General features: G+C 43.3%; 54 protein-coding genes, 2 pseudogenes, 1 riboswitch and 1 other annotated feature (2 of these 58 running past the window's edge). Of the genes and pseudogenes, 29 read left to right on the top strand and 27 right to left on the bottom strand.

From position 1 onward, the window contains the following. From FD12_RS10705 to FD12_RS10695, 3 genes are all read right to left on the bottom strand, one after another. Window positions 1–961: the 5' portion of a Y-family DNA polymerase gene (locus FD12_RS10705; RefSeq protein ID WP_056983094.1), read on the bottom strand. It extends 332 nt beyond the left edge of the window; only the first 961 of its 1,293 coding nucleotides appear in the window; its start codon is at window positions 959–961; its stop codon lies off the left edge, out of view. A 583-nt stretch (window positions 962–1,544) separates the two neighbouring features. After that, window positions 1,545–2,372, bottom strand: a complete 828-nt coding sequence (locus tag FD12_RS10700; protein ID WP_054747683.1) for a 2-keto-4-pentenoate hydratase — start codon at window positions 2,370–2,372, stop codon at window positions 1,545–1,547. Window positions 2,373–2,652: 280 nt separating this feature from the next. Beyond that, window positions 2,653–2,889 (bottom strand) — a binding site (T-box leader). Window positions 2,890–2,956: 67 nt separating this feature from the next. After that, entirely contained in the window at window positions 2,957–3,523 is a 567-nt protein-coding gene (locus tag FD12_RS10695) for a sugar O-acetyltransferase (RefSeq protein WP_054747684.1), read from the bottom strand. 238 nt (window positions 3,524–3,761) lie between these two features. Between FD12_RS10695 and FD12_RS10690 the strand changes: the two genes are divergently transcribed. Both FD12_RS10690 and FD12_RS10685 read left to right on the top strand, forming a co-directional pair. Continuing rightward, on the top strand, window positions 3,762–4,031 hold the full coding sequence (locus FD12_RS10690; RefSeq protein ID WP_054747686.1) for an ACT domain-containing protein: 270 nt from the start codon (window positions 3,762–3,764) through the stop codon (window positions 4,029–4,031). Between the two features lie 9 nt (window positions 4,032–4,040). After that, window positions 4,041–5,384, top strand: a complete 1,344-nt coding sequence (locus FD12_RS10685; RefSeq protein ID WP_054747688.1) for a PFL family protein — start codon at window positions 4,041–4,043, stop codon at window positions 5,382–5,384. A 321-nt stretch (window positions 5,385–5,705) separates the two neighbouring features. On the opposite strand, the gene FD12_RS10680 is transcribed toward FD12_RS10685, so the two are convergent. Next, window positions 5,706–6,134 (bottom strand): GNAT family N-acetyltransferase, encoded by a 429-nt coding sequence (locus FD12_RS10680; protein ID WP_056983092.1) that lies wholly within the window; start codon window positions 6,132–6,134, stop codon window positions 5,706–5,708. A 227-nt stretch (window positions 6,135–6,361) separates the two neighbouring features. On the opposite strand from FD12_RS10680, the gene FD12_RS10675 reads away from it, so the two are divergent. Next, the gene (locus FD12_RS10675) at window positions 6,362–7,750 is read left to right on the top strand and encodes a L,D-transpeptidase family protein (protein ID WP_225427271.1); all 1,389 of its coding nucleotides are present in this window, start codon (window positions 6,362–6,364) and stop codon (window positions 7,748–7,750) included. A gap of 282 nt (window positions 7,751–8,032) precedes the next feature. On the opposite strand, the gene FD12_RS10670 is transcribed toward FD12_RS10675, so the two are convergent. Both FD12_RS10670 and FD12_RS10665 read right to left on the bottom strand, forming a co-directional pair. Beyond that, the gene (locus FD12_RS10670) at window positions 8,033–8,356 is read right to left on the bottom strand and encodes a magnetosome magnetite crystal formation protein family (RefSeq protein ID WP_054747690.1); all 324 of its coding nucleotides are present in this window, start codon (window positions 8,354–8,356) and stop codon (window positions 8,033–8,035) included. A gap of 15 nt (window positions 8,357–8,371) precedes the next feature. Continuing rightward, window positions 8,372–8,848 carry a hypothetical protein gene (locus FD12_RS10665; protein ID WP_056983091.1) on the bottom strand — a complete coding sequence of 159 codons (477 nt, stop codon included), beginning with the start codon at window positions 8,846–8,848 and terminating at the stop codon, window positions 8,372–8,374. Window positions 8,849–9,054: 206 nt separating this feature from the next. Beyond that, a riboswitch (TPP riboswitch) is annotated at window positions 9,055–9,149 on the top strand. 137 nt (window positions 9,150–9,286) lie between these two features. Here FD12_RS10665 and FD12_RS10660 point away from each other — a divergent pair. After that, window positions 9,287–9,883 carry an ECF transporter S component gene (locus tag FD12_RS10660; RefSeq protein WP_054747692.1) on the top strand — a complete coding sequence of 199 codons (597 nt, stop codon included), beginning with the start codon at window positions 9,287–9,289 and terminating at the stop codon, window positions 9,881–9,883. 12 nt (window positions 9,884–9,895) lie between these two features. Continuing rightward, complete coding sequence (locus FD12_RS10655; RefSeq protein ID WP_056983088.1) at window positions 9,896–10,591, top strand: TenA family protein; 696 nt, start codon at window positions 9,896–9,898, stop codon at window positions 10,589–10,591. A 240-nt stretch (window positions 10,592–10,831) separates the two neighbouring features. Here FD12_RS10655 and FD12_RS10650 read toward each other — a convergent pair whose 3' ends face one another. Next, window positions 10,832–13,792 carry an MMPL family transporter gene (locus tag FD12_RS10650; protein ID WP_056983086.1) on the bottom strand — a complete coding sequence of 987 codons (2,961 nt, stop codon included), beginning with the start codon at window positions 13,790–13,792 and terminating at the stop codon, window positions 10,832–10,834. Between the two features lie 348 nt (window positions 13,793–14,140). Here FD12_RS10650 and FD12_RS10645 point away from each other — a divergent pair, with 348 nt between their 5' ends. After that, window positions 14,141–14,437, top strand: coding sequence for a DUF2316 family protein (locus tag FD12_RS10645; RefSeq protein ID WP_054747701.1), 297 nt, complete (start codon window positions 14,141–14,143; stop codon window positions 14,435–14,437). Window positions 14,438–14,552: 115 nt separating this feature from the next. Here FD12_RS10645 and FD12_RS10640 read toward each other — a convergent pair whose 3' ends face one another. From FD12_RS10640 to FD12_RS10630, 3 genes are all read right to left on the bottom strand, one after another. Then, window positions 14,553–15,143, bottom strand: a complete 591-nt coding sequence (locus FD12_RS10640) for an NAD(P)H-dependent oxidoreductase (RefSeq protein ID WP_054747703.1) — start codon at window positions 15,141–15,143, stop codon at window positions 14,553–14,555. A gap of 1 nt (window position 15,144) precedes the next feature. Beyond that, window positions 15,145–15,714 (bottom strand): TetR/AcrR family transcriptional regulator, encoded by a 570-nt coding sequence (locus FD12_RS10635; protein WP_054747705.1) that lies wholly within the window; start codon window positions 15,712–15,714, stop codon window positions 15,145–15,147. A gap of 229 nt (window positions 15,715–15,943) precedes the next feature. After that, window positions 15,944–16,549: a DUF3862 domain-containing protein gene (locus tag FD12_RS10630; protein ID WP_056983085.1), complete on the bottom strand. Its 606-nt coding sequence runs from the start codon at window positions 16,547–16,549 to the stop codon at window positions 15,944–15,946. A gap of 316 nt (window positions 16,550–16,865) precedes the next feature. On the opposite strand from FD12_RS10630, the gene FD12_RS10625 reads away from it, so the two are divergent. The 5 genes and pseudogenes from FD12_RS10625 (at window position 16,866) to FD12_RS10605 (ending at window position 23,249) form a co-directional block, all read left to right on the top strand. Further along, a complete protein-coding gene (locus FD12_RS10625) occupies window positions 16,866–18,284 on the top strand; it encodes an aspartate ammonia-lyase (protein ID WP_056983083.1) in 1,419 nt (472 codons plus the stop codon). Between the two features lie 117 nt (window positions 18,285–18,401). Then, window positions 18,402–21,191, top strand: coding sequence for a cation-translocating P-type ATPase (locus tag FD12_RS10620; RefSeq protein ID WP_056983081.1), 2,790 nt, complete (start codon window positions 18,402–18,404; stop codon window positions 21,189–21,191). A 389-nt stretch (window positions 21,192–21,580) separates the two neighbouring features. Next, window positions 21,581–22,033 (top strand): MarR family winged helix-turn-helix transcriptional regulator, encoded by a 453-nt coding sequence (locus tag FD12_RS10615; protein ID WP_056983142.1) that lies wholly within the window; start codon window positions 21,581–21,583, stop codon window positions 22,031–22,033. Between the two features lie 11 nt (window positions 22,034–22,044). Further along, a pseudogene (locus FD12_RS10610) lies at window positions 22,045–22,516 on the top strand (GNAT family N-acetyltransferase). 19 nt (window positions 22,517–22,535) lie between these two features. Then, window positions 22,536–23,249 (top strand): B3/B4 domain-containing protein, encoded by a 714-nt coding sequence (locus FD12_RS10605; protein WP_056983079.1) that lies wholly within the window; start codon window positions 22,536–22,538, stop codon window positions 23,247–23,249. A 232-nt stretch (window positions 23,250–23,481) separates the two neighbouring features. Here FD12_RS10605 and FD12_RS10600 read toward each other — a convergent pair whose 3' ends face one another. Further along, the gene (locus tag FD12_RS10600) at window positions 23,482–23,985 is read right to left on the bottom strand and encodes a DNA-3-methyladenine glycosylase I (RefSeq protein ID WP_056983077.1); all 504 of its coding nucleotides are present in this window, start codon (window positions 23,983–23,985) and stop codon (window positions 23,482–23,484) included. 128 nt (window positions 23,986–24,113) lie between these two features. Beyond that, on the bottom strand, window positions 24,114–24,707 hold the full coding sequence (locus tag FD12_RS10595) for a zinc ribbon domain-containing protein (protein ID WP_054747713.1): 594 nt from the start codon (window positions 24,705–24,707) through the stop codon (window positions 24,114–24,116). Between the two features lie 252 nt (window positions 24,708–24,959). On the opposite strand from FD12_RS10595, the gene FD12_RS10590 reads away from it, so the two are divergent. Together FD12_RS10590 and FD12_RS10585 are read left to right on the top strand one after the other, a co-directional pair. Continuing rightward, entirely contained in the window at window positions 24,960–25,343 is a 384-nt protein-coding gene (locus FD12_RS10590; RefSeq protein WP_054747715.1) for an HsmA family protein, read from the top strand. 32 nt (window positions 25,344–25,375) lie between these two features. Next, window positions 25,376–26,851: an MFS transporter gene (locus FD12_RS10585; RefSeq protein ID WP_056983074.1), complete on the top strand. Its 1,476-nt coding sequence runs from the start codon at window positions 25,376–25,378 to the stop codon at window positions 26,849–26,851. A 177-nt stretch (window positions 26,852–27,028) separates the two neighbouring features. On the opposite strand, the gene FD12_RS10580 is transcribed toward FD12_RS10585, so the two are convergent. Next, window positions 27,029–27,655 carry a DapH/DapD/GlmU-related protein gene (locus FD12_RS10580; protein ID WP_054747717.1) on the bottom strand — a complete coding sequence of 209 codons (627 nt, stop codon included), beginning with the start codon at window positions 27,653–27,655 and terminating at the stop codon, window positions 27,029–27,031. A gap of 84 nt (window positions 27,656–27,739) precedes the next feature. Here FD12_RS10580 and FD12_RS10575 point away from each other — a divergent pair, with 84 nt between their 5' ends. From FD12_RS10575 to aldA, 3 genes and pseudogenes are all read left to right on the top strand, one after another. Beyond that, on the top strand, window positions 27,740–28,918 hold the full coding sequence (locus FD12_RS10575) for an NAD(P)-dependent oxidoreductase (RefSeq protein WP_056983072.1): 1,179 nt from the start codon (window positions 27,740–27,742) through the stop codon (window positions 28,916–28,918). 272 nt (window positions 28,919–29,190) lie between these two features. Further along, window positions 29,191–30,312, top strand: coding sequence for an NAD(P)-dependent alcohol dehydrogenase (locus tag FD12_RS10570; RefSeq protein WP_056983070.1), 1,122 nt, complete (start codon window positions 29,191–29,193; stop codon window positions 30,310–30,312). 633 nt (window positions 30,313–30,945) lie between these two features. After that, window positions 30,946–32,420: pseudogene (aldA, locus tag FD12_RS10565) on the top strand (aldehyde dehydrogenase). A gap of 269 nt (window positions 32,421–32,689) precedes the next feature. On the opposite strand, the gene yaaA reads toward aldA, so the two are convergent. The 8 genes from yaaA to FD12_RS10525 form a co-directional block, all read right to left on the bottom strand. After that, on the bottom strand, window positions 32,690–33,439 hold the full coding sequence (yaaA, locus tag FD12_RS10560; protein ID WP_056983068.1) for a peroxide stress protein YaaA: 750 nt from the start codon (window positions 33,437–33,439) through the stop codon (window positions 32,690–32,692). Window positions 33,440–33,484: 45 nt separating this feature from the next. After that, window positions 33,485–34,204, bottom strand: coding sequence for a sulfite exporter TauE/SafE family protein (locus FD12_RS10555; protein ID WP_054747718.1), 720 nt, complete (start codon window positions 34,202–34,204; stop codon window positions 33,485–33,487). 48 nt (window positions 34,205–34,252) lie between these two features. Next, a complete protein-coding gene (locus FD12_RS10550) occupies window positions 34,253–35,668 on the bottom strand; it encodes a DHA2 family efflux MFS transporter permease subunit (protein ID WP_054747720.1) in 1,416 nt (471 codons plus the stop codon). A gap of 175 nt (window positions 35,669–35,843) precedes the next feature. Beyond that, on the bottom strand, window positions 35,844–36,293 hold the full coding sequence (locus FD12_RS10545; RefSeq protein ID WP_056983066.1) for a hypothetical protein: 450 nt from the start codon (window positions 36,291–36,293) through the stop codon (window positions 35,844–35,846). 22 nt (window positions 36,294–36,315) lie between these two features. Further along, window positions 36,316–36,627 carry a hypothetical protein gene (locus FD12_RS10540; protein ID WP_056983064.1) on the bottom strand — a complete coding sequence of 104 codons (312 nt, stop codon included), beginning with the start codon at window positions 36,625–36,627 and terminating at the stop codon, window positions 36,316–36,318. After that, window positions 36,624–36,989, bottom strand: coding sequence for a hypothetical protein (locus tag FD12_RS10535; RefSeq protein WP_056983062.1), 366 nt, complete (start codon window positions 36,987–36,989; stop codon window positions 36,624–36,626). The genes FD12_RS10540 and FD12_RS10535 overlap by 4 nt, the downstream gene beginning before the upstream one ends. A 550-nt stretch (window positions 36,990–37,539) precedes the next feature. Further along, window positions 37,540–38,679: an NADH-dependent flavin oxidoreductase gene (locus FD12_RS10530; RefSeq protein WP_054746485.1), complete on the bottom strand. Its 1,140-nt coding sequence runs from the start codon at window positions 38,677–38,679 to the stop codon at window positions 37,540–37,542. A gap of 343 nt (window positions 38,680–39,022) precedes the next feature. After that, on the bottom strand, window positions 39,023–40,471 hold the full coding sequence (locus tag FD12_RS10525; RefSeq protein ID WP_056983059.1) for a C69 family dipeptidase: 1,449 nt from the start codon (window positions 40,469–40,471) through the stop codon (window positions 39,023–39,025). A gap of 204 nt (window positions 40,472–40,675) precedes the next feature. On the opposite strand from FD12_RS10525, the gene FD12_RS10520 reads away from it, so the two are divergent. Beyond that, on the top strand, window positions 40,676–41,455 hold the full coding sequence (locus tag FD12_RS10520; protein ID WP_054746486.1) for a sulfite exporter TauE/SafE family protein: 780 nt from the start codon (window positions 40,676–40,678) through the stop codon (window positions 41,453–41,455). A 78-nt stretch (window positions 41,456–41,533) separates the two neighbouring features. Here FD12_RS10520 and FD12_RS10515 read toward each other — a convergent pair whose 3' ends face one another. The 6 genes from FD12_RS10515 to FD12_RS13920 all read right to left on the bottom strand — a co-directional run bounded on the left by FD12_RS10515 (window position 41,534) and on the right by FD12_RS13920 (window position 46,523). After that, window positions 41,534–42,799, bottom strand: a complete 1,266-nt coding sequence (locus tag FD12_RS10515) for a TMEM175 family protein (RefSeq protein WP_056983056.1) — start codon at window positions 42,797–42,799, stop codon at window positions 41,534–41,536. Between the two features lie 34 nt (window positions 42,800–42,833). After that, window positions 42,834–43,241, bottom strand: a complete 408-nt coding sequence (locus FD12_RS10510) for a hypothetical protein (protein ID WP_054746487.1) — start codon at window positions 43,239–43,241, stop codon at window positions 42,834–42,836. 92 nt (window positions 43,242–43,333) lie between these two features. Further along, entirely contained in the window at window positions 43,334–43,522 is a 189-nt protein-coding gene (locus tag FD12_RS10505) for a hypothetical protein (RefSeq protein WP_054746488.1), read from the bottom strand. Between the two features lie 100 nt (window positions 43,523–43,622). Further along, entirely contained in the window at window positions 43,623–45,131 is a 1,509-nt protein-coding gene (gene ppcA, locus FD12_RS10500) for a phosphoenolpyruvate carboxylase (RefSeq protein WP_056983054.1), read from the bottom strand. A gap of 519 nt (window positions 45,132–45,650) precedes the next feature. Next, on the bottom strand, window positions 45,651–46,226 hold the full coding sequence (locus FD12_RS10495; protein WP_186825929.1) for a cob(I)yrinic acid a,c-diamide adenosyltransferase: 576 nt from the start codon (window positions 46,224–46,226) through the stop codon (window positions 45,651–45,653). Window positions 46,227–46,379: 153 nt separating this feature from the next. Then, complete coding sequence (locus FD12_RS13920) at window positions 46,380–46,523, bottom strand: hypothetical protein (RefSeq protein ID WP_156404078.1); 144 nt, start codon at window positions 46,521–46,523, stop codon at window positions 46,380–46,382. Window positions 46,524–46,682: 159 nt separating this feature from the next. Between FD12_RS13920 and cobD the strand changes: the two genes are divergently transcribed. The 12 genes in view from cobD to cobA are tightly spaced (at most 17 nt apart) and all read left to right on the top strand, a layout consistent with a single transcriptional unit that may run on beyond the window. Next, complete coding sequence (cobD, locus tag FD12_RS10490) at window positions 46,683–47,768, top strand: threonine-phosphate decarboxylase CobD (RefSeq protein WP_056983052.1); 1,086 nt, start codon at window positions 46,683–46,685, stop codon at window positions 47,766–47,768. 15 nt (window positions 47,769–47,783) lie between these two features. Continuing rightward, window positions 47,784–49,154, top strand: coding sequence for a cobyrinic acid a,c-diamide synthase CobB (locus tag FD12_RS10485; RefSeq protein ID WP_056983050.1), 1,371 nt, complete (start codon window positions 47,784–47,786; stop codon window positions 49,152–49,154). Beyond that, on the top strand, window positions 49,141–50,127 hold the full coding sequence (gene cbiB / locus FD12_RS10480; protein WP_056983048.1) for an adenosylcobinamide-phosphate synthase CbiB: 987 nt from the start codon (window positions 49,141–49,143) through the stop codon (window positions 50,125–50,127). Before FD12_RS10485 ends, cbiB begins: the two co-directional genes overlap by 14 nt. A 17-nt stretch (window positions 50,128–50,144) precedes the next feature. Further along, window positions 50,145–50,798 carry a cobalt-precorrin-8 methylmutase gene (locus tag FD12_RS10475; protein ID WP_056983046.1) on the top strand — a complete coding sequence of 218 codons (654 nt, stop codon included), beginning with the start codon at window positions 50,145–50,147 and terminating at the stop codon, window positions 50,796–50,798. A gap of 13 nt (window positions 50,799–50,811) precedes the next feature. Further along, a complete protein-coding gene (gene cbiD / locus FD12_RS10470) occupies window positions 50,812–51,939 on the top strand; it encodes a cobalt-precorrin-5B (C(1))-methyltransferase CbiD (RefSeq protein ID WP_056983044.1) in 1,128 nt (375 codons plus the stop codon). Continuing rightward, the gene (locus tag FD12_RS10465; protein ID WP_054746492.1) at window positions 51,936–52,538 is read left to right on the top strand and encodes a cobalt-precorrin-7 (C(5))-methyltransferase; all 603 of its coding nucleotides are present in this window, start codon (window positions 51,936–51,938) and stop codon (window positions 52,536–52,538) included. The genes cbiD and FD12_RS10465 overlap by 4 nt, the downstream gene beginning before the upstream one ends. After that, window positions 52,528–53,085, top strand: coding sequence for a decarboxylating cobalt-precorrin-6B (C(15))-methyltransferase (locus FD12_RS10460; RefSeq protein WP_054746493.1), 558 nt, complete (start codon window positions 52,528–52,530; stop codon window positions 53,083–53,085). Before FD12_RS10465 ends, FD12_RS10460 begins: the two co-directional genes overlap by 11 nt. A gap of 5 nt (window positions 53,086–53,090) precedes the next feature. Further along, window positions 53,091–53,873, top strand: a complete 783-nt coding sequence (locus FD12_RS10455; RefSeq protein ID WP_054746494.1) for a cobalt-precorrin-4 methyltransferase — start codon at window positions 53,091–53,093, stop codon at window positions 53,871–53,873. Then, window positions 53,851–54,918, top strand: coding sequence for a cobalt-precorrin 5A hydrolase (locus FD12_RS10450; protein ID WP_054746495.1), 1,068 nt, complete (start codon window positions 53,851–53,853; stop codon window positions 54,916–54,918). The genes FD12_RS10455 and FD12_RS10450 overlap by 23 nt, the downstream gene beginning before the upstream one ends. A gap of 3 nt (window positions 54,919–54,921) precedes the next feature. After that, the gene (cobJ, locus tag FD12_RS10445; protein WP_056983042.1) at window positions 54,922–55,647 is read left to right on the top strand and encodes a precorrin-3B C(17)-methyltransferase; all 726 of its coding nucleotides are present in this window, start codon (window positions 54,922–54,924) and stop codon (window positions 55,645–55,647) included. After that, on the top strand, window positions 55,644–56,396 hold the full coding sequence (gene cobK, locus FD12_RS10440) for a precorrin-6A reductase (RefSeq protein WP_056983040.1): 753 nt from the start codon (window positions 55,644–55,646) through the stop codon (window positions 56,394–56,396). Before cobJ ends, cobK begins: the two co-directional genes overlap by 4 nt. Next, window positions 56,393–57,671, top strand: partial view of a uroporphyrinogen-III C-methyltransferase gene (cobA, locus tag FD12_RS10435; RefSeq protein ID WP_056983039.1) — the 5' portion only. Its footprint extends 143 nt past the window's final position; the window shows 1,279 of its 1,422 coding nt (coding positions 1–1,279); it begins with the start codon at window positions 56,393–56,395; the stop codon falls past the right edge of the window. Before cobK ends, cobA begins: the two co-directional genes overlap by 4 nt.

Genomic DNA, 57,671 nt, shown 5'->3' with positions numbered 1-57,671 from the left:
CCTGTTTATCGGTAGTGGCCATGCCAATATAAATGCCCACAACTTCTGCGACGACGTTATTCTTGCGCAGGCGGGTAGCAACTTGATCGGCCGTTTCACTGAGAACGGTTAGGAGCTCCGATAATTCAGTATAATCCCGCATCAAAATCTGTGAGTTACCGTAACCTTTGTTATCAGAGCGAGGGAGGTATTTTTTCTCAATCTCTGAATAATCAATTCCCCAAGCATGGTAGTATAACTGTTCGCCCATGATGCCAAACTTCTTTTTGAGCTCTTTAACGTCTGCATGGGCCAGCTCTTTGACGGTATAAATGCCCATGTAATTTAATTTGGCGGCTGTGTGGCTGCCAATTCCCCACATGTCTGCCAAGTTAGGAATTTTCCAAACGGTGTTAGGGACATCATCGTAGTTCCAAGTTGCCAGCCAAGGTTCTTTTTTCTTCGCGGCGTTATCGAGAGCCAATTTAGCAAGGAGCGGATTTTGGCCAATCCCCACTGTTGTAATAATTCCGGTCTCTCGAAAGACACGTTCCTGAATTTTTTGAGCAATTTGAATGTTGTTACCAAATAATTTGTGACTATGACTGACATCAATGAAGCTTTCATCAATAGAGTAGGGGTACCAATCCTTGTCATCAGTAAAATGCCGATAGATTAAGTTAATTCGGTAATTGAGGGCAACGTAATCTGCCATATGAGGTTCAACCATTTCGATATCCATGTGATCGTTAATTTCAAATCTCCGTGAACCTAATTTAACGCCGTAGTTTTGCTTGGAGTAGGGACTAGCGGCGAGAATCAGGCCGCCGGAGGACTCCTCACGGCTCATGACGGCAATCTTGGCGGCAAGGGGATGAACGCCGCGCTTAATTGCCTCGGTGGACGCAAAGAAAGACTTACAATCGATGCACATAATGTCGTGAATAGGAAGAATATTTGAGTTATCAAGAGGTGTCTGCATGTGACTCACCTTCGGATATTTGTAGGAATAACTAAATAATACGAACATTTGTTTGCATTGTCAAGAGGTGAGTGTGTGTAGCAAAGCGCCTAGAAACTGGAGTATAAGTCTCCCCAAGCGGAAATTCTTGGTTTTGAGAATTTTGGCTTGGGGTGCTTATACGGAAGTTTTTGCTTTGCGGAGCACTATTACTCTATATAGTGGAGAAATATTCAGTTTAGGGTTTAAACTAGTGCAGATTTCTGCTTGGAGGAGCGGTCCTAATCTATGTTGCCTAAAAATAGAACATAAGTCTCCCCAAGCGGAAATTCTTGGTTTTGAGAATTTTGGCTTGGGGTGCTTATACGGAAGTTTCTGCTTTGCGGAGCGGTCCTAATCTATGTTGCCTAGAATTAAAAGTGAGATTGTCGGAGATCTTTTTAGGCGGCTTATGATGGTGTGTAAGACTTCCCAATTCAGTTTCAGAAGCCACAAAAAAGCCACCCGCAGTTCTCGTCCCGCAGGTGGTCAATCATTTCATTTTTATCAATTATCAATCAATTTTAAGTTGTAGTAGTAATAATGAATATCATCAATTTTGGAACTAGTCGCCAGTAACGTTCAAGAACACGGCTCCAAGTCCCTTGTCAAAGGTTGCTTTCCAAGTGCCTTTAGTAAGATTCTCGGGTAGGAGGAAGGTACCACTAGATACGCGTTGGCCGGCAGTAAGTGGCATGCCTTGTGATTCAAGCTTTTCAACCAGCCAATGGAGTGAATTTAATGGATTGCCAAGGACTTCTGATGACGCGCCGTCCTTTAACTTCTTACCATCATGGAATAACTCACATTTAACATTGGCTAAATCGTCGACGTTATCAAATAATAAATCAGCATCCATTTCTTGACCATAAACAACGAAGCCACCGACGGCCGCATCAGACATGACCATATATTTGGATAGGCTTGGGAACCAGTCACTGAAGCGTGAATCGGGAACCTCAACGGCTGCGGCGACTTTCGTTTTGTGTAGTAAATCTTCTAAAGAATCTTTACTGCTAAGATCCTCTTTAGCCGTGAATAACATTTCAACTTCAGCCAGTGGTTCCATCAATTCAGCCCTATGTAGTGTGACAGGGGATTGAACAAAATGACTCTTAACTTGGGCGCCATATAGTGGTGAATCAGAATCAAACATATCCTGCGTTTGTTTACTAGTTAACGAAACTTTATAACCACCGACCGTTTCGTTTTTTAACGCCGTTAACTTCTTTTGCACTCGGTATGCTGAATCCTCATCAGTGACAACGCCATCATAGTCAGATTCTTTTAATGGTTGATGGGTTTGATAAGCGTGGAATAAATCTTTTGCTAATTTAGTTTCTTTTGCTGATAATGTCATAGTTGCTTGTTCTGTCATAAGCGTGACCTCCATAAAATTTATATTAAGTCTGTCCTCGCTCCCTTACTTACTGAGTGGGGACAAACAAGTGACGTGAAATATGTGTATGTTGCTATGTTAAGTAATGCTATGTGGGATGTTGATATGTCGCTAAACCGATGTGAATAAACTTGGCGCTCTAAGTTACTAATCTGGCCTGGATTTTCGTTAGAGGTGCTAATCTCCGATTTCATCTGTCCTCACCACCTTTTGTAAAATATATCGCATTAAATCCAAAAGAAAAAGCGTCCTCAATTATCCATTAACGGATAATTAAAAGGACGCTTATGCGCGGTACCACCTTAATTCGTAATCCTATCGCTAGAATTACCTCATACGTACAGCTTTCGCGATACGCTGACACAATAATGGGTGTACCCAATGTGACCTACTCAATCATTTGGTCGCACAGCTCAGAGATGATAATCATTTAAGATTGCGAATTGCTTCACACCAACCAGCAACTCTCTGATCGCAATTGTTAAATGAATTTTCTCTTCATTGCTTTTTAATTTGAATTTAATGATTGGTAATAACTTACACCCTGATATTCTGATTGTCAACACTAATTTTAAAAATTATTCTTTAACGGGGTTCTGCCGTAAAACGCGGGCAGGGTTGCCAGCAATAATAACATTGTCACCAAATGATTTGGTAACAGTGGAGTTTGCGCCAACGATGACGTTATTGCCGAGGGTAACGCCGGGAAGAATGACAGAGTTGCCACCGATCCAAACATCATCGCCAATTGTGACCGGCTTACCCAAACCAACAAATTGAGCACGCTCAACTGGATCAAGGGGATGATAAGCTGAATAAATTTGAACGTGAGGGGCCATCATACAGTGATTGCCAATTGTGACGGGGGCAATATCCAAAATGACGTTATCATAGTTGCAAATAAAGTTGTCGCCGACATGAATATTATAACCAAAGTCACACCTGAAATTGGGTTGAATCCAAGGACTCTTGCCAACTGAACCAAATAATTTCCGAATCAATTGTTCTTTTTCAGCACTGGCTGTGTCATCAAGTTCATTCATCATTTTACAAAGCCGCCGAGCCTTGGTTTCATCTGCGGCAAGTTCGGGATCCATGACGAGATATGGCTCGCCTGCCAAAAATTTCTCTTTCTCAGTTGCCATTATGGTACCACCTTTTTACTAAATTAATGAAAGTATATCATTTTTTATCAGTATAAATCATATTTGTGAAGATTTATTAGGACCAATTTAAAAACAAATTGATGGCCTGAGGGATATCGGGTAGAATGGTGAGAAGAGATGGTTGCCTAACGGAAGCGTTGACAACAGATAATCGCTGATTCCAGGTTACATATACTTTAGTCACTTCATTGTCGCTTAAACGAAAGGAAAGATATCGATGAAAGCAGTCGTTACAGTAATTGGGCATGATCAGGTTGGAATTGTTGCAAAAGTTTCTCAAAAATTAGCAGAATTAAAGGTAAATATTACTGATATTTCGCAAACATTAATGCATGGCGACTTCACCATGATGTTAATGGGAGAATGGGATGACTCGGCCGTTAATTTTGAGACGGTTAAAGAGGGCCTTGAATCATTAGGCAAGGAAACTGGCCTGGATATTCATATTCAACGACAAGAATTATTTGATGCTATTCAAAAGCTCTAGGAGGTCACAATGGAAACCAAACAAATTTTAGATACGATTCAGATGATCTCTGAAGAAAAATTGGATATTCGAACCATTACAATGGGAATTTCACTGTTTGACTGTATCGACAGCGATGGGGATAAGGCCCGCCAAAAGATTTACGATAAATTAACGACCAGTGCGAAAGATTTGGTGAAAGTCGCTGATCAAATTGAGTCTGAGTATGGGATTCCGATTGTGAACAAACGAATTTCGGTCACGCCAATTTCAATGATCGCAGCCGCTTGCCATGATGATAACTATGTTGCATACGCTAAGACGATGGAAAAGGCTGCCGAAGTTCTGGGCGTCGATTTGATTGGCGGTTTCTCTGCATTGGTTCAAAAGGGTTATCAAACCGGTGACAAGAAGCTGATTGCCTCAATTCCTCAAGCACTGAGTGAAACAAAACGGGTCTGTGGTTCGGTTAATGTGGGTTCAACCCGGGCAGGAATCAATATGGACGCTGTTAAACAAATGGGTAGAGTGGTTAAAGATCTGGCGGCAATTGATCCAGTTAGTTGTATGAGTTTGGTCGTCTTTGCGAACGCTGTTGAGGACAATCCTTTCATGGCCGGTGCCTTTCATGGCGTTGGTGAAGCTGATAAGGTGATTAATGTCGGAATTAGTGGCCCAGGAGTGGTTAAGCGCGCACTGGAAAAGGTAAAGGGCGAGTCAATTGATATCGTTTCTGAGACAATTAAAAAGACCGCATTCAAAGTCACAAGAATGGGTCAATTTGTGGGGAATGTAGCTGCTAAAGCACTTAACGTGCCGTTTGGTATTGTTGACCTGTCGCTAGCACCGACTCCAAGTCAAGGCGATTCAGTTGCTGAAATCCTGGAAGAAATTGGCTTGCAAAGTGTTGGGGCACCGGGAACAACCGCTGCCTTAGCCTTGTTAAACGATGCGGTTAAAAAGGGTGGCGTCATGGCCTGCGAACACGTTGGTGGCTTGTCAGGCGCATTCATTCCAGTATCTGAAGACAGCGGCATGATTAAAGCTGTTGAACACGGCAACTTAAACCTCGAGAAATTAGAAGCAATGACGGCGGTTTGTTCAGTTGGCCTGGATATGATTGCGGTACCGGGCGATACACCCGCGGAAACCATTAGCGGCATGATTGCTGATGAAGCTGCTATTGGGGTTATTAACAACAAGACAACCGCGGTTCGGGTGATTCCGGCGACTGGCAAGAAGGTCGGCGAACAGATCGACTTTGGTGGTATTTTTGGTTACGCTCCCGTAATGCCGGTTAATACAAATAGTCCAGCTCAATTTGTCAATCGGGGCGGCCGGATTCCAGCTCCAATTCATTCGTTTAAAAACTAGTAGGTGCGAGTTCCTGTTAGGTAGCGTATCAATTCACGATGGGTAGTAACTTAACGGCTGCTGATTTGTCGACTATTCAGCTGGACGATGTTTAGAATCCAAAGAGATTGAGAAGTTGATCAAGGGGATTAAGTGAAAAAAGTAATGCATTCTGGTTGGATGCATTACTTTTTTTCTTAAATGGCGGCGGTCAGCCGTTTGTCGCAAGTTTTATCAATGTCAGATCAGAATGGAAAACTAAGTTGCATTTATAAATAGTTTATCGACTAATTTTAGATTGTTTTGCTCAACTGGATCAGCAGTTGTGATGAGCGTTATTACTCACAGTTCCTTCTTCACCACCACACAAGGGACTCCATCCTCCATAAAAGTATCCGAAGCTACATGGTAGCCCATCTTTTCGTAGAACCCTTGGGCTGTGAGTTCGCTATGGATGATTGAATGGACCATCCCAACTTCCTTGGCTTTGGTTTCCATTGCGGTAATGACTTGGCGGCCATAACCCTGGCCCCGATACTCTTTTAGAGTTGCCACGCGGCCAATTTTTAAAGTGTCAGGTTCAGGACTTTCGAAACGGCACGTTGCGACTGGCTGGTTACCTTTAAATAAAACGGCGTAGATCATTTCTTCGGAATCTTTATCATCAAATTCATCAGTCAAGGCAATTCCCCGTTCTAAAACGAAGACTGACATCCGAATGTAAGTTGCGGCGGCTCTGATTGGTTTGGAACTTTCTACAAATAAATTCATTATTTTCTCCTTAAGAATGACTGATTATGAAAATTATTATAACGAATTTGCAAAGAAAACTGAAATTAAAATGAGAAGATGGTAACATTAATAGGTAATGTTTCGCAACTGCGACTTAAACCTGAAGATTTGGTTAAATATTCAGGGCTGAAGGGTAATTGGTAGCATGTTCTCGCGGAAGTTCGTAAAATAAAATTGAAATTAACTTGCTTAGGGGGTAGGCAGCGGTGATATCACGAAAAGAAAAGTACAAGAAAGATAAAAAAAGTCCACGCCTGAAGCGAATTCTAATTGGAATCCTGCTCGTGATTCTGGGTGGCTTTATTGGGTCCCATATTTATTTTCAAAATCACTTTAAATTTGCCAAAATAAATGACATCAGTGTGTCTGGGTTAACGGTTGCCCAGGCAACAAAAAAGCTGAATAATTCTCATATTGATGAAGATGGTAATTATCTCGTTGTTAAAGATTCTAGAATCAAGGTTAATTCAAGTGATGTTAAGCAATTATTTAAGAATCGTAATTCAAAGAGTATGGTTGCTGTAAAAAATATGAGTGTCAAATCAGATGTGTCTGCTAAACAACGGGCTTACCGATTAAAGGTACTCCTGCCTAAATTTGAGCAACGAATTGATCAGATTAATCGGACCCGGGTGAAAACGACCGATTCTAAGGTCCTTTTAAAGGATGGTAAGATGGTTGTCAAAGCCGGTAAGAAAGGGAATAGTCTTGACAAGAAGAAAATGATCGCGGCCTTTAAGAAACAAGCCAAGAACAATTTGTTAATTTCCGTCAAGATGACCAAGGACGCCTATGCAACGCCAAATAGTTCTACTGTTGCCAACCAGAAAAAGCATTTGCAAAAGATTTTGGGCAATACGGTGACCCTTGCAACTTATAACAAGACCTATCATTTCAAGGCTAAAAATTGGGTAGCGAATGGTTATCCAACTGAAAATGGGGATTACAAGTTTGATTCGACCAAGATTAAATCATGGGTTGCTAAATTTGCGAATAAAGTTGATACCCTCGGTAAATCAGTTAAAATCACCACTCATCAGGGAACTAAAGTCAAGGTGCCAGGTGGGACTTATGGCTGGCGGGTTAACCAAAAGGCATTGACGAAGAACGTGATGAAGAACCTTCAAGATGGTCGGAAAGCAACAATGAAGTTAAGCCACTATGCACTTGGAACCGGTTATGGGGTTAAAGGCGCAGGCAAAACGTACGTTGCGATTGACTTGAAGAATTTGAAAGAATACATTTATTACAATGGCAAGTTGATCACGACGGTTCCCGTTATGTCTGGAACAATTACGGGTGGTAATAAAACTCCGCAGGGCGCTTATTACATCATGTATAAGCAACGAAATACAACCCTTAAGGGAAAGAATGATAATGGCTCGAAGTATGCTTCAAAGGTCAGTTATTGGGAGCCTTTGACGAATTCAGGAGTGGGGATGCATGATTCTCCATGGCAGCCTGCGTTGGTATACGGTAATCCGAGTGCCAGAGCGCAATACCATTCTCACGGCTGTTTGAATAACCCACCGTCAAGAATGCCAACCGTTTGGAAGTATACTCAGACGAATGAACCAGTCTTTATTTATTATTAATGTGCCAAGCGTTTGATGCTACCTCAAAAGGGTGAGAATCAAGCGGTTCGTTCTCAAAATAAAAGCCGTTATCCAGACATTCTGATTTTGAATGCTTGGATGGCGGCTTTTATGGTTGGGAATTGATTTGGGACATGTTTCGGCCTGATCACATTTGAATTTTAAACAATTTAAAATTAGTTCCAGTCAAAACCTGATAAAAGTCAGCTTTTGACTGGGGCTGTTTTGGTCATAGGGATACATCTTGCGAGCACCTACGCCTTAGATCTTCCTCAACCTGAATTATTTTATTAAGATTTTAATCCCTAAATACAAGTTATAAATAAACATTGCGATATCCACAATGATGACTAGTCCCACCAGGACAATGAATAGGATCGCGATAGATCGGGTTTGATCGCCCACCGTAATTGCCATAATGCCCACCAGCATAAATGTGAGTGTTGATAATACAACTGGAATTAAATGCAGTAAAAAGGCGTGCTTCGCCGTTTCATGCATGTCTTGGTTATCCTTACTGATCAACCAGACAATGAATGGAAAGATGAACGGGGCGAAGACGATCGACAAATATGATAATGCATTAACAACTTTGTTTTCCGACATGTCAATTCCTCTCGTTTATTTTGAATACGACTTGTAAACTGGCGCTCTGAAAAGGTCGACGTAAGAGCCCATTGCCGAGTAGTCCCTCAGTACGGTGAGCCGTTGATCATTAATGGTTCGATGAGTGATCCCCCAGCCTCTATCGCTTTGATAACCATGCTGAGCGTAGGCGTTAAACGTGTAACGACTGCTGCCTTGGATTTTGGCGACTGCTAATTTTTTATAACCTTTCCAAGTGCTTTTAAAGAGGGTGTGAGACTTTCCTTTATAAGATTGGGTAACTGAGTATTGATTGATATGGGTGACACACATTTTGCCATCAACATATGAATACCAGTTTCCACGCCAACTTGAAGGGGTGTAGTTGTGGATCTTCCCAACTTTGTAGTAAGTATCTGCGGCTTGGGCTGAAATAGGTGACGCTTGGATACTGATAGCGGCAAATGCGACGCCGGCTAAAATGGTTAAAGCGAGCTTAATAACTTTTTTCAAGATGAATGCTCCTAACAGAAAAATTCGAAAGGGTAATTAGAATCAGTGATCGGATTTGAGCTTAGATAACTTTAAAAACTATAACGTTAAACGGGCTAAATTGTCAAATTGTGATGCTTATTGAGGCTTCCAAACGGACGAATTTCAAAAAAGTGATTGACAGTCGGTATTAGTTGGGTGTTTAATGACGTTGATCAAATAATTTAATCTGTGGTCTGGGGTGCTGGCTAAGTCCGGCTGAGAAATACCCATGGAACCTGAATCAGTTAGTACTGACGTAGGAAGACCAATTAGTCAATTTGTGACGATTTTTGCATGGCTAAGGACCGCTCTTTTTGTAGAGGAGGTCCTTTTTTTAATGGAAAGATAAAGTAAGCTGAAGAATCTGTTTTAGTTGGTACGTTAGAATTTAGAATAGTGAAACGAGGCGGATATTTGATGAACATTCGATCACCACACTGGGATGTTAGACAGATTATTACAGTCACTTTAATTGGGATTGTCTGTGGGGCAATTTATTTTTACGGTGTTGACACGTTATACAATGTGACCAAAATTGCGCTGACCCCAACTGGGTTAAGCCCATTTGTCGATGGCTTGTATTCTGGTTTGTGGTACATCTCTGCACCCTTATGTCTTTATTTTGTTCCAACGGTTGGCGCTGGAATTATTGGTGAAACGCTTGCGGCAGTCGTTGAAATGTTCTTTGGCGCTCAATGGGGCATTATGACTGTTGTCGTCGGCTTTTTGCAAGGTGTCGGCAATGAACTTGGCTTTTTCCCGCATGGCTATCAGAAGTTTTCGTGGACAAGCTGCTTGTTGGGCGCTTTTGGTGCTAACCTACTAGGCTTTGGCTACAGTTTCCTGACTTCTGGATATAGTCATTATGGGACTGGGATGATTATTGCACTGTTTATGATTTCGACAGTTTCAAGTTTAGTATTTGACGGTGTTTTAGTGAAGTTGATTACCCTCAATTTTGATCGGGTATTTGATAAGATGCAACTCAACAATGTCAGTAAATTAAGCAAATAACGGAGGAAAAGCATGAAATTCACAACGCAGTTACGACAAGAAAACAATTCAGTTTGGCAACAGATTTTTGATTGCCCATTTATCACTGGTTTGACAGATGGTACCTTGGCTCCCGAAACATTTCGTTATTACTTTATTCAGGACAACAAATATTGTGTCGCTTTTTATGACCTTCATCAAAAAATTGCGGCTAAAATGACGAATCGAGCCCATGCTGATTCGTTAGCCCACCTGGTTGATATTTGTAACGAGATTAGCGAGCGCAGCCCAATCTATGATGAATTGAACTTGACACAAGCAGAAATTGATTCGGTGCCGGTTGCGCCAACGGCATACGCTTATATTACTAACATGTATTATCAATTTGAGCAGCAAGGCATTGATGCTGGAGAGGCCAGCTTGGTTCCGTGTTACTGGACCTATACAGAGATGTTTCGTAAAATTGCTGAAAAAGGATTTAATACTAAGCCGGTCTACAAAGATTTTATTGATTTTTGTGCATCGGAAGAATTTGGCTCGGTTAATCAGCAAATGCTCGATTTAACTGACGATCTTGCAGAGAATACGGACGATGAGGGCCGCGAGAAAATGCGGCTGGCATTTCAATACAGTAGTGAGTATGAATTGCAATATTGGAATATGTGCGTGATTCATGAGCAATGGTTACTGGACCAAGAACAAGAAAAGGTTGCTCGGCCATTGAGATAATGAATTAAACTCGCGAGACTGGGATGAAAGGCGATTTGATCTCATAATTTAAGTGCAAAAAGGCAGTGCATCTGGTTTGGATGCACTGCTTTTTTGCATAAATGGCGGGAATCAGCCATTTATCGCACGTTTGATCAATATAAACGGTTTATAAACAAGTTGCTGACTAACGCTTTGACCCACTTCCTGTACATACATTTAAGCGGGGTTAGGCTAAACGTTTTTCGGCTTGGTCAGACGTTAATCCTTTTCATGTTTGGCTTCAGGATTCTTGCTACGACGCATCTTATCTTGGCCTTCAATCGACTTTTTATACATCTTGTCGTTGACATATGGGTAGGTCCATTTAACCATTGCACTCATAATGATTGGCAAGGTGATAACTAAGATGACCAGTCCCACGATAACGGTCATTGCGACTTGAATCAGTGTGAGCACATTGGAAGGAATCAATGCGGCAAATGTACCGCCCAGAATGATCGCAGCTGAGATAACCACTGTTCCAATGATCGTTGCGGCGTTTGTGATCCGCATTCGGACGTCAGTGATTGCGCTGGCATCGTCTCGATACCGCATCATCAGGAAAATACTGTAGTCCACTCCTAAAGCAACTAACATAATGAAGCTAAAGAATGGGGTATTCCAGGTGAGCATGTTTTGGAAAAGCAGGTATTCAGATAACCAGCGGGTGATCTGGAGGGCACCAAAGTAGGTCACAATTAATGTCCCGATGATGGTTAATGCCTGAACGAGTGAGCGGGTGACAAACATCAATGCAATTCCAATTCCAACCAGCATGATGACAACCGTTCTCAGGAAGTCCCCATTAGCGGTCTTCTGTAAGTCGGCTGTTTGAGAACTTTGACCACCGATTGCAACTTTGGCTTTACTTAGGGATGAATCTTTCAACTTGGCGTTCACATCACGCGTAATGGTTTTAATCCGGTTAGCGGACTTAGTAGTGCTTGGATCACTGTTTAGAATAAAGGTGATGTGAGCAATCTTACGATCCTTGGACATAAAGGCATCAAGTGATGGTGTGAACGATGGGCTCTTAACACTTGCCTTTGGCATATAGAAGGTGTTGCCCAGATAGGACTTTTGCATTTCCTTTAGATAATCATTAACAGTGTTGGTACCGCTGCTAACTTTGGATAAGCCGGCGTTGGCAGAAGAAAGGCCTTGTTGGAGCTGTTGCATTTGAGTTTGAAGAGCCTTCATCTTTGAACTCAGCGTTTGAACACCAGTATTGACTTCTGAACTGCCACTGGCGACGCTTTGAGCTCCAGAGACGAGTGATGAGCTGTTCTGTTGCAGTTGGCTTGCACCACTGTGGAGTTGGCTTAAACCGCTTGAAAATGGTGTGACTTGTGAATGCAGGCGACTAATGCCCGATGATAGTCGACTGGACCCAGAGGCTAAACGACTAACCCGACTTCGAAGGGCCTTCAAACGGGCGGTCTTAGATTGCAATTGTTGGATGCCTGAGTTGAGCGTCTGACTGCCGGACGATAGTTGACCGACACCAGAAGATAATGAAGAAGCGCCCTGACTAAGCGATTGTGAGCCGCTTGCCAAGCTGTTAACACCAGACGTATAAGTTGATAGGCTATTACTTAATTGTTGAGCACCTGATTGAAGCTTGCTGGCACCATCGGCTAATTTCTGAACTTGGGCGATGCTGGCAGAAGTGTCCGAACTAGCAAGTTTCTTGTTGGCACTGTCCAATCCTTTTTGAACCTTTTTGATTCCATAATTGGCTTGATCCAAACCATCAGTTAAAGTTTTTAACTGACTCTTCAGATATAGCTGATCAATCTTAGTTCCACCCGGTCTTGTAACTGAAGCAACCGATTTAACGCCGGGTTCCGAGTTCAAGTATCCGGTTAATTGATCGATTTCGGCCAAATACTGCTGGGTATTGAGTGGTTTCTTATTTTCGATGTAAAGCGTAGATGGTCCAGAGGTTCCGGCAGGGTAGTGTTCTTGAATGAGATTATAGCCTGCCTTGGATTGAACGCTGTTCGGCAATTCGTCTGCATTATTGAAATTCAATTTTTGAGATCCCATGAATAACAATGGGATAGCGGCGATAATTAAGATGCCGACCATCACAAATGTGTGGGAAATCGTAAATTTGGACAGAAAATGCCAAACGACGCTGCGGTCATGGGCGGCCAGATTTTTACTTGGCCAGAATAACTTTTCACCCAAGGTTGCCATGAAGAACATGTTGAGAGTGAGCAGAACCATTAATAGGACCGCAACCCCGACGGCAACCCCGACACCAGAACGATAGAATGAGAACTTTGCCAGAGCCAGGGCAGTAAATCCGATCAACACCGAAGAACCACTATAGAGGATGGTTCGACCAGCATGGCGTTGAGCGGTTTTGGCAGCCGCGACTGCCGTTTGCCCTTGTTTAATCTGTTCTTTAAACCTGTCATACAGCAGGATATTATAGTCAGTCCCAATTCCAAAGAGAACCACGACTAAGAAGACCTGGGTAAAGTTGGAAATTGGGAAGCCATAGCGCTGTGCCAGGTTCATGACAATACTGAGAGAAATCAGATAGGATACCGCAACGGTCAATAGTGAAATGATTGGGATGAGCAACGACCTAAAGACGATGATTAAGACAATAAAAATAAAAATTGCGGCAATAATTTCGGTCTTTTGAAGCCCTTTTTCGGTTGTTGCCGAGAAGTCTTCATTTAAGACATCACTACCGGTAACGTAGGTTCGCATCCCGGGTGTCTTAATTTTGTTGAGGACTTCATTGGTCTGACCTCTAACCTTGTACTTGCTGGGAACGGTGATCATGACCATTTCGGTTGTGCCATCGTTTGAAACCAGCTGCTTTTTGGCTGCTTCATTGTCACCGGCACTCGTAACACTCACGATATGTAGGCTGGTATCACTGCGAATGGCTCGAACGGAGTCGCCAATCTGCAATGACTGTTCGTCCGTGATTTTACCGTGCTTATTATTAAAGACTGCGATTAAAGTTCGGACATTCTTGCCGCCTTCAGATTTTTTCTGAATTTTTTGGGCAACCTCGCTTTGGACGGTTGCTGGTAGGCGGACGCTTCCCTTATCACGGACCAACTGGGAAATGTTTGGCAGGGTAAATGCCGCAATTAATACCAGTCCAATCCAGATGATGAGAGATAGCAGGTGCTTTTCTCTGAAATTACGCATCAATTCTCTTCCTTCCATAAAACAAACTATTGTGTAACCTGATTTAAATTTGAGCACTTACAAAAACATGACAAAAAGGGTGATCAAATCACCGTGATTGACGAGCATCGATTACAATCTTAAAGTTAAGTGAAATCAATAATTGCAGTTACTGCTTCTTTTAAAGCCAAATAGATACATACTACATTTTAACATGATTTTGGCCGTTTCAAACCTGCCAAATCAGAGAAAGCGAAAAATAGTTTTTACTATGTGATTTTCACTTATGGTTGTGTTAATATCTTACGTAACCCGTTTTAATGATCAGTGGGTGGTAACTTAAATACCTGTTGAGGAAGTGATAAAACGTTGTTAACTGAAGATGAGGCTGTCGCAACCAAAGCTGAATTGAAGCAAAACTTCGAACTGGCCGGGTTGACCCTGACCCAAGCGGCAAATGATTTGGGATGTACGCCAAACCATATTCAAGCGGTCTTGAACCTCAATTCCGAACGGATAGAGGAACCCTGGATTTTAAGAAATTACTTAATGAATCAACTTTTATCAAAGGGGATCGAACCCCATCCATATAGCAAGTTGATTGGCGATCCAAAACGGTTTGCGTTTTTGAATGATGATTTTATCAAACAAGGCAGATTAGCCTAAACAAATGAGTGCTGATTTCAGAAACAGGCAGCCAGCCATAATCTTTGTACGATACAAATACATGATTATGGCTGGCTGCCTTTTTGACATAAATAAATTTTAAATCATCGTTTGCCTAAAAGTTGAACGTCATTTCCCGACAGGCTTTCAAGTGACGCTGCCGTTTGTCGGCAGACGAATTGGTGATGCCACCTAAATTGATCCACTTTCCTGATGAAATCCCAAGTTGTTTCAAAGTATGATTGATGAAGACTTTCTTGATAGCATTACCACAAAAGAGCTTGAGATAAAAGGTCGGTGAAGTGGAGGTCGTGAATACATAAGCATGGGATAAGTTGGTCAGCTCGCCCTTAACGCCAGTTTTGGTGACTGTGTGGGAGAGCCCTTTGCCTTCTTTCATAACTTTATCAATGAATCCCTTCAGCATGCCAGGAATACTGTTCCACCAAATTGGCGTGATGAAGATGATGCCGTCTGCTTGTCGGAGCATTTTCAAATATTTGGTCACCAGGGGGTCATGTGTTTTCCCCTCGTGAAATAGTCGTAATTCTTCTTTGTCATAAGTCGGGTTGAAATGTTCGTTGTAGAGATCAATTAACTGGGGATGATTATTTTGCTCAGTCAAATTGTTCATGACTTGGGTCAACACAGCATGGGTGAAACTTTGGTCATAGGGATGGCAGTAGATGACGACAATATTTTTCATATCAATTAACTCCAATCAATGCTTTAGCAGATTCTTTCAATAGTGCTTCATCAAACGTGATGGCATGGTTCCGAATTAAAATCCCGTATCCCTGGATGAAGGCCCATATTTTGATGAATAAATTTTCGGGTGATTCAGAAAGTTGATATTGGTTCATAATTTGAGTGATTAATTCCTGTGGATACGCTAGTAACGGGAATTTTGTGGCAGACTCGGCTGAGTGGTAAATATTAATGGCACTTGAATTGAAGAATAAAAAGTCCATCAAATATGGTTGGGAATCAAACTGATTAACCATGAATTTTCCGAGGGCGACAAGTGAATCAAGCGGCTCCAGATGTTGGCCTTCAATTGTTTGCTTAGCTTGTCTGCCCAACCGACTCGAAACCACTTGAGTGACCGAGGCGAACAGGTCATGCTTGTTTTGGAAATGTTTGTAAAATGAGCCCGTGGTTAAATTGAGTTCTCCCAGCAACGATCTTAACGAGATTTGTTGGGAGCCATTCTCGGAGATCTTTCGAATGGTCAACTGAATGATGTCATTTTTAGTATTGTTGGTTTTTCCGGCCAATTGTGTCAACTCCTTATTGTTTTAAGATAACACTGTTATCCTATGGCTGTAAATAAATGCCGAGATATTCATTTGAAAGGGCTATTCAGATTATCACTTTCATGCTGATAAAACTGGCAAATCCCATCATTTAAACAAATAGCGCAACCATTCCAGAACCCAGAATGATTACGCTATTTGTTAGATGATAGGGACAAAATGCCATTTGCCCATCTCTTATCAATGCGATTTATTTTGTTGTTGTCTGATTCTTTGACTGTAGCTGCCCACCGGTAAACATTAAATTGACCGCGGCGCCTTTTTTACTCGTGAGATACAACGCTGAGGTTGCCGCCATATCACCACTGCCGGTCACTGACTCAGAATCAGGTTCGCCTAATCTTTGAATGACACTTTCGTATGAGTCTCCAGGATTAAGGCTGTTAATTGACTCAACGGACGTATATTGACGGTGGGTGGTATGTTTCAGGACATAGCCCTTACCGATTGCATGACCGTCCAAAAATTCAACAGTGACAGCTGATGCCTTGAATCCCTTATCGAGTTGATTCCAAGAATATTGGATGGCTGATTTTTTACTTGTACCAGAAAGCGACACTTTATGGTGAGACGTCGGGCTGCCGAATGATTGCCTAATTGAATTCAACGAACTGCCGCCCTTGGTAGGAGCGGTGATGTTTGCTAATTTGATTTGATCATAATCCTTTCGGGTGATTGATTTGATAACTTTTGTGGTTGAGGATGGGTGGGAATTCTTCGGCTGGGTTGAGTCGCCACAGCCGGCTAAAGAAATTCCGACTAATAAAATTGTGATTAATGTCAATTCTTTTTTCATGATTATCAGTTGTTCTCCTCATCATTAATGGCTTATACCACTACGATACCAAATTCTGGCGATTAACAAAGCAGAGACAAGCAATCTTAACTGAATTATAGCAAAGTCACGATGATTGTGTTGATGATGGCATATTATGTGACGCAGGTAACGATAGTTGGCCGTTTAATGGATATGCTAACGCCAGCTTGTTAGATATCGGTATAAGTGCAGAAAACCTATATTGATAAAGACTTAGCTTGACATTTTTTGAAATGGGTATATATTATATCTCGTAAGTTTTGTTAGAAAACATGACATGAAATGAGGCTGAATAATGAGAATTGATAGAGATTGTATTGGTGAGCTTTTTGTACCCGATGACGTTTTATATGGTGTCCACACTTTAAGGGCGATGCATAACTTTCCGATTACCGATGAAAAGGTTGATCCAGCCATTATTAGTAGTTATCTTCAGATTAAGAAAGCAGCGGCGATTGCTAATCAAAAGGCCGGCAGCTTAGCAGGTAACAAGGCAGCCTTGATTATTTCGGCATGTAACCAACTGCTCTTTTCAGGTGACTTCAAAGACTTCTGTGTGCCTGCCATTCAGGGCGGTGCCGGGACTTCGACAAATATGAACGTCAACGAGGTCGTCTCTCAATTGGCGATGAAAATAAGTGCCCAGGGTGGCAAAGCAGCCATTAGCATCCATCCTAATGATGACGTCAATTGTGCCCAGTCAACCAACGATACCTATCCGACCGCTGGGAAAATGGCGATGTTAAAAAAGCTGACACCTCTTCTAAATTCAGTAGACAGATTGTGCCAAACTTTGGCTGACAAAGCTGAAGAATATGCTGACGCAATCAAAGTTGGCCGGACCCAGTTACAGGATGCCGTTCCGACAACGTTTGGTCGCAGCTTTTCTGCCTATGCCTCATTATTTCACCGAGATTATGATCGGCTGAAGAAGGCAGCTGAGGTTTTGAGAGTGGTTAATCTCGGTGGGACTGCTATTGGAACAGGAATCAATACAACTTCTGAGTATCAGGAACAAATTATTCCGACTCTTAATAAAGTTGCCCATCTTTCTTTAATTCAAGCTGATGATTTGGTAGATGCAACTCAGAATAGCGATGCCTTCACCACTATTTCGAGTGCAATGAAAATGCTGGCTGCCGATCTTTCCAAATTCAGTAATGATCTTCGGCTGCTTTCAAGCGGTCCGCAAGCCGGATTAAATGAACTGGTATTGCCTAAAAAGGCCGCCGGTTCGTCAATCATGCCAGGAAAAGTAAATCCAATTATTCCAGAAGTTGTTAATCAAGTGGCTTTTGAAGTTATTGGCAACGATGTGACGGTCACGATGGCTGCGGAAAGCGGGCAGTTGGAATTAAACGCTTTTGAGCCGATTATGTTCCGCGCAATTTTGATGAGTGAGCAACATTTGGTAAAGGCGGTCACTACTTTAGTTGATAATTGTGTTGCAGGCATCAAAGTGAATGTTGATCACTGCCGCCACGAGGTTGAACATTCATCGATTGCCGCGACGATTTTATCACCATTACTTGGTTACGAAGAGACGACCCGATTGATTAAAACGGCAGTAGCTCACAAACAGTCTGTCAAAGAATTAGTTAAAGAGCAGCGATTATTACCAAATCAGTTAATTGATGAATTATTCTCACCTGAAGTTTTGACCAACGCGAAAAAATTGAATTCCAAGCATTCAGTCGCATCTTCTTCGAATTAATCAGTTGAGCCGGTTACTTTTTCGACCGTTATCCTTCTCTCATTGCCAATAAAGAATATAATGATGGTGTCTACATAAGACATTTAATTAATAGTTATCTCGAGGGTGATGAGTCGAATGAAGAACGTTGAATCAACCAAGATCGATCAATCCGCGAAAACATCTGTTGATGATTTGATGAAGCAGTTCGATCTTCCAGTAGGTGGATTGAGCCAATCTGAAGCGGCAAAACGGCTTGCTCAATATGGGCCAAATACGATTCAGCAAGTGAAACACAAATCAGAAATCCTGATTTTTCTCGAAAATTTTACGTCGCTAATGGCGATCTTATTGTGGGTATCCGGAATCATTGCGATGTTTGCCGGCATGATGGAATTGGGGATTGCGATTTGGGCCGTGAATCTGATTAACGGTTGCTTTTCGTATTGGCAACAGCACGCCGCTCAAAAGGCGACCGATTCTTTGAAGAAAATGTTGCCATCTTACGTCAAGGTTAATCGGGACGGCAAGACCCAACAAATTCAAGTTGAGCAGTTGGTGCCTGGTGATTTATTTCAAATTCAAGCGGGTGATTCAGTCCCTGCCGATGCTCGGATTTTCAATAGTTCCAATTTGCAAGTGGATGAATCTTCGCTAACCGGTGAATCGGTTCCGGTTGAGAAAGCCGATCATTATCAACATGGTGATGGTGAGTTTGCCCAACAAAATATCATTTTTGCCGGAACAGTGGTGACTAACGGAACTGCGAATGCCATTGCGGTGGCGACTGGGATGCAGACGGAATTTGGTCGGATTGCGAGACTGACCGAAAGCCAGAAGAAAGTGATTTATCCATTGCAACGGGAATTAAACCACTTGACCCGGCAATTGACGGTGATTGCCATTGTTTTAGGAATTGCATTTTTCCTGCTGGCTGTTTTCTTTGTCCATTATCCATTTGCCCAGTCGTTCATTTTTGCACTCGGGATGATTGTGGCGTTTATTCCGGAAGGATTGCTGCCGACGGTGACGTTGTCGTTAGCCCAAGGAACGCAACGCATGGCTAAAAAACATGCCCTGTTGAAAAATTTAAACAGTGTCGAAACGTTGGGAGAAACCACGGTCATTTGTTCTGATAAAACCGGAACACTGACCCAAAATCAGATGACAATTAATCACATTTGGTTGGTCAGCGGTGATTATGAAGTGACTGGAACGGGCTATGTGACCAATGGTAAGATTCGAAAGAATGGTCAGGACGTCAATGGCCAACCAGCAAGCGATTTAGGTCGCCTGTTAGCAATTGCAACTCTCAATAATGATACTGAAGTCAATGAGGATCCAAATGGCGGCAAGGCTAAAATCCTTGGAACGCCAACCGAAGCGGCTCTGGTTATTCTGTCCAGAAAAGCCGGAATGAATATCAAAGAAGAGAATCAGCAATTTCCACGGTTAAAAGAGTTGCCGTTTGATTCCGGGCGGAAACTAATGACGACGATTACGAAAGATCAAACTGGGAATCCTTTGATTTATACCAAGGGCGCCCTTGGCAGTGAATTGAAGATTTGTGATCAGATATTGGATGGTGACAAGGTTCGACCATTAACGGCTGCTGATCGAGAACGAATTAATGGGATCAATGAGCAATATTCCAAACAGGGACTACGAACCCTTGCATTCTCATATCGAAACGTGTCCGTTGATGATCCGTTACGCAAAACGGCGATTGATGACTACACGATCGACACAGCGGAAAGGCACATGGTATTCGTTGGCCTCACAATGATGTCTGATCCGCCCCGGCCCGAAATTTTCAAAGCAGTTAAGAATTGTAAGCGGGCGAATATTCGAATTATTATGGTAACTGGTGACAGTCCGATTACTGCCAAGAGCATTGCAGTCAAAATCGGGATTACTTCTGACAAAGCGCGTGTCATCAGTGGCGAAGAATTGGATCAAATGAGTGATCAGGAATTGAAGGCAGCCGTTAAGGGTGAAGTGATTTTTGCCCGGGTAGCGCCGGAACATAAGTTTAGAATCGTCACAATGTGTCAGGAAAATGGTGATATCGTTGCTTCAACTGGTGATGGCGTGAACGATGCGCCAGCGTTGAAACGGGCCGATATTGGGATCGCAATGGGGGTTACTGGCACTGACGTTGCCAAAGATGCGGCTGATATGATTTTAACTGATGATAATTTTGCTTCCATTGTCAGTGCCATTGAAGAAGGCCGAACTGTTTATAGTAACCTACAGAAATTCTTGCTGTACATCTTGAATAGTAATGTTCCTGAAGCAGCGCCTTCGGTTATTTTCTTGGTGACCCGCGGTTTGGTTCCATTGCCATTAACAGTTATGCAAATTTTGACTGTGGACTTGGGAACAGATTTACTGCCAGCGCTTGGATTAGGCATTGAAAAAGCTGAACCAGGGATTATGGACCAGCCGCCCCGTCCGCAAAATAGTCATCTGTTGAACAAGTCCATTATTTGGAAAGCGTTTGGGTTGTACGGATTGACGGCTTCGGTCATTTCAACGGCTGCTTACTTCTTTGTTAATCACGTTAATGGCTGGCCAAATATCCCTTTGGCTTCATCAGGATTACCCTACGCGGAAGCGACAACCATTACGCTGGGGGCAATTGTGTTCTGCCAGATTGCAGCGGCAATGAACTGTCGCACGCAAATTTCGTCAGTCTTTTCGATTGGGTTATTTAGTAACCGACGAATCTGGTTAGGAATTGGCGTAGAAATTGTCCTGATTGCCTGCCTAATGTATCAGCCGTTTCTTCAGGAAATTTTCAATACGGGACCTCTCAATTTCTCTGAATGGGTATTCCTATTCTGTATCCCAATTCCACTATTTCTGTTGGAAGAGGGGAGAAAGTGGCTGGTTAGAAAAATAAGAGGGCAAAAAACAACGGTTTGACGCGGCTATCTAAAGGACCCTTAACTAAAATCCTGGTTTTGGATTTTAGTTAAGGGCCCTTTAGATAGTAAGCGGCAGTTGTTTTTTGCCCGTTTCAACAATGTAGCAGGGGAAGTCCTGGTTGGATTTTAGTTAAGGGTCCTTTAGATAGTAAGCGGCAGTTGTTTTTTGCCCGTTTCAACAATGTAGTGGGGAAATCCTGGCTTTGGATTTATGTTGAAGCGGTTCTTAGAATATTGAGATAACTGTGAAGCAATGGACTGTTTCATTTTTCAAACCTAATGAAGCCGATCATCAAACTGGGAATTTTCAGTCGATTTTAAATTTTGTTGCATTTGCAATAAAAATGTTTTAGAATCATTCCTAGTGAAATAGGGAGGGTGATGGCAATAGCAGAAATTCTTCGACCCATTGGTGAAATTGCTCGGGCACTGGATTCAGTTGCAAATATTGAATTTAAAGATTTTGACCTCGCTAAGGGTCAGTATTTATACCTGGTTCGGATCTGTGAGCATCCCGGCATTATCCAGGAACAGTTAGCGACAATGATCAAAGTTGATCGGACGACAGCATCCCGAGCCATTCGAAAGATGGACATGAACGGCTTTATTGATCGACGGGCCGATGCCACTAATAAAAAAATCAAACGGCTGTTTCCAACCAAAAAAGCAACTGATGTGTATCCATTTATTCACCGTGAGAATCTGTACTCGAATAAAGTTGCCCTCGGAGGACTCAGCGAGGAAGATAGCCAGTTGCTTGAAAAATTGTTGTTAAAAGTGAGTGACAACGTTTCAGCCGATTGGGAATTCGTCAAAAAAGGTCATCACCGCAAATACTAGGAGGAAAATGATTGGCAACATCGATTAGAAAATGCACGGTGGCTGACTTGCCACAACTTGAAGAAATCAGCCGGGCCACATTCACGGATACCTTTGGGCAATATAATTCACAAGCAGATTTAGAAAAGTACTTAGTTCGATCATACAGTCAGCCGCAACTTCACAGCGAACTCGCCAACCCTGATTCAGAATTCTTTTTTATATTTGAGGACGATGAATTAGCTGGTTATTTGAAAATTAATATTTTAGATTCTCAAACAGAAAAAATGGGTGAAGCTAGTTTGGAAGTTCAACGAATTTACGTTTTACCAGCACACAAACGTCATGGATTGGGGTAAAACGAACATTTGGCTTGGCGTTTGGGAGCATAATCCCGGTGCGATTGCTTTTTACAAACAACTTGGTTTTAAGAAAATTGGCGATCATGTATTTACATTAGGTGACAGCCCACAGCGTGACCTTATTTTGAAGAAAACAATTTAGTTGGAAGCCAGGTTAGATAATGAAAAAATTAATTTTAGATTCCCAAGTAGTTGATCTTTTTCCGGACGTTCAAATTAATGTCATGACCCTTGCAGGGATTGACAATCATATTCAAGCAGATAAATTGGCTTATTTACAGAAGCTGCTTGATGAGGGCACCCAGGCTGCCGAACAGTATATTACCGTTGAACCGTTTCGGAAAAATCCAGTGGTTGACCAATGGCGGCAAGCATTTAGAAAATTCAAGACCAAAAAGGGTGCCCGGGCCACCACAGAAGCGTTATTAAAACGGGTTAGCCAAGGAAAGACCTTCTCCCCAATTATGCCGTTAGTGGATCTTTATAATAGTGTTTCGCTCAAATATGGGGCTTCCTGTGGTGGCGAGGATGTCGACGCCATTGTCGGAGACATGCACTTAGGGGTGGCAAAAGGCAGGGAGTCGTTTCTGCCCTATGGTGAAACGGAGGACATGCCGGCTCTTCCAGGTGAAGTTTGTTATTTGGACGATAAGGGAGCGGTTTGTCGCTGCTTTAATTGGCGGGAATCACAACGGACGGAACTAACGGAAGCCACTCGCAATCCGATATTGGTGATTGAATCGATTAATAAGGAGCAAGCTGAGCGATCCGATGTCGCCATGGTGGAATTGCAACAGCTGTGTGAAGATTTCTTCACCGTGAAGGGAACGGTCCAGAAAGTTTCTGGAGCACAACGGGAAGTTCAAATTGATTAAGTGCCAATAATCCCACGGAAATCGATATTCTCAGCGAGTTGATTTAAAAATAGAAGCCAATCAACCAGACATTCCAAATTAAAATGTCTGGTTGATTGGCTTCTGTTGGCTAAAATGGTTTTTGATCCAGGGTCGAGTCTAACTCATATTCAAAATATCAATGAGACTTGTAGCCTCCATTGATGTCAATCAGAAATCATGATTTTTGCCATCAAGCGACAACAATCAGTTTCTATCCGTCCTGATGTTTCAAAATTCCTGTTCCGACTAGTCGTAGCTCCATCGTGGTTGGTCCAACGAAAGTAAACCCTCGTTTCTTCATGTCTTTAGCAACGGTGGCGCCTAAGCCGTGGGAGTCGTGGCCCAACGATCCTTCAACGATATTTTTCGTTGGCTTAAAGGACCATAAATAATCGGCTAAATCTTTAAACTCTGGAGAGAGATTGAGCGTTGCCCGGGCATTTTGGACAACTGCTCTAATTTTTCTGGGATTTCGAATCATTTCAGGGTCTTCTTCGAGGGCCTCCAAATCCATTTCGGTAAAATTCGCAATTTGGTTGACGTCAAAATGCTTAAATACCTTTTCAAAAACTGGAATCTTACTTGCGGCGACCCGCCAATTCAATCCCGGTTGGAAGACGTTGACTGTTAACATTTCAAACATAATCCGCGGATCATGGACTTCAGTTCCAAAAAGCTGATGATAAATTTGGACGCCACTTTGACTTTCTGCCATTTATCTCACCTCATATCAGTTGATTTTCTATCTTAATTATAATTTCAGATTATCACTTAATTCGCTGAAGGGTCGAAAAAACGCCTCGCCAACTTAATTGGTTGAGGCGTTAATTGTCGTTCAGGTGACTATTTGCTGTACTTATCAGCAACGTTATAAGTGACTTTGCCGAGATTTACCTTGAGAAGGGTCTGTTTAGCGTCACCCTTGACCTTCTTGGTTTTTACCTTGATGTCAGAATATTTTTGATTAGCGTAAATGCCAGCGAAAGCCCGCGACCGGTCTTTCAATTTCCTGACCATTATATTCCATTTAGCAGGGTTGCCCTTTTTAAGCTGCTTAACTGCAGAACTAGTTTTGGAGATTTTGACGGTAATCCCTTTGTTTTTATCCACCTTAATACTGGGATCTTTGCCGTAAACCGTGTTGGGCCGGGCATCAAATAGGTACTGATTTAATTCCCGTTCGATTTTAGTGTGGCTGGGACCGTCATGGAGACTGCATGAACTCCCGACAGCAAGGACAACTAAAACGGCAGCGGTCAAACTAACGAACTTACCAAATGGCTTTTCATACCATTTAAGCAGGCGGCCAACCCGTTTATTAGATTCTTCATTTTCTTCAAGCCATGGCTGTTTGGCGCCACAGTATGGACAAAAGTTTGAGTATGCAGGAATTGTTTTTCCACACATAACACAGGATTTTGTCTTTTCATCAGACATGCTTGTTCCTCCAATATGACCCTTTGTTAATATACCAATTAATTATAGCAAAAAATAACCCATGAAAATAGAATTCTAACAAGAAAAATGTTTTTACTGAAAGATTGCCGGCGTTTTCCAGTTAAATTAACAATAAAAATGACAAAATTAGTGACACCGTGTCATTTGTGTGCTAAGATAAGTTCATCAATAAAAGTGACACGATGTCACTTAACGATTTAACAACTATAAACGACGGAGGCACAAAATATTATGGACATTAAATTAATTTCGGCAATCATTATCATTAGCTTGGCACTTGTGTTTTACACAATCGGCGTCTTTTCTGAACGAAAGGCCGGGGTTCTAAAATTAAAACATTTAATCTATTTCGGATTAGGATTGCTCTTTGACACAACCGGGACCACGATCATGTCCTCGATTGCCAATGCGACGGCAACCACGACGCCACAACTTCACTTGGTGACGGGGATTGCGGCCATTGTGTTAATGGCTTTTCACTTTGTCTGGGCAGGCTATGTTCTGTTTATGGGGCGGTCCAAATCAAAAGTCAACTTTCATAAGTTCAGCTTAATGGTTTGGATTTTCTGGTTAGTTCCATATCTAGCTGGCTTGGTTATCGGTATGAGCAACTAACGCGTTTGTGAGTGATAGGAGAGGAGAATTTAATGACTAAAAAACAACCAGCCACGTTGGCATTGATCACCTTAATTGTCGGTGTCTTCATGTCCGCATTAGATAACGGGATTATTGCCAGCGCCTTGACCAGTATTAATTACTCGTTTCATGTCAGTGAAGTTCAGGGAACTTGGGGCATCACCCTTTATACACTGGGGATGGCAATTTCGACACCAATTGTCGGCAAATTAGCGGATAAATATGGGCGCAAGAAATTATTCTTAATAGAAATTGCGATTTTTGCCCTTGGTTCTCTCATGGTTGCCATGAGTTCATCGTTTATCTTATTTTTGGCAGCCCGGATATTTCAATCAATTGGCGGAGGTGGCATCTTCATCATCGCCTCAAGCCATATTTTATCGGCTTACCCAAAATCGGCCCAGGGAGGCTTGTTGGGGATCCTAGGTGCCGTGAACGGAATTGCGTCGGTGGTTGGCCCCAATCTTGGGAGCCTAATTCTTAATTTAACTGGTCGGTGGAATTGGTTATTCCTGGTAAATTTGCCGATTGCACTCTTGGTTATTATCGGTGGCCTAACCACATTACCGGAAACCAAAGGCGCGGTTGATAAAAAAATAGACTTAAAGGGCCTAATTACGCTCAGCCTGGGAATTTTTGCCGTGATGTTTGTCATTAGCAATTTACAAACCGGCCAGCTATTGGCGAGTTTAATTAAGCCGCAAGTGTGGTTGGCTGGTCTGTTGGGAATCGGATTATTAGTGATGTTTTTCCAGTTTGAGAAACGGGTGTCAGCATCCGTTGACCCATTCTTGCCTTATCAGCTGCTAAAAAACAAAGGCTTTCTATTAACACTGTTAATGGGGCTTCTCTCTGGGGCGCTGATTGCTATCTTTATCTTCATCCCAAGCTTTGTGGAACAACGTTATGGCATTTCGGCGGACAATAGTGGCATTTGGATGAGTGGCATTGGGTTAGGATCGATTGTTGGAGCTGGGATTGGCGGTTCACTCGTCTCCCGCCTCGGAGCTGCCAAAACAACCATTATCTCCGGTGGCTTGTCAGCAATTGGATTTGGCCTGGTCGCCGTTGCCAGTCCCAACCCATTATGGTTTCTGGTGAGTTCAAGTATTGCCGGAATCGGTTTTGGCATGTTGATGGGAGCGCCACTTTCAGTGTTAATGGCGACGTTTGCCGGCGAAAAAGATAACGGGGTTGCTCTGGGAACATTGTCCGTGAGTCGTCAAATCGGCTTGACAATTGCGCCAACCATTTATGCGACGGTGGTCCAGATGGGTTTTAGCTCAATTAATATGAATGGTTCGATTGAATCTTATTACCGCAATTTGTTACAAACTCGTACCGAGGGCCATTCCAGCCTACTCACACAGTTTTATGCAGTTGCCCAACAGTCATATCAGAAAATGTTTGTAATTGCTGTGGTACTCTCGGCGATCATCTTTTTGGGTGGCTGGTTAGTGAACAAACCAAAGCGCGACGCCAACTGATAAAACCAGTAAATGTCCTTTTTTAGAGCCGGTGAGTTTGAAAGACACATGGTTGATCATCCTCTTGACCCTCGATGCAACAAAAAGAGATCCAGTTAGAAGCTGACGTTTATCAGTTTTCTAACTGGATCTCTCACGTTGTCTGGTTCAGTTTATAGAACTTACGAGCAGTCCGCGTTATCTTGGCAAGTGCTTATCAATAAATTCCTTAATGGGCAGCCTGAAGTCTAAGTAATACTTTTCGATATCTTCTCTTGACCAATCCCACCAAGCAATCTTTTGCAAATCAGCTTTGATTTCATCTGGGAAACGATCCTTGATGGGTTTGGCTGGGATGCCACCGACAATCGTATAGGGAGCAACGTCTTTTGTGACGACAGCCCCGGAACCGATAACGGCACCATTGCCAACCGTCACGCCAGCTTGGATAATCACGCCATGCCCAATCCAGACGTCATTGCCAATGGTGGTTCGAATCGTCTTTCGATGTTCGAGAAATTCGGTGTCGGGATGACCGAAGCCATACGCGCCGCCATTATAAAATGAAATGTGCTGGGCGGCTCGGTCGTAAGGGTGGTTGGTAGGTCCGATGCGGATCATTGCCGCCATACTAATGAACTTTTTCAAGTCACTATTCTGAATGAAACAATATTGACCTGTATAGGTATAGTCGCCAATGCTACTATTATCGATTAAATTGCTGGCGCCAATCTCCACCCATTCACCAAAAGTTGTGTTCTTAGTTTGGGTGTCTTTGCCGATTGTCGGCTTGTCTTTTGATAGTTTGACAAAATCAATATGCATAATCAGGACCTCTTTCTCAAGATGTTTTTCTATTTATCCATTATAATATGTTTAACAATAATAAAGTTAAAAGGAGCTCAAAAAATGTTCGAAGTTAAAACGATCGACCGATTTGATTTAACCGACTTTGCCGGGGATATTTTTAAGGAATCCAATACTGACACGCCAGACGCAATTTTAGTCAGAAGTTCTCACGTCAATAATGAATTGATTTCTAAGCGATTATTGGTGATTGCCCGCGCGGGGACCGGCGTTAATACGATTAACTTAAACGCCTGCACGGCCAATGGGACCGCTGTTTTCAATACCCCTGGGGTGAATGCCAATGCGGTTAAAGAATTAATTATTCAAAATTTGTTCCGTTGTGTGCGGCCGCTTGAGGGCGCCGTTGAGATGATGGAAAATTTGAAGGCCGCTGAAGGAGAAACTTTGCAGGAAGCCGCTGAAGCCAAACGGGGGGATTTTGTCGGCGAGGAGCTCTATGGTAAAACAATTGGCATTTTGGGGTTGGGAACGATTGGCCAACGACTCGCAGATTCTTGTTATCATATGGGAATGCAAGTGATTGGGTTTAATCGCAGCCGCAAAAATCTGCGTCACGTTCAGCAATTTGAAACGATTGATGAAGTTTTAAGCTTAGCTGATTTTGTAGTGGTCTTACTGCCGCTAACAGATGAAACCAAAGGGATGCTTTCAACCAAGAGCTTTGAAACCATGCGGGATAATGCCTACCTGCTCAACTTTGGCCGGGGTGATATTGTGGACAACGCTGCGGTGATTTCTGCCCTTGACCATAACGAAATTGCCGGCTATATTAGTGATTTTCCAAAGGCTGAATTGCAAGACCACCCAAACATCACGTTATTACCCCATCTGGGCGGCAATACGATTGAAGCATTGACTCATTCTGCCAACACCATTTTGCAAAACTTGCTCGACTTTTTGGAGTATGGCACCGTTCGCCGTTCCGTTAACTTTCCGCAAGTTGATTTGCCCTTTACCAGCCCACAGCGGCTAACATTCTTTTCGCATGCCCGTGAAAGTTTGTGGTCAGATGTTAATGACATTTTGAACAAATATGAAGTGCCAGTAAAAGAAATGATGGGAAATACCAGAGAAGGGTATGCTTACACAATTGTGAATACGGACTTAACATCATTATCTGATCAAATGGTGCAAAAAATGGTTGCCGAGCTTAGTGGAACCGAAGAAATGTTACGCGTTCGGACACTGAATAACCCGACTTGGGAAAATTGGAACTAGAATTGTTGGAATTTTTCACAAACCTTTAGTAAGTAAAAATAAGCAGGATAGCATTAAATTGTCTTCATTTGGTTGTTTTCCGTTAATCGTCACATCTTGGTTGATTTTAGTAAACTTTAGCTTATTAGGGTTGTAAGCGGTTGTAACAGATGGGCCGATTATGAAAAATGTAAAATAATTTTCAGGTTCACTTATTTTAGTTTTTGATAATTGGTTTTTATTTGCTTGTGATTGCTCATCGATTAACAAATAAATTTATTGGAGATGTGATTATGCGAATCAAAGCAGCTGTTGTTAATAAAAAAGGCGGAGATTTTGAAATCAAGGACGATGTTGAATTAGCAGACATGCAAGCTGACGATTTACAAGTCCATATGGTTGCCAGTGGAATCTGTCACTCTGACGAAGCATTGCGAAAAGGAACTGCAGAAATTGGCTACCCAATTATTTTAGGCCATGAAGGTTCTGGAATTGTTGAAAAGGTTGGCCCTGAGGTTAAGAACTTTAAGCCAGGTGACCACGTTGTCCTGTCCTTCTACGGGTGTGGCGACTGCATTAACTGTTTAAAGGGAATTCCAACTCAGTGTTTGAACTATGCCGCAAATAACTTGTCAGGGGTTCGTCCTGATGGGAGTGCTCACTTTACTGAAAATGGGCATGACGTTGCCGATATGTTTGATCAATCATCGTTTACCACGACAACCGTTGTCCGCGAACGAAATGCTGTGAAGGTTCCTAAGGACTTGGATCTTCGTCAACTTGGACCGCTTGGCTGTGGCTACGTAACTGGGAGTGGAACCGTCTTTAACACGTTGAAGCCGGAACCAGGTTCAACGATTGCTGTCTTTGGAACTGGGGCCGTTGGATTGGCTGCTATGATGGCTGGCCGAATTTCTGGTTGCACCAAAGTGATTGCCGTTGATATTGTGCCATCACGACTTGAGTTGGCTAAAGAACTAGGCGCCACTGATACGATCAACAGCAAGGATCAGGATGCGGTTAAAGCAATCCAAGATTTGACTGATGGTCACGGTGTTGACTACGCTGTCGATACAACGGGTGTGAAGAAAGTTATGGAGGATTCCATCCAGGCTTTGGCTCAAGGTGGAACGACTGCAACGATTGCCGTTACTGATCAACATATTGATCTTGATACTTGGAACGATCTTTGCACCAGTGATCGCAAAGTTGTCGGCGTTAACATGGGCGATTCAATTCCTCAAGTCGATGTTCCTCGTTTGATCAAGTTCTACCAATTAGGGATGTTTGACTTCGACAAGACCGAAAAGTTCTACAAATTTGAAGACATTAATCAAGCCAACGCTGATTCTGTCAGCGGCAAGACGATTAAACCAGTCCTTATTATTGATGATAGTTATGTGCCTGGCAAATAACATGAATGCCTAATGGCTCATTAAGATATTTGAAAGCCAGCAAAATAATCTAAGCTTAGATCTCGTTAACCAATTGATGACAGTCAGCAACTAATTCGATCTAAGCTTAGTTTTTTTGTTTCAATGACCGGAATCAATGATTTAAAGCTAAGTGCCCAGCCAACTAAACGGGGGTTACAAGTCATCCAGCCTTGATCGGCTTGTGAAATTAATTCGATTAAAGCTGGAAGATCGCTTAATTGCCAGTAAATTAGGCATGTGAAACAACGAGTTGCATTTAGTTGATTTAAAAAAAGATGGGCATATAATGATATTTGTAAACGGTTACAAATAGCTACTGATAATGACTTGATCAACATCATTTCCATTAATGATCCGTTCTGGTTTCTGATAATGGCTTGATTTTCTGAGTATTGGCCTGGAAGTTAACCACTTATCCAGGCTGTGGTGAGATGAATCGTCTTTGCTGGATTGATGATACGATCAGGCGTAAATCAGGCATATGTAAGGGGGGAGACATCGAAGCTATTTGTTGCCTTTAGCAAGTTGCTTGTTAGATTTGATAGTTGTTTTCAAATGTTGTGATGTTCGATGTATTGCAACTGGTAGGTCTTTGAAAGGAAGCAAAATATTATGGCACAAAATACTGTTTCTATGAAACATTATCAAATGTATATCAATGGCGAGTTTAAAGATTCTGAATCAGGCAACGAAATTAAAGTTCTCAACCCATCAACTGGTGAAGAAATTTCGACAGTTCCCGAAGCTACTCGTGAGGAAGCTCGCGAGGCCGTTAATGCCGCTTATGAAGCCGAGAAGACTTGGAAGAAAGTTCCGGCTGCCAAACGAGGCGAGTATTACACGCTGTCGCTGACGAAATTCGAAAGAATAAGGATCACTTTGCTGAAATGCTCCAAGAAGAGCAAGGAAAAATCAAGTCATTAGCAATGACTGAAATTCTATTTTCAGCTGATTACTTTGACTACATGGGCAGTGCTTCAAAAACGTATGAGGGTGAAATCCTCCAATCAGAAAATCCAAATGAAAATATTTTAATTGCCAAACAACCAATTGGGGTTGCGGTTGGAATTTTACCATGGAACTTCCCGTTCTTCTTAATTGCTCGTAAGATGGGGCCAGCGCTGGTAACTGGTAACACAATTGTGTTGAAGCCAAGTTCAGATACCCCTAACTTAGCACTTGAATTTGCTAAGACTGTCGAAAAAGTTGGCATTCCAAAGGGTGTCGTTAACATTATTTCTGGTCGAGGCTCGATTGTTGGTGACGAGCTGACGAAGAATGACAAGGTCGGCATTATCAGCTTAACTGGTGCTACTAGTTCAGGAATGCGAGTTATGAACGCAGCCGCAACTCATCTGGCTAAAGTATCCCTTGAATTGGGTGGTAAAGCACCTGGTATCATCTGTTCAGATGCAGATATTGATTTTGCGGTTCAATCAATCATTGACTCCCGAATTGATAACAACGGCCAAATCTGCAACAACTGTGAGCGACTCTACGTTCAAGAAGATGTTGCTGATGAAGTAATCGAGAAACTATCCAAGAAGATGTCCGAAGTCACTGTTGGTGATCCAATGGAACATGAAGACATTGGCATGGGTCCACTTATCAATCAAGCAGCCTTGGATAAAGTATCCGGATTGGTTGATCGAGCAGTTGAAGCTGGTGGCAAGATTACTGCCGGCGGCCACATCTTGAAGATCAAAGATGGCTTTTACTTCGAGCCAACGGTTATTACTAACGTTAAACAGGATTCAGAGATTGTTCAAAATGAAGTCTTCGGTCCAGTCTTACCAGTGTTGACTTTCAAGACATTGGATGATGCCATTGAAATGGCCAATGATACTAAGTATGGTCTGACTTCTTCAATCTTCACCCAAAACCTTGATACAGCAGCAAGAGCAGCTAATGAGCTTGAAGCCGGCGAAACTTACATCAACCGATTCAACTTTGAAGCTATGAATGGTTCTCATGCTGGCTGGAAACAATCAGGTATCGGTGGCGACGATGGTAAGCACGGTATTGACGAGTTCTTGAATACCCACACGATTTACCTCCAAGGCCATCCAGAGAATGCTAAAGGCTAGTTGGTGAATTAGAAAGATTGGGACAATCGGCGATTTGATCCCGGAATTTAAGTGAAAAAGGAATGCATTTTGGTTTTGGAATGCATTCCTTTTTTGCTTAAATGGCCGGGATCAGCCGTTTGGCACAGCTTTTATCTGAGGATCAGTGGTGATCCAAATGGTGGTGATCACTGATTGGAAATCGGCATGTGTCCCAACCTCGTCTCATTCTCTTTTTTTGCGTCATTATTCGATTGTACTCCGAAAAGCCAACAGTAATCCGTTTATTCTTAAGGCTTGGTTCTGATAAAAACGAATTTTGTCGCCGTCGAGTGGGCTAGACTGAACTGGTAATTTGGAGAATCGAAGTTTTTTAAGTCAGCTGGATTCTCCAGTTGATTTTCAGCCATGAAGCGAACCATCTCACCCCGAGCCATTTTAGCCAAGGTAGCCCGCGTTTTGAGTTGACCATTAACCTCATGAACAAAGGCAATATCGATGAACTGGTCGGTTGGTTGGAGATAGGAAGTAATTGCTTTTGAATATTCTTTTGAAGCCAGGTTAATAATCGGCTCCTTTTCTGCGTTAAGTGCTTGGTATAAGTCATTGCCCCAAAAGTCATAAAGGTTTTGAGCACCGTTTATCGACAACCTTGCCCCCATTTCCAAACGATACGGGGCAATGCCGTCAAATGGTTTCAAAATGCCATAGAATCCTGATAGTATTCGCAAGTTACGCTGTAAATAATCCAATGCTGGTGTTGTTAACAGGTCAGCCGCCAGGTATTGATATTGAATCCCGGAAAAGCTCAAAATAGCAGGGGTCAGGTGGTTTGTCAGATCAAGACTTTGAAGGTGATCGTAATTGGGTCGAGTTAATTTATCACTGGTATGCCATAGCTTTTTGGCCGCTTCATAATCCAATTGCTGCATGGCTGTTAATAGTTCTTGAGCCTTTTCAAGATAAACGGGTAATCCCTGGGTATCAAAGTCATCCTGGTTGACAATCATTTTTTTAGCCGGAGAAATGATGATTTTCATGACGATTGTTAAAATCCTTTCACTGTTTGACAGTTCGTGATCGCACTATTGAACAAGATAGAATAGCCCACTGATGCCAATTAGAACGAAGACACATTTTTGGATCATCTGGATATTCATATGAGCCGTGATGCGATTGGCAATTATGGTGCCAACTACGCCACCAACAATCCCAATTAAGATAAAGGGGATGTCATTGGTGCCCAAAATGCCGTCATAGAATCGGACGCTGGTGACGTACAATTGATCAATCAAAAAGAAGGTTTGAATACAGGCCAAGTATTCTTCCTTGGTGTCAGCAAGTGACAGAAAATAAAGTGCCATGAGCGGTCCACCAATCCCAAATAACCCATTAAAGAAGCCGGAAACCACCATAAAGATAATGGCAATATAAATGGGATAATGTTTGCGGCCACCGGATTTAATGAAGAGAAAATAAAGCGATAGGGCAACTAGTAAGCCACCCAGCATTGATTTGAGCAGGTGAACATCAATTGAATTGACTAATTTCAAGGCGACAAAGGCCACGCTGGCATAAACCAGGAATGGCCAAATGATTCGCTTGAAGTTCAAGCTATGCCGGTATCGCCACGCCAACATGATATTTGACACCGACATGATGAGTGAGGCAACCCCAGCACTTTGAGGGATCGGCAAAATCGTGGGTAAAAATACCATGAGAACAATTGCGGAACCAAAACCGGTCACCCCTTGGACGATGCCGGCAAGGACTGCGGGCAGTAATACGAAAAGCAAAGTGGTCATTTTCTCAATCTCCCTTGGACAATAGCTAGATTAGATAACGTGAAGCGTTTAAAGCTTTGATACGCTGGCTGGCGTTTTTAGCCGTGTGGTTGGGGTGGGTGAGTGCTTGGTATATAGCTTTCTGGAGACAACTAAGGCGATGATCAGAAACAGCAAGCACATTGTAAAGCCGGCTTGAATGCCGATTTGCTGGTGGTTGGGTTGGCTGACAAAGAAGTGGCTGCCAATATTAATGGTTGCGACAATAATCGCGGTTCCAAACGATGCTGCAATCTGTCGGAGGGTGTTGAAGGCAGCCACGCCATCAGAAATTAAGTTGTTCGGTAAATAGGATAACGCTTGGGTTTGAATCGGAATGAGAATAAGGACTAAGCCAAGTTGACGAATCGTTTGGCCCAGTGTCAGCATTGCTACTGAGGCGTTAACGTCAATGAAGGCCTGCATCATTGTTCCAAAGCAATCGATTAGAATGCCGGTGGTCACGATAATTCGAACCGGATAACGGTCAAATAACCGGCCGCTGATAGGCGACATGAACCCAGTTAATAACGCGCCGGGAAGTAACGCCAGACCGGAGATGATCGCACTTTTGCCCATGATGGTTTGGATTAATAATGGCAATAGAATCGTATTGCCATACATGGTGGACACAATGAGTGAATTAACCAGGGTGGCGGTTGTGAACTGGGCGTTTTTAAAAACAGCGAGATTAACAAAAGGATGATCTGACTGTCGCTGGGTGATTATGAACGTCGTGATTAAAACCACCCCAACTAAAAATGGCAGCCAAACCGTTGTTGAGGTAATCGCGAATTCGCCGACGTTTGAAAAACTCCATAATAATCCAAGTAAACCAAGGCTGATGGTGATAAGGCCAGTCACATTAAATTGCGGTTCTTGCTTAGTTGGAATCTTGGGTAATGAAATGAGTGCTAAACCTAGATCAAGAACAATAAATGGGAGCACTAAAATGAATAAATAGCGCCATGAAAAATAATCTAAGATCACGCCAGAAAGGGTGGGGCCAATGATTGGCGAAAAGTTAAATGCCAAGCCGACAATTCCCATGACGGCGCCTTGTTTACCTCGGCTGGCATAGCGAATCGCCAAAATATTAACCAGTGGCATCATCATTCCGGAGCCGACTGCTTGAATCATCCGCCCAATAATCAACGTGAAAAAGTTAGGCGCCAATGCACCAAAAATGGTACCAATGAGAAAAATTGTACTAAATGAAATGAATAACGAACGAAAGGTGAATTTCTTGGTGAGATAAGCACTAACTGGAATCATGATCGCATTGACCAGCATGTAGCCGTTACTAACCCACTGGACGGTGGACGAAGAAATATTAAATACCCGCATAAAGGTTGGCAGGGCAACGTTCATCAGTGTTGAGCAAAGGATTCCAAAGAAAGTGCCGAACACCATAATAAACAGTGCGCGTTTAATTTCTTTTGACATTAACAGGACTTCTAACTATGTATTTTTTGGTGAAGCAACTCTAAATAGTGTAAGGATTATGGATTGCTAAGTCAAACCCTATGGTCAATTCCTCATTCTCAGCAAAAAAAGCAGCCGAGATGAGGTTAAATTCTCAGCTACTTAAATAAATTGGGTCTGTGAGGGTAAATCGTGGTTAAGCTTTTTTAGCCACTCGATAAAAATACGGTGAAAACGGGGTTCCCTTAGCGATATTAAAGCCATCGTAATAAATTTTAACCTGTTTTCCACTCACTTTATTAAAGGTAAATCGCCCGGTATGTAATTCATTTAAGGCGTTCTTTCCCTTTATCGTGTAGGCGTGGTTATTGATTTTTCTCCATTTGGTATTCGTCAAATGCCAGCCGGCCGACTGGGTAAGGGATGCATCAATTCGGTTGTTCTTAACGTGAACCGATTCATGACTATATAACTTCTTCATGCCAAAATACTTACCAATATTGACCGTTTTATTACGCCAGTGGCCCTGAAGAGCAGTTGGTGTGCCGGGATGCCAAGTTGCTGCTTTAGCGTTTGTAGTTGTTGAGACGCTGCCAATTGCTAAGGGAACGGCGATTAGCAGGCTGAGGGTTAATGATTGATTCATTTTATCGCTTCCAAAATAAAGGCTATTTTTGATTATCAGGGGTTATTAATTGAATCACCATGCTGGGTTCACCGCCTGGAATTGCTCGATAGACGGCATAGTCACCAGGTTTTAGGTTATAATCCTGTAATTGACCATTGGCTTCCACCTTAAAGCCGGCAGCTTCGTAGTACTTATGACCATCAACAGGTTCATCCGTCAAGGTTACCTGAACGGAATCCAGGGGGGCAACGTCAAGTGAAGCCCGTCGCAATGCTAAATATTGGTTATTAATTGAATCGACGGTAACGGTAATTGAATTATCAGTACATGGGGCGGTAAACGTTTCTTTCAATATGCATGACTTCCTTTTTTGAATTCTGCGTGGCGAATATCGCTTACGTTTATTGTAACTGTTTTGTCAGTCTGAAAGTAAATTAAATGATCATTGGCACCAATAACAATACCATCAATATTATAAACACTTAAATAGGCTTCACCGTTTAGCTGAAGGGTGATTTCTCTGGAATTTTCCCAACTGAGTTGTAAAAAATGATCGATGACTTCTGGATCCTGTTGAGGTAGGCGAGTAGTGGGAACTTCGCTGATTTTTTTATCAGTCATGTCTTGAGTGTGATCACTTAGAAAGTAACCTAACCACTTCATCATACCGCGATCGTTATAAAGCCATTGGTCACGAGGAACGTTGCGAATCATAAGACCTCACCTCCATGTGTTCATTATACGAACATATGTTTGTGTGGTCAAGAAAAGAAGTGAGCGGATCCAAGCGGGAATAATCGGAATATAAGTCTCCTTCGGCGGAAATCCCGGTTTTGGGGATTTTTGCCGAAGGTGCTTATATGCAGATTATTGCTTGGAGGAGCTGTCCTAAAGAAATGAGCGGAGCAAAGCGGTTAAAAGTCGGAGCATAAGTCTCCGCCAACAGAAATCCCCGTTTTTGGGATTTTTGTTGGTGGTGCTTATGTGCAGACTTTTGCTTTGCGCAGCTGTCCTAAGTAAGTGAGCGGATCAAAGCGGTTAGAAACTGGAGCCTAAGTCTCCTTCTGCAGAAATCCCTGGTTTTGGGATTTTTGCGGAAGGTGCTTAGGTGGAAGTTTCTGCTTTGTGCAGCTGTCCTAAAGAAGTGAGCGGATCAAAGCGGGAATAATCGGAATATAAGTCTCCTTCTGCAGAAATTCCTGGTTTGGAATTTTTGCAGAAGGTGCTTATATGCAGATTATTGCTTGGAGGAGCTGTCCTAACATCACAATTTCAACTGCTCTTCATCCGTCGACAACGGGAATCCCTTTCTAAAGGCAGTCATCAAGAAATTAAGTAGTGGTGGGGTCACTTTTAATTCGTCAAGATCACGAAGCGAGAATGTGTAACGAATGGCGTTTTCATCATTTGCTTCAACCTTTTGCACCCACTTTGGTTCCCGAATTAATTCTCGACCCATCGCAGCAAACGCAACCCCAGTATCGACGAGTTTTTCGACTTGAGCAGGGGTGGCTAAGTGGCCAACAACCATCAATGGCAGATTATCGTCAAGAAGTGGCTGAATCTTTTCAAATATTGGTTGAGAGTCCGTCCGATCGACAATTGAAGTGGCAAACGCATCCGCTAGGGAAAGGTGAAGGTAGTCGATCGGCATTTGATTCAGCTTTCGAATTAGAGCCAGTGTGTCGGCTAAACGGATTCCGGGGGTTTCAATTTCTTCAGGAGAGATTCGATAACCTAAAATAAACGACGGCTTTGAACGTTTAATAACCGCCGCGCAAATCGAAACAACGGCTAATGGAAAATTCATTCGGTTTTCAAGGCTGCCACCCCACTTATCAGTCCGCCGATTGGAATGGGGACTGAAAAATTGTTGCAGTAGGTAGGTGTTGGCCCCGTGAAGTTCAACACCATCAAAGCCAGCGTCAATAGCGAGCTGAGTGGCGTGACCAAAGTCTTTGATCGTTTGTTCGATTTCAGCATTGCTAAGGGCACGTGGGGTTTCAGCTCCAGGCCGCAAGGGGGCAACGGCACTAGCAGAAATCGGCTGTTTGCCACGAAGAACTTTAGAGTTGCTCATTCGACCGGCACTAAAAATTTGTAAGATTGCTTTAGTCCCGTTAAGCTTCATGGCATTAGCTAGCCGCCGCAATCCTGGAAGCATTTTGCTGCTGGCAATACTGAGCTCACCTTCAAAGCCCTTGCCAAGTTCGTTGACGTTGGCACAGCCGGTGATCATCAGACCAACGCCGCCAGACCGAAGACGATAGTAGTCAATTTCGTCAGTTGTAATTGACCCGTCTTCGAAGCTGGATTGTTCGGTCATCGGCGACATTGCGACTCGGTTCTTGACGGTAACACCGTTTCGTAGTGTGTAAGGATTGAGAAAATGATAGGTTGCCATTGGAAAACCTCCATATAGTTTAAGTTATGATCTTATTCTAGCATAGTGAAGAATGCTTTGATGGGAAAGCGGATTCTTTTAACGCTAGTGATCAAAAAATTAAGGCATCAAATAATTGTTGAATCATTTAACTACAATCATTAGGTTGAAGCCAAGCGACCAAATGACGTCAACTCTTCGACGAAAAAATCCGCCATCATTCCAGCATGAGAAATGATGGCGGATTTTTTGATGTTGGGACGATAGGTCAAGCCAACGTCATTTTTAGCATGATGATCAATAGAAAATAGTCAGGCGATGGTCGATCAATTGTTGGCCAGTTTTTGCCAATAATGTGATCAAGTTACAGTTCGCCGCCCTTTTCAAATGTAGGCACCATTTTTTCAGCTCGTAATAATACAAGCTGGTGAAGGAGATCTTTCACATTTTCGGTAATTGCATTGGCAATTTTTGCGTTAACTTGATTGTGCCAATCCGATACCTGTGCTTTGTCGATTTGTTCAAACTCTGCATCTGCGGCAGCAACTGCGGCCCGGCCGTTGGCAAAACCAAATTTGCGGCTTTCAGATACGGCCGTCATTGCGTCAAGATCATGTTCGGCAAAGAATGGATCAGCCAACATTGCGACTAATTTATTTAACCAATAGAAACTCTCAGTTGTTGTGCGCAGTGGGGTGTTTTTGAAGTTTGCCGGTGTATCGGTGCAGTTGGCAAAGAATGGAACGGGCACATTGAATTCGTTAACGCCTTCAGCCAACCAGTGAATGGCGGCGTGCTCTGCCGGGAAGTCTGGCCGAATTTGTAAGATATGCATCTCTTGATTGCGGTTCATCCCAATTGGACGGTAACGCTTTCGGGTTTCTTCAGTTCCCGTTTTGCCATAGGGGTCAAAATCCGTCCCTTGATAATGGCTGCTCAAGATGAAAGCAATGTCTTCAACTGAAATCAAATGATCGGTCACTCTGGTAAATGGCATTGTCCGACTTTCGGGATCTTGATCAATTTCGGGGTTCAAATATTTTTGGCCGTACCAAACTCGTGGGGTGTTGTAATAATGGTCGGCTTGAGTATCTTCACCGAAGATGTCGCGGAAATTGAAGCCTTTACGTGCCTTGTTCAGATGATATTTTTCGGCAAATGCTTTCAAATCAGCGCTATACATAAAGTGATCAGCGTCGTTGAAGTCGATTTCTTGAATCCCCGTTTGGTTAGGAGCGAGCACGTAGGCGTCATCGGGGATACGTTGAGCTGCCCAATGATGACCGCCAACTGTTTCAAAGTACCAGACTTCATCCGAGTCGGAGAAGGCAATGCCGTTGCTTTCACAGGTACCAAATTTTGTAACCAAATCACCCAAGCGTTGAACCCCTTCACGGGCATGATGAATGTATGGCAAAACCACTGTCAACATGGCTTCTTCACCGATTCCATCTGGCACCAGGGGATCAAGTCCCAACATTGTGGTATTGGTAAATTCGGTTTCGGTCGAACTCATGGCAACGTTGGCCGTGTTAATACCAGATTCGCCCCAAAGGCCGTCACTTGTGTCGGCACAAGGCGTCTCAGTATAGCGAAGGGGATTGTCAGGTAATTTCAATCGAAATTTGTTAAAGGTTGAGATGTATTCACTTGGTTGATCGGCGGGATTAACGACGACAAATCGTTTAGCATTGATTCCGCCACCGGCATCTTCATTTCTGGCGATCATCGTGGAACCATCAACCGTGGCATTTTTGCCAGCTAAAAAAGCAGTACAACTTGAAAGATTTAAAGCAGTTTTCAACAAGTTCATTTCCTCTCTCAATAAAAGCGATTATCCGACAATTGAATCAGATATCGCTTTAAGTTATAGATAAATAATTGTTATGTCTCAAATTATACTGCAGTTTCTGGCCCATTTACAGGCAGGCTGAAGCGAAAAAATCCTTTCGAAGGGAAAAAGTAGTATATTAATAATAGATTGTTCAAAATTGGTTAATGGAGAAGGTGCCTACTCATGGTTTGGACGTTTATTTTTTTAATAATCGCGGGATTCGTCGCTGGTCTCTTGGCATCAGTCGCTGGATTGGCCTCGCTGGCATCTTATCCAGCCCTGCTGCTGGTTGGGTTGCCTCCAGTCATCGCCAACGTGACTAATACCACCGCCTTGGTCTTTTCTGGCATTGGGTCAATGGCTTCGTCAATGAAGGAACTCAGGGGAAATTGGAAGCGACTGGGAATTTACGTTGGCTTGTCACTGATCGGTAGCATCGTCGGGAGTTACTTGCTGCTGATTGCACCGGCATCATCGTTTGAGAAGGTTGTGCCATTTTTTATTTTATTTGCAGGAATTTTGCTCCTGATGTCGGGCCGCAAGAAAGATACCTCAACTCGGAAGATGAGAGAAGCGCACGCATCACCTGAGAAACACTTTTGGGTTGCACTCATCAGCTTAACCGGGATCGTTGTGGTTGGTGCCTACACCGGTTACTTTGGGGCCGCGGGTGGTGTCATCTTTCTGGCAATCCTATCGATTATCATGGATGAAAAATTCACGGTCATTAATGCGACGAAGAATGCCATCGCCTTTATTGGGAACTTGGTTGCAACCATTATCTTCATTTTTAAGTCCCACATATACTGGTTGTATGTGATTCCAATGGGGTTTGGCCTGTTGATTGGCGGCTACACCGGCCCGATTATTGTGCGCCACGCGAATATTCACCTACTCCGGGCACTGATTGCATTGGCGGCGTTTGGATTAGCGGGATACTTGTTTGTGACCGCTTATTTTTAGCTGATCGTTGAACTCAAATAAAAAGGATTGAAGCGTTGAGGGTTCTGGTCAGCGTTTCAATCCGCTATTTTTTTATAATTATTGATGCTCGTGATCATCAGAATCATATTGTTTAGCTTTCTGGGCCAACTTCTTTTGGCGGACCAGCGCCTTAGCATCCTTCCGGTCTGCCTTTCGTTTGGCTTTTTGTTGCCGTTCTTGAATCTTAATTTCTTGCTTAGCAGCTTCTTTTTTAGCATGAGCCTGGCGTTCAATATTCTTGGCGGCTAGTTTAGCGGCATCTTCCTCAGCTTCTTGATCCTGTTCGCGTTGCTTAGCTGCCAGCTCAGCGGCTTCTTTTTTGGCGTCCTGCTCGCGTTCCCGTTCTCGTTCAGCTTGTTTGGCAGCGGCCTTTTGAGCAGCTTGTTGCCGTTCCAATTCTTCCGCAGCTTGATCTCGAGCAGCCCGCTGAGTTTTAGTTTGTCGCTGAAATTCATCCCACTGGGCCCGGCGAAATTCTTTAATGGCCTCCGCATTGGGTGAATGAGCGTTAGTTGCTTGAACGCCACTTCCAGAGCCAATTGGCTGATCCAACCAATCGTGCCAACTGATTGGCTTAACAGTTTGTGGCAGTGGTGGCTTATTGGTACTCGGTTGATTTCCAGCAGGATCAACACTGGTTTGGGGCTTGCTGGCGTCCACCAAACGACTGAATTGTTTCATCCGGTCTCGGGGCAAGCGCAAGTATTGTTGCCGTTGATCGGTCGTCAGTTGGGCGACATCGTACATTTGCTGGCGATCACGACTACTTAACAGCATATAAATTAATGGGTAGGGTAAGTAGAACCACAAAACAATTTGGGGAAAGAAATAGGCCAGAATAATCAAAATGCCATTTAATAAGACGTAAATCAGATTATGTTGGCCAAAAATTTTCCGGTAGACCTGGCGCATTTTTGACGTGTCGGTATATTGAAAGTGAATGATTGATCTTGCAAGTAATCTGAAACAAGCCCCGGTAATTCCAACAAGCAGGCCATAAGCCATCACCGTGATATTGGTGGTGTTCTCAGCCATCATATTGGTTGCCGGGGGTGTCAGTGATAATGGGATCAGAAACAAAAAATCAACCAACATAATTCGATAGCTCATGTCGTCAATTTCATTAAATAGCGTGGCATGCTGATACCACATGTTGGCAACAAACGCGAAACTAATAATGTAGACGCCAATTTCTTTGCTCAACAAAAGGTAATCATTGAGATTGTCCCGTAATACTGGCGTTAGATCCAATACCATAATTGTTAAAATAATGGCGATGACGGCATCACTAAAGGCATCTAGCCGAGCTTTGAGTTTTTTCATTTTAAAGGCTTCCCGATTGGCGTTTATTGGTTAGCTAGAAAGTGAAGCTCTTCGGCAACACTAATGCTTGGCCATAAACCCAGTATTTTTGGACTTTTGGTTTGGTCTGAGATTTCTTCTTGGCAGCATATTTTGAAATTCGGTACCAATTGGATTGCAGCCCTTGATTAGCGTACATATCGACGACAACTTTGGTGCCTTTTTTAAGGCCGCTCTTTTTCCACGAGGTTGTTTGGATGTGCTGATAATTGCTGTTGACAACGTGGTTGGTGAGCTTGAATTGTTGATAATGACTGCCGATTTTAGCGATCAATTTAACCTTATGATAGGTGAGAGTACCAGTCATGGTCGCTGCATTGGCCGTGGTTGGGGTACTGATGGTGGTAAAGCCAGCAAGTGTGATGGCAGCAGTTGCCAATAATAACAAATTCCGATTTTGCATCACTTAAATCTCCATTTCTTTTTGATCTATGTTCATTATATAACTTTGTTGTTGAGGACGTCTGAAATGCGACTATCAGCAAGCGAAAAAGATTACGCATCCGGATCATTGGGGATTTGCACCGAAAAGCCGGCAAAAATTTGAGCAAGCTGTTTTTGATGGATGGCCCTGATGGATTTGTCGATTTCGTCCAAATGTTGCCCCATCAGTTCTTCAAAAACGTGAAGTCTTGGGGATGAATAGCCTAAGGGGACATAGTAAGTGATGCTCGTTTTTGCCATGATTTGAAGGCCGCCTTTCATAGTGCATTTGATAGAAAAACGGCCCATTAGAAATTCTAACAGGTCGTTTATGTTTAAAAATTTGAAAATTCTGAAATGATTAACCTAAGAACTTACGCAAAACAGCTTGCCGACTGATAAGGGTTGTCTTCGTTTCTTTATCCGAAATCTTAACCAGATCCGCAGCCAAATCGGCGTGCTTTTGTTGATCTTCATCTTGAGGACCAGCTTTGATATCGAAGAGTTTCTCAACCGCCTCAATATCTTCGTCAACCGCGTGCCATGCCGGATTCTTAGCTTGTAAGGCTTCCAAAGCATCCTTGCTGAAGTATTTAGCAACATGGGCATAGTCATGCTTGATGTTTGGATAATATTTCATCAGGGTATCTAATTCGTTGTCATCCAACTTATTCAAGATGCGACCAGTTCCAAGAAATTCTGGTGGAACACCGACGGAGTAAAGCGCACCGGTAAAGGTGATTGCCCGAGGCATCTTGTAACCATCGACATCTCTTGAGTAACCGATGATCCCAACGTGTTGGTGACGATCACGCCGCTTTGGGAAGGAGTCAAAGATTGGCTGTAAGTCATTGATCAATGGATCCAAAGTTTCGTGATATTCTCCGGCAGCTTTCTTGGCAATATCCAAAAGAATCTTCTGATCATCTTTGTCGATAATCTGGAACTTGCTTTGTTGCAAGCCATCACGTAATTTCATGATGGCTGGTTCAACAACATCCAGTGGATAATCGTAACGGAATGCGGATTGAATGGTAGCCGTCTTTAAGCCAGGGAATTCTTCCAAGTAACGGTCGATCATCATTGGTGACAATCCGCCACGGAAGATGGTGCTTCCCATTCCGGCGATTGGATAAATTGGTAATTTGGTTTCTTCTTCAAATTCAGCTAATCGAGTCAAGGCCAACTTGTTACCGATGATACTGTTCAAGAAACCGTTTGAAAGAGCAGAATCAGAACCGGCCAAGAAGACCCGCATATATTTGAGATCACGGCCAAAGTGTTGATGATACATTTCCAGATATTTCTTCAAAATTTCTGGGGCATGTAATTGTGATTCGAATCCTTCAAACAACGGAATCATTTGTAAGGTATCGGAATCTTTATGGCCAGTGTTGAATTCCTTGGTCTTGTAGTGGGAGAGACTGGCAAACTTGTCTTCCATATCAATCAATTGATCGGCAGATTGAGTCATTGGTAAGATTGCTTCAAATAAGGGCCGTTCTTTAAAGCCTAAGTCCAACGCAAAGTCTTCGGCCGAAAGAATTGTGGTCATGGCCTGCATCAAGCTGTAGCCTTTTTCTTCCCAAATATTTGGAAAACGGAAAGTGAGGAATTTATCCTTGCCAAGTGGGTGTTTCTTGAAGTACTCATAATGTTCTGAGTACAAACGGTCAATCACCGATGCATCGGCGTGCTTTCCTTCCCAATCCCACATGTACTCATCAGCATCTAGCACCGAGAAGTTTTGATAAGCTTCGTCAATTTCACGAAACGCTGAAACAAATGGGTTTTGATGATCCTTGAAGAATGGAACGCCCGCATTATCCGGATGTTGGGTTCCCATAATATTTGGAATTTTTCTGTCCATAAAGAATTGCCTCCTAATATATAGATATGTATTTAGAATGATTATACAGTAAAAAGGGTCGAACATGAAAATAAAATTAGAAATAACTGAATTTATACATAAACGGATAATTTATGAGCAAAAAGTTCATCTAATTAAATATTAATTAGATATTACCGCTAATGGCTCAATATTACCAGTCGCCAAACATGCTCATGTGAGCTCAAAAAGGGATTACAGCCCAGTTAATGAGGGAATTGACGCCCAAATAATTAATTGAAAATTTGAAAATGAAAACTAAAAATTGATCAAAATCAACTCAAAATAACAGTTATCACAACTTCATAGTACAAAAAAAGAGGCCACCTAGTCCAGAAAATGATTCTTTTTCTGAAACTAGATGGCCTTTTTGAAGGATAGATTGGAAACCGCGAAAATAGTCGTTGATCAAAGCGCCGATTCTTTCAACGTCAAAATCACGATCGACATTCTTGGTTATGGAAATTGATATTCTAACCTGCACTGGGTTACCCGATTTATTTAACGAAATATTTCCTTACTGTTTCGATAAGTTACTTCGTCATGCTTTTCTAAATAATTAGCATAGCGGGCAGCAGCAAAGAAATAATCTGACAGCCGATTGATGAATCCCATTACTTCATTATTAATAGCCGTTTGATTTTTGAGTGTGACAATTCGCCGCTCTGATCTTCGGGTGACGGTTCTGGCGACTTGGAGAGCTGCTGCAACTTTTGAGCCTCCCGGAAGGATGAACTTTTTAACTTTTGGAACGGTATTGGTGTAAGCGTCAATTTTTTCTTCAAGCCATTTAGTTGCCTCTGCGGCCGTTTCCGGATCAAATTTATATTCTCGGTGTGATTCTGAAGCGGGATTGGCCAGATCGTTGCCAACATCGAATAAAAGTTGTTGGATTTCTTCCAATTCATTTGCCAATGATGATGTCTGGGGGGTTAAAGTCGAAATGATATAGCCAACCCATGAATTGAGTTCGTCCGTGGTCCCATAAGCTTCCACCCGGGCATCATCCTTTTGAACAACCTGGTGGCCAATAATCTGTGTCCTACCCTTGTCGCCAGCTCTGGTGTAAATTTTCATCATTAATCAGTCCTTTTATAAGTTACCGCTATCATACCTTAAAAATGTGACTAACTGGTTGGCAGAAAGATTGATTGAATAAAAAAGTCATGTTTTTTGCGGAATAGGATAAAAAAGACGATTTTTAGTATCCCCTAGTCAGAAAATTGATAATTAATTGACTTGTAAAATGTAATCGGTTTCTTTAGATTCTTTAAAGATGGCTTCACCGGGAATTTGATTATCATTATTTTGCGCATCTTGGTTTCGAGTCACAGAGGTTTGGCTGCCATATTTAACACATTTTAGATGAATCATGGGAATTATTCCACAAAGCAGGATGGTTAGCTGAAACGCCTTGTGCGATAGGGGCTTGGTAGTGTATGTTTTGAACTGGAAACACATGAAAAGGATTTCACAAATTTATTATTTTGGGAAGTTTCTGTCTCAATACAAAGAAAAAATTGGAGTCGAACTATGAAAGTTATTCACGGTGGTAACAGAGAAAAAATCGCCGGCCAATTAGGACTATCAGCCGACGAAATGATTGATTTTAGTGCCAACATTAATCCGCTGGGGTTGTCCAAGTATTTGTTAGGAGTTCTCCAACAGTCACTTGACCAAGTCATTTATTATCCCAATCCTGAGTATCCAGATTTGAAGGGGGCCATTGCCACTCACTTCAACGTTTCAAGTCAGGATGTCATGGTAGGCAATGGTGCCGTTCAAATGATTTTTGATACTGCCAACGCTGTTCAAGCCAAGAAAGCACTGGTCTTAGCACCGACATTTGGTGAGTATGAACGATCATTTTCCAGGTCGGGGATGGCTGTCGCCCATTATTATCTGAAGCCTGCTGATCAATTTGAGCTGGACTCTAACGATCTGATCAATTACTTAAAAGGGCAGCCGGATATTGATTTAATCTGTCTTTGTAATCCCAACAATCCAACAGGGACGATTATTAAGCCGCTGGAAATGCAAAAAATTGTTGATTATTGTTCCCAGAATCACAAATGGTTGATTATTGACGAGGCATTCATGGATTTTGTAGATCATGATAAATGGAGCTTCGTGAGTCATTTAACCGAGCAATCCCCGGTCATCATCTTACGGTCGGCAACTAAGTTCTTTGCAATTCCGGGGTTGAGATTAGGGTTTGCGGTCACCAAAAACAAAGCACTCCAGGATGCTTGGAATCAACAAGCAGAACCATGGTCGGTCAATACCTTAGCAGATCAATTTGGTCAGCATATGTATCAGGATGGTCAGTACATTGAACAAACCTACGAATGGCTGACGTCCGAAAAACCGTTTTTACTGGCTGGCCTTAAAGCCCTTCCAAATATCCAGGTTTTCGACTCATTTGCTAACTACTATCTGATTAAGAGTGCAGTGCCTGATCTTCGAGAAAAATTGTGGCATCAGCGCATCATGATCCGATCGTGTGCAGATTATTACGGCCTCGGCGATGATTATTATCGAGTAGCAGTTCGGTCCCACCACGAAAACGCCCAATTACTCATGGCGCTCAAATCAGTTGTTGTGAATGCGCTCAATTAAAGGAAGTGAGGCAATGTGAAGAAGATATTGATCGCCGGCGTGACGAGTGGATCTGGTAAAACCAGTGTTGTGCTTGGATTGCTGGCTACATTGAGTAAACAATATCAGATTCAGCCATACAAGGTTGGCCCGGACTACGTCGATACGAAGTTTCATTCCAGAATCGTTGGCCGGGATTCCAGGAACCTTGATAATTTCTTGGTACCGGATGCCCAAACGTTGAACTACCTGTTTAACCGGGACACGGAAAAGATTGATATTGGTTTGGTTGAAGGCGTGATGGGATTATATGACGGCTTGGGGATTGATAAGGACAGCCATTCCACTGCCAGCATTGCAAAAATGCTTGATCTGCCAGTTGTTTTAGTCGTTGACGGCCACGCTGCCTCCACCTCGGTTGCAGCCATCGTGAAGGGCTTTCAGGTATTTGATGAAAAAGTCAACATTGCCGGCGTCATCATTAATAATTTGAAATCTGATCATCATTTTCAGCTCATCAAAGGGGCGGTTGAAAAATACGATAACATTCCTGTATTGGGATATTTGCCGCACTGTGATGAGATTAGGCTGCCTTCTCGGCAACTGGGATTGGTTCCGGATAATGAATTACCGCAGGTTGATAAGAAGATTGCCAAGCTGGGCGAATTGATTGCCGATCACGTTGATTTACCACGATTGGTTGGGTTGATGAAAGAAGATCATGAGCCAATTGTGGCGCCAACTGATTTTCATCCAGCTCACTTAAGACTTGGCGTGGGTTATGATGATGCGTTTAGTTTTTACTATGAAGACAATTTGAACCTATTGAATCGGGTTGGGGTTGAATTGAAATTTTTCAGCCCGTTACAAGATCATCAACTGCCCGACGTCGACGCACTGTACCTTGGCGGTGGGTATCCGGAGGAATTTGCTTCAGAATTAGCTGCCAACACACAAATGAAAGCAGCCATTAAACAATTTTCCGAAACAGGTGGCCCGATATATGCGGAGTGTGGCGGCTTAATGTATCTCGGTAAGCGATTGGTCGATCACGATCATTCATATGAAATGGTCGGCGTGTTCGACGGGGTGAGTGAAATGACTCCTCGACTGCGGCGGTTCGGCTATTGCTTCGCAGAACCGATTCAGGATACGATCCTCGCCAAAAAGGGCAGCCAAGTCCGCGGTCATGAATTCCATCATTCAACGTTTGCGCCTGGTGATCAACTCAAACCGGTCCTTCAAATGAAGAAAGTGATTGATGGCCAGGTCGTTTCTCAGTGGACAGGCGGGTATCAAGTTCGCAACACTTTTGCCAGTTATCTTCACATTCATTTCTATCAAGATCCAACGATTTTTAATCAGTTATTAACAAGTTTAGGGGCAATGGAAAATGCAAATAGTTAGTATGGTACTTTGCGGCTTTGTCCTTGATTCGATTTTAGGCGACCCGCCGACTTGGCCGCATCCGGTTAAATTAATGGGTAAACTGATTGCCTTTTTAACGAAGTTTCTCAATCAGCCAAGGTTTCCTCACACCTTGAGAAAATTCTTTGGGCTGGTCATTTGGCTGGTTGTCGTCGGCTTCTCGTTTTCGGCGGTTTTAATGATTTTCTGGGCAGTTTCATTGATGACCTTTATCCCAGCAAGTGCAGTGACGATCATTCAATTTATTATTGGTGCCTACTTATGCTATACCTGCCTGTCGATGAAAGGGCTGGCCGTTGAGAGTCATAAGATTATGAAGAGTTTGAGGAATCATAACCTCAAGCAAGCCCGTCATCAGGTGGGCATGATCGTTGGGCGGGATACTCAGAACCTATCCGCCGATCAAGTCTGCAAGGCGACTATTGAAACCATCGCTGAAAATACGAGTGATGGCGTGATTGCCCCGTTGTTCTATCTGTTACTGGGTGGCCCAGCGCTTGGAATTGCTTATAAAGCCGTCAATACATTGGATTCAATGATTGGGTACAAAAATGAAAAGTATGGCGATATTGGCATGGTCTCCGCAAGAATTGATGATGTGGTTGGGTTTATCCCAGCTCGGCTTACTTGGCTGTTTCTATTGGCCGCCTGCGCCCTATTAGGGTACGACAGCAAGCTTGCCTATTCAGTCGGGATTCACGACCGTAAAAATCATCGTAGCCCCAACAGTGGCTTTTCAGAGTCAGTGGTTGCCGGCGCACTGAAACTAAAATTAGGCGGCCCACACTATTATTTTGGCGAATTGGTCACGAAACCATATATTGGAACGCTGGTTCAAGATCCAGAAGAAGCGACAGTTGGCAAGATTGAAGAAACGATCCACATGTTATATGCGGCTGCCATTATCGGTTTACTCGCAATGGCGTCACTTTCCATCATTTTGTATGCATAGCAAAGGAGTTATTAAATATGGCAGAGGAAAAATACATCACAATTCCCGATAAAATTACCGAGAAAAGTTTTGCGATGATTCAAGACGAAATCGACAAAATTGATCCAAATTATACCTTTAATTCCCCAATTGAAGAACAGATTATTAAACGGGCAATTCATACAACTGCAGATTTTGATTACATGCACAGCCTGCGATTCACGCATGATGCCATCAAAAATATCAAGCAGGCAATCATGAACCATGGGACCATCATCACGGACACCACCATGGCTTTGTCAGGGATCAATAAGCGAAAATTAGACGAATTGGGCGTTCATTATCATTGCTATATTCGCGATCCGGAAGTGAGGGAGGTTGCCAATGAAAAAGGGATCACCCGATCGATGGCAGCCATTGAGGTTGCAGCCAAATTGCCAACAGAAAAAGTATTTGTGGTTGGTAACGCGCCAACTGCTTTGTATAAAATTCTCGAAATGATTCGAGAAAACCGATTGGAAGTCGCAGCAGTTATCGGCGTTCCAGTTGGGTTTGTTGAGGCAAAGGAAAGTAAGGACGAATTGGTCAACAGCGACGTGCCGGCAATTGCGGCGGTTGGTCGAAAAGGCGGCAGTAATCTTGCCGCGGCCTTGACCAATGCAATTATTTACAATCTTGACTTAATTAAGTGAGGTGAGTGGATTCATGGCAGACGATGATTTTGTTTTTTACAACGGCCGTAAGCTGCGAAAGGGCTTCACGACTGGCATAACGGCGACTGCAGCATCTGTGGCAGCCCTGACCGCTTTATTGGATCAAAAGGAACAAGCGGCGGTGAGTGTTCAAGCAGCCAATGGGCAAAATGTCACGTTTACGATTGAAAAATGCGATTTTGACAAGAAAAAGGCCGCCGTTGCGATTAAGAAGGACGGTGGCGATGACCAAGACGCAACGGATGGAATGTTGATTTATTCGACCGTCAATTTGCGGGATGATAACCAAATTAACCTTGACGGCGGTAAGGGGATTGGTCGCGTGACTCAAGAAGGACTCCCAAATAAACCAGGAATGCCGGCAATTAATCCGACACCGCGGAAAATGATCAAGCAGAGTGTCCGCAAAGTGCTTGGCCCAGATCGGGGAGCTGACGTCATTATTTCAGCGCCAGAGGGCGAACGGGTTGCTAAATTGACCTATAACCCAAAGTTGGGAATTGTTGGCGGCATTTCAATTCTTGGCACCAGCGGAATTGTGACGCCAATGTCCGAAGATAGCTGGAAAGCATCCATTTCGATCGAGATGAATATCCATAAGAAACGTGGTGATGAGGATATTATCCTAACGCCAGGGGATGCAGGGGAAGCATTTGCCAAGGAAAAGCTTGGATTGCCAGCCGAAAAGATTGTGCAAATGAGCAACTTTGTTGGTTACGTGTTGAAAGAAGCCCAGCGAATTGGGTTTAAACGGGTCTTGATTGTGGGCGACCTAGGGAAATTGATCAAAGTTTCCGGCGGCATTTTCTCCACTCATAGTAAGGATGCCGATGCGCGTGCCGAAATTATGGTGGCCAACTTGGCCCTGCTGGGTGCGCCGACCGAAATGCTGCAAAGGGTTTATAAGTGCCTGACAACGATCTCGATGCTCAAAATTGTTGAAGAAGACGGCTATCAACGAGTCTTGCAAGTCATCGTTGACAAGATCAAGGATCGATCGCAGAAATACATTGCCCATCGAGAGCCAAAAGTTGATATTGAGGCCGTTATTTATTCCAATACTTCCGGAGTTCTTGCATCAACAATTCCGGCAGCTGAGATTGGAGCGCGGTGGAAATGATCACAGTGGTTGGCATTGGTCCCGGCAAGAAGTCGTTGATGCTTTCTGGAACTCAAGAGATAGTGGACAAGGCAGAAATCGTGATTGGTTCTGAACGCCAGCTCAATATTTTCTCGGTCGCCCCGGCAAAGAAAGTCATCTTTACCCGGTTAGCCGTTCTCAAGAAGATCATCTGTGAGAATTTTGAAAAGCCAATCGTTTTACTGGCCTCTGGTGATCCGTTGCTGTACGGAATTGGCAACTGGGTGTTAGCAAACTTCGATCCCAAGATGGTGACAATCATCCCGGGGATTAGTTCAATCCAGTACCTATTTCATCAGGTTGGTCTGTCAATGAACGATTGCTACCTGACGAGCAGCCATGGTCGGGTACCTGATTTTGACTTTCTATTGCTTCACAAAACGATCGGCATGGTGACTGATGAGGAAATTGGGCCGGTTGAAATTGCCAGGGAAGTGAAGCAACGTCATCAGCATCGAACCATCTACGTGGGGGAAATGTTGAGTTACCCCGAAGAACGGATCTCCCGATTTACCGAAGATTCTGTTGAGAATCGCAAATACAAAATGAACGTGGTGATTATTACCAATGAAGGATGAAGAATTTTTAAGAACAAAGGTGCCAATGACTAAAGCCGAGGTGCGGGCGGTTAGTATTGATAAGCTGCAGCTAAATGGCAAAACGACCCTGTTGGATGTCGGGGCAGGAACCGGGAGTGTCAGTATCCAAGCGGCGGTGGAATTTCCTGATTTGCAAGTGACGTCGATTGAAAAGAACCCTGATGCTATCGATATTATGAGCAAGAATATCGAGAAATTTCACACGGACAATATCAGTTTGGTAAGGGCCAACGCCCCTGAAGGAATTCCCGATGAAGATTTCGATGCCATATTTATTGGCGGCAGTGGTTCTAATTTAAAAGAGATCATTACTGACTGCCTGGCGCATTTGAAACCGGGTGGGGCATTGGTCTTGAACTTCATTTTGATTGAAAATGCTTTGGAAACCTATCAAGCGTTGGCAGATGAAGACGTTAGCGATTTGGAAATGACCCAAGTGGACGTTTCAAAGTGGCATGCGCTTGGTAAGGGGCATTATTTCAAGCATCATAACTCAAGTATCGTATTAAGTTCCACGAAAGGATGATAAAGATGAGTTTAATCAGTTTTGTTGGTGCAGGTCCTGGAGATCCAGATTTGATTACATTAAAAGGTTATCGTCGGTTAGCAGAGGCGGACGTTGTCATTTACGCAGGTTCGTTGGTCAATCCAAAATTACTGGACTACTGCAAACCTGGTGCGCAGAAATTTGACAGCGCTTCGATGACCTTGGATGACATTATTTCTCGAATGGCTGAGTCTGTCGACAAAAACGAATCAGTCGTGCGGTTGCAGACCGGTGACTTTTCAATTTATGGCTCGATTAGAGAACAAGTTGAAGAGTTAAAGAAACGCGATATTGATTACGAGTGTATCCCAGGGGTCAGTTCCTTCCTTGGCGCCGCAGCTCAAATGGGTGTCGAATATACAGTGCCAGAAATCGCCCAAAGTGTGATTATCACTCGAATTTCCGGCCGGACCAAAGTGCCTGAAGATGAGTCATTGACGTCGCTTGCCAAACATCACACTTCAATGGTGATTTTCTTATCCGTTCAGAGTATTCGTCGAGTGGTTCGCCAACTGATTGCCGGCGGCTACACGGATGAAACTCCAGCTGCCGTTATTTATAAAGCAACCTGGCCAGATGAAAAGATGGTCAAGGGAACCCTAGCAGACATTGCCGATAAAGTTGGTAAGGCCGGGATTTCGCGGACAGCATTAATAATGGTTGGTGAATTTTTGGGTGACAAATACACTTATTCCAAGTTGTATGATCCAACGTTTACCCACACTTATCGCAAAGGAATTAAAAATGCCACAGCAAAGAAAGACTAGTATCTGCATCATGGCACTGACTGGGCCGGGGACCAAAATGGCTGAGAGCGTTCAGGCATCACTTCCTGAAAGCCGGGTGTTGGTTCCGGAAAAGTATGGGACAAATGGTGACGACACATTCGCCAAGGGCCAATTTACTTCAGCGTTCTCAGCGGCTTTTCGAACCTTTGATTGCCTTGTCTGCATTATGGCCACGGGAATTGTCGTTCGGAAAGTCGGCCCACTGATGCAGGACAAAACCGTCGACCCAGCGGTGATTGTCATGGATGAACAAGCCAACCACGTGATTAGTCTGTTGTCAGGCCATGTTGGGCATGCCAATGCTTTAACCAGACAAATTGCTGAATTACTTGATTCTGAGGCGGTGATCACCACTGCCACGGACACGGAACATGTTCAAGCAATTGATACTTTAGCCCAACGGTATAACGGCTGGTACCCGGAATTTAAATACAATACCAAATTGTTTAACTCACGTTTGGTTGAAGGCAGCCCGTTAATGCTTTACGTTGATCCAGATTTCCGCGGAATTGTGAAGCAGTTTAACGGATTGGAAGTCGTTGATGAAATTGATCAGCAACATCCAGAAATTCCGCTGATTGTTATTTCCGACAAGGATAATATCGAGAAACGGCAGAATTCACTTCAGATTGTTCCTCAAGTCAATGTGTTGGGCGTTGGCAGTCGCAAAGACGTGACTTACAAAATGATGCAAGATGCCTTTACCGAGTTTTGTACGCAACAACATCTCGTTTGGCGATCGATTTGTAAAGTGGTTTCAATTCAAAAAAAGGCACACGAAAATGCCATTCACTATTTGGCAGACTGTCTTGGGGTGCCAACTGAATTTTATTCTGCCGAGCAGCTGCAAAGCACTGCCAGCCACTACGACCAGTCTCCCTTTGTTAAGAAGACGGTCGGGGTTGGCAATGTTGCCAATTCGGCAGCAGAATTTGGGGCCGGTAATCGGACAATCAACGAAAGATTTTCAGCTGATCAAGTTACTATGGCGGTCAGTAAACTTACACTCAAAAAGGATGATTAAATAATGTTATACATTGTTGGATTAGGACCAGGTTCACAACAGTTAATGACGCAAGAAGCAATTGAAACGATTAAAAAAGTGGATACAATTGTTGGCTACATTACTTATATTCACTTGGTGGAAGACATGATTAAGGGCAAGGAAATTGTGACGACGGGGATGCGTGGCGAAATTGAACGGTCCAAAAAAGCGATTGAAATTGCCGCGACCGGGAAAGACGTTGCCATTATTTCAAGTGGCGATGCCGGCATTTATGGCATGGCTGGACTGGTTTTGGAAATGGCTGCCAAAGAGGATAAACATGTTGACATTAAAGTGATCCCAGGAGTGACTGCCAGCATCGCTGCTGCCGCCGCACTCGGGGCGCCTTTGATGAATGACTTTTGCCATATTAGCTTGAGTGATTTGATGACGCCTTGGGACGTGATCAAAGAACGAGTTGATGCCGCTGCCAAAGCTGACTTTGTGATTTGTTTGTACAACCCTCGCAGTAAGGGACGGCCAAACAATCTCCACGAAGCGTTGGACATCATTTTGAAGTACAAATCACCTGATACGGTCGTTGGAATTGGTAAAGATGTTGCCCGAAAACGGGAGATCGACAAAATTACCACGATTAAAGACTTAGATGAGACAGAAATCAATATGACCACCATCGTGATTGTCGGCAATAAAAATACATACGTTGCTGATGGCAGGATGATTACACCAAGGGGTTACACGTTATGATTTTATTGCTTGGCGGAACGAGTGAAAGCTTAACAATTGCCGACATGCTGACGAAGGCCCAACAGCCGTTTATCCTGTCGGTGACAACTGAATATGGAGCCGAATTGGCCCGACAACATGCCACTCATGTGCATTTAGGGGCAATTTTACCAGCTGAGTTTCACGACTTCTTTGAAGCAAATCGGATTTCGATGGTGATTGACGCCACTCATCCATTTGCCCGCTCGATCTCCACGCATGTCATCATTGCGGCCAAGCAGAACGCGATTCCATACATTCGGTTTGAGCGCCAAGAAATGCATGAAGAGGGGCCGTTTCTAAAAGTCGTTGCTGATACAGCAGCTGCAATCGCCTTCCTCCAGCAGCACCCCGGCAACATTTATCTCTCAACTGGTAGTAAAACAGCAAGTGAATTTGCCAACGAGTTAGGCATTGATCGGCTTCATGTGCGGGTCTTACCAACCACCGGGGTGATGGACTTACTATCCCAAGCAGGGTATCAAGCCAATCAGATTGATGCGATTCAGGGACCGTTTTCTGAGACCCTGAACGTTGAACTGATTAAACGAACGGGTGCCAAAATTATGGTGACTAAAGAAAGCGGCCGCCGCGGTGGCTTGCCAGAAAAAATTCAGGCATGTCAGGACTTACAGATTTTATGTCTGGTGATTAAACGCCCGGAAGTCAATTATCCTGAAGTGACTGGCTCTTTTGAAGCGTTAAAGCAAAGATTGGGGGTCATGCAATGAGTGGATTTGTTTCATTAGTTGGGGCTGGTCCGGGCAATCCAGAATTACTGACACTGTTAGCTAAACGGCGATTAGTTGAAGCGGATGTCATTTTGTATGACCGACTGGTAAACCCGGCTCTGTTGATGGAGACCAACGCAGAGAAGATCGATGTTGGCAAATTGCCTCACCATCATAAATACAGTCAGTATAAAATTAACGACCTGCTGGTCACCCTGGCCAACGAAGGTAAACGAGTTGTTCGCCTGAAAGCAGGGGATCCTTATGTATTTGGCCGCGGCGGCGAAGAAAGTCAGTACCTGAAGCGTCACCACGTTGATTATGAAGTGGTCCCCGGGATCACCAGTGCCATTGCCGGATTAGGCGCCGTTGGTATTCCGATTACCCACCGCGATTTTGCCTCGGCCTTCCATGTCATTACTGGCCATCGGAAAAAGACCGGTGAAGAACTCGATTGGCAGAACATCGCCCATCAGGAAGGAACGCTGGTTTTCTTGATGGGAATGGAACAGCTGGCAAAGATTACCAGTCAGTTGATTGAAAATGGGAAAGATCCCAAAACACCAGTTGCCGTTATTCAATGGGCGACCCACTGGAATCAACGCTCAGTGTTATCTGATTTAGCCAACATTGTTCAAGTGGTTGCCGAAAACCAAATTGGGTCACCCGCTTTAATCGTGGTTGGTCAGGTTGCTCAACTGATGCAAGCCTTACAACCTCATCCCGCCCTGTTTGGTCAACATATTCTGGTTCCATACAAGAAACAGTCGAAATTATTCGGCTTGTTACAAGATGCCGGCGCCTCGGTGGGATTTTTCCAGCGAGGAGAAACTCAACCCGTTGACTTCGCTTTACCAAAGTTATCGGTACCAGCAACGTTATTTGTTAACGACATCATCGCTTACCGCTATTTTCAAGACAAACTGATGGCAGCGGGAGCTGATTTGCGCAAGCTGGCTGATTGGCAGTTTATTGCTAAAAATCATGTGGTGGCCCGCCATTTAAAGTCGTCTGGCATTGTGGTCGATCGAGTTGCCGATTTGGCATCAACGTCTGGGCAACCAACCTATGTGATTGGCGAACAACGTGAACTGGCTGATATGAATCCGCAAGCGGCAGTTCATTTGTTGGCAACTTACCGCCGCCTGCCAGCTGAACAGGATCTTGACTTCGCTGATTATCAGACGATTGTTTTTCCGAGTTCAGCAAGTGTAGCTGAACTGGTTAGCAGTCTCAGTCAAGACCAATTAGAGGCATTACGGGTGCTGAAATGTA

Origin of the sequence: Lentilactobacillus rapi DSM 19907 = JCM 15042 (assembly GCF_001436255.1) — a bacterium.
GTDB lineage: Bacteria > Bacillota > Bacilli > Lactobacillales > Lactobacillaceae > Lentilactobacillus > Lentilactobacillus rapi.
The sequence above is the reverse complement of the archived record's forward strand: the minus strand, read 5'-3'. Positions and strand labels throughout refer to the sequence as shown.

Bases quoted from the DNA above. Each gene is read 5' to 3' on its own strand.
- FD12_RS10700 (WP_054747683.1), bottom strand. From the start codon at position 2,372: ATGGAGGTCACGCTTATGACAGAACAAGCAACTATGACATTATCAGCA.
- FD12_RS10695 (WP_054747684.1), bottom strand. From the start codon at position 3,523: ATGGCAACTGAGAAAGAGAAATTTTTGGCAGGCGAGCCATATCTCGTC.
- FD12_RS10690 (WP_054747686.1), top strand. From the start codon at position 3,762: ATGAAAGCAGTCGTTACAGTAATTGGGCATGATCAGGTTGGAATTGTT.
- FD12_RS10685 (WP_054747688.1), top strand. From the start codon at position 4,041: ATGGAAACCAAACAAATTTTAGATACGATTCAGATGATCTCTGAAGAA.
- FD12_RS10680 (WP_056983092.1), bottom strand. From the start codon at position 6,134: ATGAATTTATTTGTAGAAAGTTCCAAACCAATCAGAGCCGCCGCAACT.
- FD12_RS10670 (WP_054747690.1), bottom strand. From the start codon at position 8,356: ATGTCGGAAAACAAAGTTGTTAATGCATTATCATATTTGTCGATCGTC.
- FD12_RS10660 (WP_054747692.1), top strand. From the start codon at position 9,287: ATGAACATTCGATCACCACACTGGGATGTTAGACAGATTATTACAGTC.
- FD12_RS10655 (WP_056983088.1), top strand. From the start codon at position 9,896: ATGAAATTCACAACGCAGTTACGACAAGAAAACAATTCAGTTTGGCAA.
- FD12_RS10650 (WP_056983086.1), bottom strand. From the start codon at position 13,792: ATGCGTAATTTCAGAGAAAAGCACCTGCTATCTCTCATCATCTGGATT.
- FD12_RS10640 (WP_054747703.1), bottom strand. From the start codon at position 15,143: ATGAAAAATATTGTCGTCATCTACTGCCATCCCTATGACCAAAGTTTC.
- FD12_RS10630 (WP_056983085.1), bottom strand. From the start codon at position 16,549: ATGAAAAAAGAATTGACATTAATCACAATTTTATTAGTCGGAATTTCT.
- FD12_RS10625 (WP_056983083.1), top strand. From the start codon at position 16,866: ATGAGAATTGATAGAGATTGTATTGGTGAGCTTTTTGTACCCGATGAC.
- FD12_RS10620 (WP_056983081.1), top strand. From the start codon at position 18,402: ATGAAGAACGTTGAATCAACCAAGATCGATCAATCCGCGAAAACATCT.
- FD12_RS10605 (WP_056983079.1), top strand. From the start codon at position 22,536: ATGAAAAAATTAATTTTAGATTCCCAAGTAGTTGATCTTTTTCCGGAC.
- FD12_RS10600 (WP_056983077.1), bottom strand. From the start codon at position 23,985: ATGGCAGAAAGTCAAAGTGGCGTCCAAATTTATCATCAGCTTTTTGGA.
- FD12_RS10595 (WP_054747713.1), bottom strand. From the start codon at position 24,707: ATGTCTGATGAAAAGACAAAATCCTGTGTTATGTGTGGAAAAACAATT.
- FD12_RS10590 (WP_054747715.1), top strand. From the start codon at position 24,960: ATGGACATTAAATTAATTTCGGCAATCATTATCATTAGCTTGGCACTT.
- FD12_RS10585 (WP_056983074.1), top strand. From the start codon at position 25,376: ATGACTAAAAAACAACCAGCCACGTTGGCATTGATCACCTTAATTGTC.
- FD12_RS10580 (WP_054747717.1), bottom strand. From the start codon at position 27,655: ATGCATATTGATTTTGTCAAACTATCAAAAGACAAGCCGACAATCGGC.
- FD12_RS10575 (WP_056983072.1), top strand. From the start codon at position 27,740: ATGTTCGAAGTTAAAACGATCGACCGATTTGATTTAACCGACTTTGCC.
- FD12_RS10570 (WP_056983070.1), top strand. From the start codon at position 29,191: ATGCGAATCAAAGCAGCTGTTGTTAATAAAAAAGGCGGAGATTTTGAA.
- yaaA (WP_056983068.1), bottom strand. From the start codon at position 33,439: ATGAAAATCATCATTTCTCCGGCTAAAAAAATGATTGTCAACCAGGAT.
- FD12_RS10555 (WP_054747718.1), bottom strand. From the start codon at position 34,204: ATGACCACTTTGCTTTTCGTATTACTGCCCGCAGTCCTTGCCGGCATC.
- FD12_RS10550 (WP_054747720.1), bottom strand. From the start codon at position 35,668: ATGTCAAAAGAAATTAAACGCGCACTGTTTATTATGGTGTTCGGCACT.
- FD12_RS10545 (WP_056983066.1), bottom strand. From the start codon at position 36,293: ATGAATCAATCATTAACCCTCAGCCTGCTAATCGCCGTTCCCTTAGCA.
- FD12_RS10535 (WP_056983062.1), bottom strand. From the start codon at position 36,989: ATGATTCGCAACGTTCCTCGTGACCAATGGCTTTATAACGATCGCGGT.
- FD12_RS10530 (WP_054746485.1), bottom strand. From the start codon at position 38,679: ATGGCAACCTATCATTTTCTCAATCCTTACACACTACGAAACGGTGTT.
- FD12_RS10525 (WP_056983059.1), bottom strand. From the start codon at position 40,471: ATGAACTTGTTGAAAACTGCTTTAAATCTTTCAAGTTGTACTGCTTTT.
- FD12_RS10520 (WP_054746486.1), top strand. From the start codon at position 40,676: ATGGTTTGGACGTTTATTTTTTTAATAATCGCGGGATTCGTCGCTGGT.
- FD12_RS10515 (WP_056983056.1), bottom strand. From the start codon at position 42,799: ATGAAAAAACTCAAAGCTCGGCTAGATGCCTTTAGTGATGCCGTCATC.
- FD12_RS10510 (WP_054746487.1), bottom strand. From the start codon at position 43,241: ATGCAAAATCGGAATTTGTTATTATTGGCAACTGCTGCCATCACACTT.
- FD12_RS10505 (WP_054746488.1), bottom strand. From the start codon at position 43,522: ATGGCAAAAACGAGCATCACTTACTATGTCCCCTTAGGCTATTCATCC.
- ppcA (WP_056983054.1), bottom strand. From the start codon at position 45,131: ATGGACAGAAAAATTCCAAATATTATGGGAACCCAACATCCGGATAAT.
- FD12_RS10495 (WP_186825929.1), bottom strand. From the start codon at position 46,226: ATGAAAATTTACACCAGAGCTGGCGACAAGGGTAGGACACAGATTATT.
- FD12_RS13920 (WP_156404078.1), bottom strand. From the start codon at position 46,523: ATGATTCATCTAAAATGTGTTAAATATGGCAGCCAAACCTCTGTGACT.
- cobD (WP_056983052.1), top strand. From the start codon at position 46,683: ATGAAAGTTATTCACGGTGGTAACAGAGAAAAAATCGCCGGCCAATTA.
- cbiB (WP_056983048.1), top strand. From the start codon at position 49,141: ATGCAAATAGTTAGTATGGTACTTTGCGGCTTTGTCCTTGATTCGATT.
- FD12_RS10475 (WP_056983046.1), top strand. From the start codon at position 50,145: ATGGCAGAGGAAAAATACATCACAATTCCCGATAAAATTACCGAGAAA.
- cbiD (WP_056983044.1), top strand. From the start codon at position 50,812: ATGGCAGACGATGATTTTGTTTTTTACAACGGCCGTAAGCTGCGAAAG.
- FD12_RS10465 (WP_054746492.1), top strand. From the start codon at position 51,936: ATGATCACAGTGGTTGGCATTGGTCCCGGCAAGAAGTCGTTGATGCTT.
- FD12_RS10460 (WP_054746493.1), top strand. From the start codon at position 52,528: ATGAAGGATGAAGAATTTTTAAGAACAAAGGTGCCAATGACTAAAGCC.
- FD12_RS10455 (WP_054746494.1), top strand. From the start codon at position 53,091: ATGAGTTTAATCAGTTTTGTTGGTGCAGGTCCTGGAGATCCAGATTTG.
- FD12_RS10450 (WP_054746495.1), top strand. From the start codon at position 53,851: ATGCCACAGCAAAGAAAGACTAGTATCTGCATCATGGCACTGACTGGG.
- cobJ (WP_056983042.1), top strand. From the start codon at position 54,922: ATGTTATACATTGTTGGATTAGGACCAGGTTCACAACAGTTAATGACG.
- cobK (WP_056983040.1), top strand. From the start codon at position 55,644: ATGATTTTATTGCTTGGCGGAACGAGTGAAAGCTTAACAATTGCCGAC.